Annotated in this window: 51 protein-coding genes and 2 pseudogenes (1 of these 53 running past the window's edge); 17 read left to right on the forward strand and 36 right to left on the reverse strand. The window is 51.5% G+C overall.

Features of this window, described 5'->3' with window-relative positions; translation table 11 throughout:
- Positions 1-263 precede the first annotated feature (263 nt).
- Positions 264-764 (reverse strand): annotated as a pseudogene (locus tag ACT3TY_RS06620) (DUF932 domain-containing protein).
- Between the two features lie 359 nt (positions 765-1,123).
- On the opposite strand from ACT3TY_RS06620, the gene ACT3TY_RS06625 reads away from it, so the two are divergent.
- Both ACT3TY_RS06625 and ACT3TY_RS06630 read left to right on the forward strand, forming a co-directional pair.
- On the forward strand, positions 1,124-2,215 hold the full coding sequence (locus ACT3TY_RS06625) for a helix-turn-helix domain-containing protein (RefSeq protein ID WP_444627702.1): 1,092 nt from the start codon (positions 1,124-1,126) through the stop codon (positions 2,213-2,215).
- Complete coding sequence (locus ACT3TY_RS06630; RefSeq protein ID WP_444627704.1) at positions 2,190-2,678, forward strand: hypothetical protein; 489 nt, start codon at positions 2,190-2,192, stop codon at positions 2,676-2,678. Before ACT3TY_RS06625 ends, ACT3TY_RS06630 begins: the two co-directional genes overlap by 26 nt.
- A 22-nt stretch (positions 2,679-2,700) precedes the next feature.
- Here ACT3TY_RS06630 and ACT3TY_RS06635 read toward each other — a convergent pair whose 3' ends face one another.
- Both ACT3TY_RS06635 and ACT3TY_RS06640 read right to left on the reverse strand, forming a co-directional pair.
- Positions 2,701-2,970 carry a JAB domain-containing protein gene (locus ACT3TY_RS06635; RefSeq protein ID WP_444627706.1) on the reverse strand — a complete coding sequence of 90 codons (270 nt, stop codon included), beginning with the start codon at positions 2,968-2,970 and terminating at the stop codon, positions 2,701-2,703.
- Positions 2,971-3,103: 133 nt separating this feature from the next.
- Positions 3,104-3,982, reverse strand: a complete 879-nt coding sequence (locus tag ACT3TY_RS06640) for a YicC/YloC family endoribonuclease (RefSeq protein ID WP_444627707.1) — start codon at positions 3,980-3,982, stop codon at positions 3,104-3,106.
- Between the two features lie 129 nt (positions 3,983-4,111).
- Here ACT3TY_RS06640 and rph point away from each other — a divergent pair, with 129 nt between their 5' ends.
- Complete coding sequence (gene rph, locus ACT3TY_RS06645) at positions 4,112-4,849, forward strand: ribonuclease PH (RefSeq protein ID WP_172118704.1); 738 nt, start codon at positions 4,112-4,114, stop codon at positions 4,847-4,849.
- A 78-nt stretch (positions 4,850-4,927) separates the two neighbouring features.
- Here rph and ACT3TY_RS06650 read toward each other — a convergent pair whose 3' ends face one another.
- Positions 4,928-5,695 (reverse strand): exodeoxyribonuclease III, encoded by a 768-nt coding sequence (locus ACT3TY_RS06650; protein ID WP_087110235.1) that lies wholly within the window; start codon positions 5,693-5,695, stop codon positions 4,928-4,930.
- A 141-nt stretch (positions 5,696-5,836) separates the two neighbouring features.
- Here ACT3TY_RS06650 and pyrE point away from each other — a divergent pair, with 141 nt between their 5' ends.
- On the forward strand, positions 5,837-6,502 hold the full coding sequence (gene pyrE / locus ACT3TY_RS06655; protein WP_444627709.1) for an orotate phosphoribosyltransferase: 666 nt from the start codon (positions 5,837-5,839) through the stop codon (positions 6,500-6,502).
- Here pyrE and ACT3TY_RS06660 read toward each other — a convergent pair whose 3' ends face one another.
- Positions 6,503-6,973 (reverse strand): tRNA (cytidine(34)-2'-O)-methyltransferase, encoded by a 471-nt coding sequence (locus ACT3TY_RS06660; protein ID WP_193056952.1) that lies wholly within the window; start codon positions 6,971-6,973, stop codon positions 6,503-6,505.
- 76 nt (positions 6,974-7,049) lie between these two features.
- Between ACT3TY_RS06660 and rep the strand changes: the two genes are divergently transcribed.
- The gene (gene rep / locus ACT3TY_RS06665) at positions 7,050-9,119 is read left to right on the forward strand and encodes a DNA helicase Rep (RefSeq protein ID WP_444627711.1); all 2,070 of its coding nucleotides are present in this window, start codon (positions 7,050-7,052) and stop codon (positions 9,117-9,119) included.
- Positions 9,120-9,171: 52 nt separating this feature from the next.
- Here the strand turns inward: rep and ACT3TY_RS06670 are convergent, their stop codons facing one another.
- Positions 9,172-9,633 (reverse strand): c-type cytochrome, encoded by a 462-nt coding sequence (locus ACT3TY_RS06670; RefSeq protein ID WP_444627713.1) that lies wholly within the window; start codon positions 9,631-9,633, stop codon positions 9,172-9,174.
- Positions 9,634-10,040: 407 nt separating this feature from the next.
- A complete protein-coding gene (locus ACT3TY_RS06675; RefSeq protein WP_444627714.1) occupies positions 10,041-10,940 on the reverse strand; it encodes a GNAT family N-acetyltransferase in 900 nt (299 codons plus the stop codon).
- Positions 10,941-11,057: 117 nt separating this feature from the next.
- On the opposite strand from ACT3TY_RS06675, the gene ACT3TY_RS06680 reads away from it, so the two are divergent.
- The 4 genes and pseudogenes from ACT3TY_RS06680 to ACT3TY_RS06695 all read left to right on the forward strand — a co-directional run bounded on the left by ACT3TY_RS06680 (position 11,058) and on the right by ACT3TY_RS06695 (position 13,793).
- Entirely contained in the window at positions 11,058-11,738 is a 681-nt protein-coding gene (locus tag ACT3TY_RS06680; RefSeq protein WP_444627715.1) for a response regulator, read from the forward strand.
- Between the two features lie 56 nt (positions 11,739-11,794).
- Positions 11,795-12,550, forward strand: a pseudogene (locus tag ACT3TY_RS06685) (sensor histidine kinase N-terminal domain-containing protein); the annotation flags it as partial.
- A 24-nt stretch (positions 12,551-12,574) separates the two neighbouring features.
- A complete protein-coding gene (locus ACT3TY_RS06690; RefSeq protein WP_444627772.1) occupies positions 12,575-13,090 on the forward strand; it encodes a sensor histidine kinase in 516 nt (171 codons plus the stop codon).
- A gap of 100 nt (positions 13,091-13,190) precedes the next feature.
- Positions 13,191-13,793: a CBS domain-containing protein gene (locus ACT3TY_RS06695; RefSeq protein WP_444627717.1), complete on the forward strand. Its 603-nt coding sequence runs from the start codon at positions 13,191-13,193 to the stop codon at positions 13,791-13,793.
- A gap of 132 nt (positions 13,794-13,925) precedes the next feature.
- Here ACT3TY_RS06695 and nhaD read toward each other — a convergent pair whose 3' ends face one another.
- Positions 13,926-15,392 (reverse strand): sodium:proton antiporter NhaD, encoded by a 1,467-nt coding sequence (nhaD, locus tag ACT3TY_RS06700; RefSeq protein ID WP_444627719.1) that lies wholly within the window; start codon positions 15,390-15,392, stop codon positions 13,926-13,928.
- Between the two features lie 1,043 nt (positions 15,393-16,435).
- On the opposite strand from nhaD, the gene ACT3TY_RS06705 reads away from it, so the two are divergent.
- The 5 genes from ACT3TY_RS06705 to ACT3TY_RS06725 all read left to right on the forward strand — a co-directional run bounded on the left by ACT3TY_RS06705 (position 16,436) and on the right by ACT3TY_RS06725 (position 23,073).
- Positions 16,436-17,026: a TetR/AcrR family transcriptional regulator gene (locus ACT3TY_RS06705; RefSeq protein WP_110069145.1), complete on the forward strand. Its 591-nt coding sequence runs from the start codon at positions 16,436-16,438 to the stop codon at positions 17,024-17,026.
- Between the two features lie 34 nt (positions 17,027-17,060).
- The gene (locus ACT3TY_RS06710; RefSeq protein ID WP_110069144.1) at positions 17,061-18,191 is read left to right on the forward strand and encodes an efflux RND transporter periplasmic adaptor subunit; all 1,131 of its coding nucleotides are present in this window, start codon (positions 17,061-17,063) and stop codon (positions 18,189-18,191) included.
- Positions 18,191-21,232 (forward strand): efflux RND transporter permease subunit, encoded by a 3,042-nt coding sequence (locus ACT3TY_RS06715; protein ID WP_110069143.1) that lies wholly within the window; start codon positions 18,191-18,193, stop codon positions 21,230-21,232. The genes ACT3TY_RS06710 and ACT3TY_RS06715 overlap by 1 nt, the downstream gene beginning before the upstream one ends.
- A complete protein-coding gene (locus ACT3TY_RS06720; protein ID WP_119676905.1) occupies positions 21,233-21,709 on the forward strand; it encodes a small multi-drug export protein in 477 nt (158 codons plus the stop codon).
- Between the two features lie 227 nt (positions 21,710-21,936).
- The gene (locus tag ACT3TY_RS06725) at positions 21,937-23,073 is read left to right on the forward strand and encodes a GGDEF domain-containing protein (protein WP_110069141.1); all 1,137 of its coding nucleotides are present in this window, start codon (positions 21,937-21,939) and stop codon (positions 23,071-23,073) included.
- 168 nt (positions 23,074-23,241) lie between these two features.
- Here the strand turns inward: ACT3TY_RS06725 and ACT3TY_RS06730 are convergent, their stop codons facing one another.
- The 9 genes from ACT3TY_RS06730 to ACT3TY_RS06770 all read right to left on the reverse strand — a co-directional run bounded on the left by ACT3TY_RS06730 (position 23,242) and on the right by ACT3TY_RS06770 (position 36,201).
- A complete protein-coding gene (locus tag ACT3TY_RS06730) occupies positions 23,242-24,837 on the reverse strand; it encodes a Tn7-like element transposition protein TnsE (RefSeq protein WP_119676906.1) in 1,596 nt (531 codons plus the stop codon).
- Complete coding sequence (locus ACT3TY_RS06735) at positions 24,812-26,359, reverse strand: TnsD family Tn7-like transposition protein (RefSeq protein WP_110069138.1); 1,548 nt, start codon at positions 26,357-26,359, stop codon at positions 24,812-24,814. Before ACT3TY_RS06735 ends, ACT3TY_RS06730 begins: the two co-directional genes overlap by 26 nt.
- Positions 26,359-28,014 (reverse strand): AAA family ATPase, encoded by a 1,656-nt coding sequence (locus ACT3TY_RS06740; protein ID WP_110069137.1) that lies wholly within the window; start codon positions 28,012-28,014, stop codon positions 26,359-26,361. Before ACT3TY_RS06740 ends, ACT3TY_RS06735 begins: the two co-directional genes overlap by 1 nt.
- Positions 28,011-30,086, reverse strand: coding sequence for a transposase (locus tag ACT3TY_RS06745; protein ID WP_444627722.1), 2,076 nt, complete (start codon positions 30,084-30,086; stop codon positions 28,011-28,013). The genes ACT3TY_RS06740 and ACT3TY_RS06745 overlap by 4 nt, the downstream gene beginning before the upstream one ends.
- On the reverse strand, positions 30,070-30,888 hold the full coding sequence (locus tag ACT3TY_RS06750) for a TnsA endonuclease N-terminal domain-containing protein (RefSeq protein ID WP_219983232.1): 819 nt from the start codon (positions 30,886-30,888) through the stop codon (positions 30,070-30,072). Before ACT3TY_RS06750 ends, ACT3TY_RS06745 begins: the two co-directional genes overlap by 17 nt.
- Before the next feature lie 133 nt (positions 30,889-31,021).
- On the reverse strand, positions 31,022-32,851 hold the full coding sequence (gene glmS, locus ACT3TY_RS06755) for a glutamine--fructose-6-phosphate transaminase (isomerizing) (RefSeq protein ID WP_444622535.1): 1,830 nt from the start codon (positions 32,849-32,851) through the stop codon (positions 31,022-31,024).
- 45 nt (positions 32,852-32,896) lie between these two features.
- On the reverse strand, positions 32,897-34,267 hold the full coding sequence (glmU, locus tag ACT3TY_RS06760) for a bifunctional UDP-N-acetylglucosamine diphosphorylase/glucosamine-1-phosphate N-acetyltransferase GlmU (RefSeq protein WP_444627773.1): 1,371 nt from the start codon (positions 34,265-34,267) through the stop codon (positions 32,897-32,899).
- Between the two features lie 5 nt (positions 34,268-34,272).
- A complete protein-coding gene (locus ACT3TY_RS06765; protein ID WP_444627724.1) occupies positions 34,273-35,391 on the reverse strand; it encodes an FAD:protein FMN transferase in 1,119 nt (372 codons plus the stop codon).
- A gap of 9 nt (positions 35,392-35,400) precedes the next feature.
- On the reverse strand, positions 35,401-36,201 hold the full coding sequence (locus ACT3TY_RS06770; RefSeq protein WP_444627726.1) for an undecaprenyl-diphosphate phosphatase: 801 nt from the start codon (positions 36,199-36,201) through the stop codon (positions 35,401-35,403).
- Between the two features lie 196 nt (positions 36,202-36,397).
- Here ACT3TY_RS06770 and ACT3TY_RS06775 point away from each other — a divergent pair, with 196 nt between their 5' ends.
- Both ACT3TY_RS06775 and ACT3TY_RS06780 read left to right on the forward strand, forming a co-directional pair.
- A complete protein-coding gene (locus ACT3TY_RS06775) occupies positions 36,398-37,591 on the forward strand; it encodes a cation diffusion facilitator family transporter (RefSeq protein ID WP_444627728.1) in 1,194 nt (397 codons plus the stop codon).
- A 58-nt stretch (positions 37,592-37,649) separates the two neighbouring features.
- Positions 37,650-38,249, forward strand: a complete 600-nt coding sequence (locus ACT3TY_RS06780; protein WP_441678644.1) for an undecaprenyl-diphosphatase — start codon at positions 37,650-37,652, stop codon at positions 38,247-38,249.
- A gap of 11 nt (positions 38,250-38,260) precedes the next feature.
- On the opposite strand, the gene mgtE is transcribed toward ACT3TY_RS06780, so the two are convergent.
- From mgtE to argC, 19 genes are all read right to left on the reverse strand, one after another.
- Positions 38,261-39,643 (reverse strand): magnesium transporter, encoded by a 1,383-nt coding sequence (gene mgtE / locus ACT3TY_RS06785; RefSeq protein WP_087107050.1) that lies wholly within the window; start codon positions 39,641-39,643, stop codon positions 38,261-38,263.
- A gap of 142 nt (positions 39,644-39,785) precedes the next feature.
- Positions 39,786-40,214: a F0F1 ATP synthase subunit epsilon gene (locus tag ACT3TY_RS06790; protein ID WP_444622531.1), complete on the reverse strand. Its 429-nt coding sequence runs from the start codon at positions 40,212-40,214 to the stop codon at positions 39,786-39,788.
- A 24-nt stretch (positions 40,215-40,238) separates the two neighbouring features.
- On the reverse strand, positions 40,239-41,618 hold the full coding sequence (atpD, locus tag ACT3TY_RS06795; RefSeq protein WP_444622530.1) for a F0F1 ATP synthase subunit beta: 1,380 nt from the start codon (positions 41,616-41,618) through the stop codon (positions 40,239-40,241).
- 73 nt (positions 41,619-41,691) lie between these two features.
- Positions 41,692-42,579 carry a F0F1 ATP synthase subunit gamma gene (atpG, locus tag ACT3TY_RS06800; protein WP_444622529.1) on the reverse strand — a complete coding sequence of 296 codons (888 nt, stop codon included), beginning with the start codon at positions 42,577-42,579 and terminating at the stop codon, positions 41,692-41,694.
- Between the two features lie 65 nt (positions 42,580-42,644).
- The gene (gene atpA, locus ACT3TY_RS06805) at positions 42,645-44,189 is read right to left on the reverse strand and encodes a F0F1 ATP synthase subunit alpha (protein ID WP_087107042.1); all 1,545 of its coding nucleotides are present in this window, start codon (positions 44,187-44,189) and stop codon (positions 42,645-42,647) included.
- A gap of 16 nt (positions 44,190-44,205) precedes the next feature.
- Positions 44,206-44,742 carry a F0F1 ATP synthase subunit delta gene (locus ACT3TY_RS06810; RefSeq protein WP_444627731.1) on the reverse strand — a complete coding sequence of 179 codons (537 nt, stop codon included), beginning with the start codon at positions 44,740-44,742 and terminating at the stop codon, positions 44,206-44,208.
- A gap of 11 nt (positions 44,743-44,753) precedes the next feature.
- A complete protein-coding gene (locus ACT3TY_RS06815; protein WP_444627732.1) occupies positions 44,754-45,224 on the reverse strand; it encodes a F0F1 ATP synthase subunit B in 471 nt (156 codons plus the stop codon).
- Positions 45,225-45,300: 76 nt separating this feature from the next.
- Complete coding sequence (gene atpE, locus ACT3TY_RS06820; RefSeq protein ID WP_444622526.1) at positions 45,301-45,528, reverse strand: F0F1 ATP synthase subunit C; 228 nt, start codon at positions 45,526-45,528, stop codon at positions 45,301-45,303.
- 76 nt (positions 45,529-45,604) lie between these two features.
- Positions 45,605-46,432 (reverse strand): F0F1 ATP synthase subunit A, encoded by an 828-nt coding sequence (gene atpB / locus ACT3TY_RS06825; protein WP_444622525.1) that lies wholly within the window; start codon positions 46,430-46,432, stop codon positions 45,605-45,607.
- 12 nt (positions 46,433-46,444) lie between these two features.
- Entirely contained in the window at positions 46,445-46,843 is a 399-nt protein-coding gene (locus ACT3TY_RS06830; RefSeq protein WP_444627733.1) for an ATP synthase subunit I, read from the reverse strand.
- Between the two features lie 207 nt (positions 46,844-47,050).
- Positions 47,051-47,980: a ParB/RepB/Spo0J family partition protein gene (locus ACT3TY_RS06835; RefSeq protein ID WP_444627734.1), complete on the reverse strand. Its 930-nt coding sequence runs from the start codon at positions 47,978-47,980 to the stop codon at positions 47,051-47,053.
- 27 nt (positions 47,981-48,007) lie between these two features.
- Positions 48,008-48,775, reverse strand: coding sequence for a ParA family protein (locus tag ACT3TY_RS06840; protein WP_192526779.1), 768 nt, complete (start codon positions 48,773-48,775; stop codon positions 48,008-48,010).
- On the reverse strand, positions 48,776-49,456 hold the full coding sequence (rsmG, locus tag ACT3TY_RS06845; RefSeq protein ID WP_444627736.1) for a 16S rRNA (guanine(527)-N(7))-methyltransferase RsmG: 681 nt from the start codon (positions 49,454-49,456) through the stop codon (positions 48,776-48,778).
- Positions 49,453-51,357 (reverse strand): tRNA uridine-5-carboxymethylaminomethyl(34) synthesis enzyme MnmG, encoded by a 1,905-nt coding sequence (gene mnmG / locus ACT3TY_RS06850; protein ID WP_444627738.1) that lies wholly within the window; start codon positions 51,355-51,357, stop codon positions 49,453-49,455. The genes rsmG and mnmG overlap by 4 nt, the downstream gene beginning before the upstream one ends.
- A 594-nt stretch (positions 51,358-51,951) precedes the next feature.
- Positions 51,952-52,722: an amino acid ABC transporter ATP-binding protein gene (locus ACT3TY_RS06855; RefSeq protein WP_444627739.1), complete on the reverse strand. Its 771-nt coding sequence runs from the start codon at positions 52,720-52,722 to the stop codon at positions 51,952-51,954.
- Between the two features lie 14 nt (positions 52,723-52,736).
- Positions 52,737-53,405 (reverse strand): amino acid ABC transporter permease, encoded by a 669-nt coding sequence (locus tag ACT3TY_RS06860; RefSeq protein ID WP_444627740.1) that lies wholly within the window; start codon positions 53,403-53,405, stop codon positions 52,737-52,739.
- Between the two features lie 103 nt (positions 53,406-53,508).
- A complete protein-coding gene (locus ACT3TY_RS06865; RefSeq protein ID WP_172118730.1) occupies positions 53,509-54,276 on the reverse strand; it encodes a transporter substrate-binding domain-containing protein in 768 nt (255 codons plus the stop codon).
- 155 nt (positions 54,277-54,431) lie between these two features.
- Positions 54,432-54,785, reverse strand: a complete 354-nt coding sequence (erpA, locus tag ACT3TY_RS06870; RefSeq protein WP_172118731.1) for an iron-sulfur cluster insertion protein ErpA — start codon at positions 54,783-54,785, stop codon at positions 54,432-54,434.
- A 103-nt stretch (positions 54,786-54,888) separates the two neighbouring features.
- Positions 54,889-55,923, reverse strand: a complete 1,035-nt coding sequence (gene argC / locus ACT3TY_RS06875; protein ID WP_441678657.1) for an N-acetyl-gamma-glutamyl-phosphate reductase — start codon at positions 55,921-55,923, stop codon at positions 54,889-54,891.
- Between the two features lie 134 nt (positions 55,924-56,057).
- Here argC and ACT3TY_RS06880 point away from each other — a divergent pair, with 134 nt between their 5' ends.
- Positions 56,058-57,671: the 5' portion of a chloride channel protein gene (locus ACT3TY_RS06880; protein ID WP_441678659.1), read on the forward strand. The gene runs 213 nt beyond the window's last position; the window shows 1,614 of its 1,827 coding nt (coding positions 1-1,614); it begins with the start codon at positions 56,058-56,060; the stop codon falls past the right edge of the window.

The raw sequence follows: 57,671 nt of genomic DNA on the forward strand, positions 1-57,671 counted from the left end.
AGCAACACTCCAGCCAATTAACGCGGGTAGCATTTGTTCCAGTACGCTATCGCTTTCTTGTTCTGGCTGTGGTTTTTCAGAAATGTCCATGTCGCCTCCCTTTGGCTCATTTTAATTAGTTTCAATATTGCATAATTATTGACAATTCAAGCGCGTTTTCGCCAATGTTTACTTTATCGGCCTGAATGGCTAAATCTTTAGGATCGAATATAAGGTGAAATATTTCAGTGAGCTATCTATTATGCCTGCTTTTAGGTTAAATTTTAGGCATCCAATGCCTCTTGCTTGAGTTGCGCGCCTTGGCCGAACCAGGCTGAATCCATGCGGGTACCGTTGCTGCGTGCCCGTTTATCGTGATCGACATGCTCGGTCACGGCATTGAGCAAGCCCCAGGCTGTGTCTTAGGCAGTCACCAACTGAGAACCCCGGCCTTCGCCATGATGGTAAAGCTTCTGTACTTTATTCAGAGCACGGTAGTTGGGTAGCTTAGAGGGATCGTCTATCGGTTTCTCGGCCCCGCAAATCACCGACTGGAAATAGTGCTGCGCTTCATGGTGACCAACCTTGCGTTTTGCCAAGGCTTTCATGTGGTACATGAAGTCGTTCCACTGCGAGACGGAAATCCCCAGTTGGCTCTTCACCGCACGCGGATCGAACTCCGAGCGATGCGGCACCTTAACCGCTTGCGAGGTGCCGTCTACCGCGATTTGCAACGTGTTATTGCACACCACGCGCACCGTTGTAGGTGTGGCCATCGTCGCCAAGGTGCCATCACACGAGGCCGCCAGTAGTAAATAGTGGTTTACTTCATCCTGGCCTTAAGCGAGGTGCTTAACCCACTGCGTGCCAAGGTCCAAAACTTACGACCACCTTTCAGTACGCCAGCGGTTTCTAGCTCATACCCCGCGTATTCGGTGAGGTGGTAATCCTCCCGACCAAGGCGGCAACCTTGGCTGGGAACCCTTTATTCATTTCATCTTCCTTGTCTCTCTCGCAGTAGTTTTCTAGTAAGGAAACCACTATATGTAGTGTCTCTATGTTTAAACCTACATACCAGGTTGACAGGAGCCAGACCAATCACCATATTGTCAACTTAACCCACCTTAAAACAAGGTAGAAAATCATGCTGCATGATCGTATACATCGTGCGCGTGTCCTTAAGAATATGACCTTGCAGCAATTAGCCGATCTGCTGGGGGGCATAACCAAGCAAGCTCTGTCGAAATATGAACAGGGCAAGGACGCGCCCAATTCGACTCGCTTGATCCAACTAGCGGACGCACTTGGGGTTAACCCTGAGTATTTTTTCCGTTCAGACTCAGTAAAGCTGGGAAAAGTAGATTTCCGTAAGCACTCTGCCTTCGGAAAGCGCCAGCAAGAAGCCGTCAAGGAGCAAGTTTGTGAGCACCTTGAGCGCTATTTAGCGGCAGAGAGCCTGTTCCAAACCGGCCAATCACCTGATGAATTTTCCAAATGGCATCAGCGTTTTTCCGTATCCAATATCGATGAGGTTGAACAGGCAGCTAATAAACTGCGCGAAGAATGGCAGCTTGGGCTAAACCCCATCGCCAATCTGACTGAAACCCTGGAAGAAAATGGCATTAAAGTCGTCAGTCTTCAGGCTCACGAAAAATTTGATGGGCTTTGCGCCCTCGTCAACGATGGCGCGGATGCCGTTATTGTCAGTAATACTGAGCGTCCTGGTGAACGTCAGCGTTTTAATCTCGCCCATGAGCTAGGACATTTGGTTATGTCATTGCCTGAGGAGCTTCATGGTACTCGGGATGAAGAAAACTGGTGCCACCGCTTTGCTGGGGCGTTTCTCTTCCCTGCAAATCAAGTGCGCGTCACCTTTGGTGAGCACCGCAAACGGGTGCTGTTCCAGGAGTTTCTTTTGGCCAAGGAGGAGTGGGGTATTTCTATTCAAGCTACTTTGCGCCGGTTATATGACCTAGATATCGTTAGTTCGAGCTTTTATCAGAGCACTTTTCGCCTGTGGTCGATGAAGGGTTTTCGAAAAAGTGAACCTGGTCGACAAGAGCCTGAAAAATCCTATCGCCTGAAGCAATTGGTTTACAGGGCGCTGGCTGAAGGACTGGTTACTCCTTCAAGAGCAGCGGAGTTACTCAGTGTAAGCCTCGGCGAGATTGAGGAAATCATGGCAAACGGACAGGCAGGTGACAGTGAACATGTCAGCGAAAATTCTTGTCTCTGATACCAATATCTGGATAGATCTTCACCGCAGTTGCCTGCTTGAAACCGTGTTTGCCCTACCTCACCAGTTCGTCACCACCGATTTTGTGTGGCGGGAATTGAAAAAGCCCCCTGGCCAAGAGTTAACGGGATTAGGCCTTGTGGTTGAGGCATTCAATGGTGAGGAAGTTGCAACGCTTTTTACGCTACGCCACACATTGGGTAATTCCTCACTAGCGGATGTGTCGTGCTACTTCCTAGCCAAGGAAAGAGGCTGGACGCTGCTGACCAATGACGGCGCGCTCAGGAAATCAGGGCAACAAAGCAAACTAGAGGTTCGTGGTGTACTTTGGATATTAGATGAGCTGGAAGCTCATGCCCTTCTTTCGCCAAGCCAACTGGCCGACTCTTTGGAATCGATGCTAAAAGCGGGTGCCAGGCTACCGGAAAACGAGTGCCATCAACGCCTAAGCCGATGGCGGTAAATACGGCGCTCAAGATGACGTCTCAGAGCAGGCAAAAGGCTTCTTGTCGGCTATGAATATTAGACAAAACAAACAGCTCAACAGATGGGATCGCCCCCAGGAGCGGCGCCACATTTAGAGTTAACCAATTACAAATATCCCATCTTCGCAAATGACTTACCCCATCACTTCCCACCACTACATGATCAATCACCTTAATATCCATCAGCCCCGGAGCTTCCTTTAGACGCTCATTGACTTGCCTATCTGAGCCACTTGGTTCTGGGCCACCACTGAGGTGGTTGTGTATCAAGTATCACGGCAGACGCGTTGTAGGCCAGCGCGGCTTTCAGCACTTCTCGCGGATAGGCGCTCGCGGCGTCAATGCGGGTTTAATACCCACCTAGCGGAAGCTTAGGCTGGACCATGGTAGACAGCCGTAGACATCACTCAATATTCTGAATCTGCTCACGCATCTGCTCAATCAGCACTTTAAGCTCTACCGCGCAGCGTGTGCTTTCGGACACAATGGATTTGGATGACAGCGTATTGGCTTCGCGGTTTAGCTCCTGCATCAGAAAATCCAGGCGGCGGCCTTTAGGGCCTGATTGAGTAAGCTGGCGGCTGACTTCTTCAACATGGGCCGTGAGGCGGTCAAGCTCTTCGTCTACGTCGGCTTTTTGGGCAACCAGTACCAGCTCGGCTTCCAGGCGCTGAGGGTCGAGTTCCGTTTTGGCTATCTCCAGACGCTCCAGTAGCTGGGCACGCTGGCGCTCTAATAGCTGGGGTAGCAGGCGTTTGACGGTTGCGACTTGCTCGCTTACCGCGGCAAGGCGTGTGCTGATCATTTCGGCGAGTTTGTCGCCTTCACGGGCTCGGGCATCGATGAGTTCCTCCAGCGCTTGCTCAAACAACGTTTTGGCGGCGGCTTTGATGGCGGACTGATCCAGGTGTTGGGTTTCCATCACGCCAGGCTGGTTTAAAAGCTCAAGCGTGGTGGGCGGTACGGCGCTGGGCACGTGCTGCTGTATCGTCGTAAGCGCATCAGAAATCGCGGCCAGGCGTGCGGTATTTACCGTAGGGGCCTGTACGGTTTCTGAGCTTTCAAAGCGTATGCTGCACTCTACTTTGCCTCGTGCCAGGCGGGTTCGCAGGGTTTCACGGAGTATCGGCTCGAGATCGCGCAGGCTTTCGTGTAGGCGAAAATGCGGTTCCAGGTAACGCTGGTTCACCGAGCGAATTTCGACGTGCAGCGTGCCCCAGGAAGCAGCCTCCTCAATACGGGCAAAGGCGGTCATGCTGTGTACGCGACGTAAAGTGGCCATGGTGATTATCCTTTGAGAACGCGTTTTCCTCAGTCTACCCGATAAGGGCAGGCTTGAACGTGAAGACGTGTACAATAGGAGGCTTTTCCTAGTTACGCGCTTATTGTGAAGTGCTTTTTGTGAGGTGCTATGCGTCCTGAAGTTGTTCGCCCCAGTGGTCGCGAGGCCAACCAGCTGCGTGAGATCCGCCTGACCCGCGACTATACCCGTCATGCGGAAGGCTCTGTACTGGTTGAGTTTGGCGATACCAAAGTGCTGTGTAATGCCAGCGTAGAAATGGGCGTACCGCGCTGGCTGCGCGGCAAAAACCAGGGCTGGATCACCGCGGAATATGGCATGCTGCCCCGTGCGACCCACTCACGCAGTGGGCGTGAGGCGACACGTGGCAAACAGGGTGGCCGCACGCTGGAAATTCAGCGCTTGATTGGCCGGAGCCTGCGGGCAGCGGTCGACCTGAAAAAGATGGGCGAATTCACGATCACCGTGGACTGCGATGTCATTCAGGCAGACGGCGGCACGCGTACGGCGTCAATTACGGGTGGCTGTGTCGCGCTAGTGGATGCCATTCGTTATCTGCAGCGTGAGAAGAAGATTAAAAGCGATCCTTTTAAACAGTTGGTCAGCGCGATTTCAGTGGGTATCTATAAAGGCACGCCGGTGCTGGACCTTGACTACCCCGAGGACAGCAAGGCCGATACCGATTTGAACGTGGTGATGACCGAAAGCGGCGAGCTGATTGAAGTACAGGGCACGGCCGAGGCAGGCGCGTTTAACCGCACGGAGCTAAACGCCATGCTGGACCTGGCCGAAAAGGCGGGCTCTGAGCTACTTGAGCATCAGCGTGAGGCGCTGGGTATTCGCGGTTAGGCCGTTTAATCGCCAACGCAATGAGCCGACCATGGTCCATGGCCGGCTCATTGGTTAACGACGACGCGGGAAAGATGCTTAAAGGGCGAGATCGTACTCGACAATTAGCGGGGCGTACTCGGAGAAAGTTGCCTCTTTATCGATCCATGCGTCGACCACGTGACGACGGAAGTTGGGGCCGACTAACTGATAGTCGATCCGCCAGCCTTCCTGACGGCTGCGTGGCACTTCCTGGTCAAGCTTCGGCCACCAGGTGTATTCGCCAGCATCGCGATTGATTTCGCGGAAGGTGTCGATAAACCCTGTTGGGCCGAGCACCTGATCCATCCAGGCGCGCTCCTCAGGGCGGAAGCCAGAGGTGAGCTGGTTATCCGACCAATTGGCCAAATCGACCGTTTTATGGGCCACATTCCAGGTACCACAGATGATGTATTCGCGACGTTTGCGCGACATCTTCGTCAGGTACTCCTGGTACTGCTCCATAAACGCCTGTTTGGCTTTCTGGTCGCTGCCATCGGGCATCAAAAAGGTAGCAATGCTGAAGCGGTCATAATCCGCCTGCAGAAAGCGCCCTTCGTGATCGCACTGCGGAAAACCCAAGCCATACATGATCGCCTTGGGGATTTTGCGGCAGTAAAGCCCAACACCGGCGAACCCATCTTCTTCTGCATCCAGGAAATAGCCTTCATAGCCTTCCGGATAAAGAATATGGTCACCTAATTCAAAACTTTTTGCCTTGATGTTCTGCACGCAGACCACATCGGCGTCCTGCTGAGCCAGCCAGTCCAGGAAGCCACGGTCGACGGCATCACGTATACCATTAACATTGATGCTGGCAATTTTCATAAATCGTCCCTTTTGCGTCGCTGCTGTATGATACCCGACGTTTAGACGTTTGGGTAAAGAGACCAACCATTTCTTGCTATTTACCTGCGTTTTATTGTTGCCTTCAGGCTGACATGCACCCACCGCCTAATGAGGAACGCCGTGGCTACCACTCTACAATCCTATCAGCGCGAATTCATCGCCTTTGCCATTGAGCAGGGCGTTCTCAAGTTTGGTGAGTTTACGCTTAAATCTGGGCGAGTAAGCCCTTACTTTTTTAACGCTGGGCTATTCCAGACCGGCCGCGCGCTGGCCAAGTTAGGCCGTTTTTATGCCCAGGCCATTGTCGACAGCGACTTGAAAGCCGATGTGCTGTTTGGCCCAGCGTACAAAGGCATTCCGCTGGCGGCAGTGACCGCTGCGGCACTGGCGGATCATCATGACCAGGACATGCCCTACGCGTTTAATCGTAAGGAGGCCAAAACCCACGGCGAAGGCGGCAACATTGTGGGTGCGCCACTGGCGGGCGATATCCTGATCATTGATGATGTGATTACCGCCGGTACGGCCATCCGCGAAGTCATGAGCCTAATTGAGCAAAGCGGTTCCCGGGCAGGCGGTGTAATCATTGCCCTGGACCGTCAGGAGCGCGGCCAGAGCGAACAGAGCGCCATTCAGGAAGTCCAGGCCGAGTATGGCATGCCGGTGGTGAGCATCGTCACGCTTGAGCAAGTGCTTACTTACCTTGAAGAGCATGCTGGTGGCGAAATGCTTGCCTATGCAGAAGCCGTGCGCGCTTATCGTGACCGCTATGGTATTGCCGCCTAGCTAAGTAGCAAGTGCGCCAGCAAAACCTTGCTGGCGCCACGCTTCATAGCTCACAATAGCCACCGCGTTGGAAAGGTTTAGGCTGCGATTATTGGGCTGCATGGGAATGCGTAGCTTTTGGGCGTCTGGCAGCGCCTGATGCACCTCGGCAGAGAGACCAGCCGTTTCAGAACCAAACAGCAGTACATCGCCAGCCGCAAAATCTGCCTCGCTGTGGGGCCGTGTACCCTTGGTGGTAATCGCCCAGATACGTCGCCCCGGCATGGCGTTTTGAAACGCAGCAAAATCAGCATGACGCGTCACATTAGCCAGGTCGCGGTAATCAAGCCCAGCACGGCGCAGCTTTTTTTCTTCAAGATCAAAGCCCAGCGGCTCGATTAAATGTAAACGACAGCCATTGTTGGCTACCAGGCGCATGATATTACCCGTATTGGGTGCCATACGCGGCTCAAACAGCGCTACTTCAAACATCACCACCTGCCTATCCATGTTATGCGCGTAGAAACGCCTGATTGTAGATGAAAAACCGCCAAGGATAACGTGCCTAATGACGCCCTCGCCCCCGCAATCCATTCTTAGCCGCATTAAAGGCCTTAACCCGCGCCAGCAGGAAGCCGTGCGCTACATTGATGGCCCCTGCCTGGTATTAGCGGGCGCGGGTTCCGGCAAAACCAGCGTTATCACCACCAAGATTGCGTATCTGGTTCAGGAATGTGGAATGAGTGCGCGCCGGATTGCGGCGGTCACGTTCACCAACAAAGCCGCCCGCGAGATGAAAGAGCGCGTAGGGCAAATGTTGAAAGGCAAGGAGGGTCATGGCCTTACCGTCTCCACCTTTCACACCCTGGGGCTTAATATTATTCGTGGCGAGCTGAAGACGCTGGGGTACAAGCCGGGGTTTTCGCTGTTCGACCCGGAAGATGCCAAGGCGCTGCTGCGTGACCTGATGAACAAGGACGCCCAGGTCGACGCCGAGCAGATCAATGCCGTGCAGAGCAAAATATCCACCTGGAAAAACGACCTGGTGCTGCCCAGCGACGCACTTTCCTTTGCCGCCGATGACGATGACCACTTTGCTGCTCGGGTCTATGAAGCCTATAACCGTCATCTCAAAGCCTACAACGCGGTGGATTTTGATGACCTGATTCTACTGCCCGTCGTGCTCTTGAAAAACGATGCCGAGGCACTGGCGCGTTGGCGGCGCAAGATTCACTACATGTTGGTGGATGAGTACCAGGACACCAACGTGTCCCAGTATTTGCTGGTGAAGCTTTTAATGGCCGAGCGCTCGACCTTTACCGTGGTGGGCGACGACGATCAGTCAATCTACGCCTGGCGCGGTGCGCGCCCCGAGAACCTGATCACGTTGGGCGAGGACTTCCCGCGCCTGAAGGTGATCAAGCTGGAGCAGAACTACCGTTCGACCGGGACGATTCTGCGTGCGGCCAACACGCTGATTGCCAATAACCCGCACGTCTACGATAAAACCTTGTGGTCGGATATGGGCGACGGCGCCCCGATTCGAGTGATCGTGAATCGCCATGAAGAGGCGGAGTCTGAACGCGTAGCCAGCGAAATGCTGACTCGGCGTATCAAGGAAAAGGCTGAATGGCGCGACTTTGCCGTCCTTTATCGCGGCAACTTTCAGGCACGGCTTTTAGAGCTCAAGCTTCAGCATTACCAAATTCCCTACAAGCTGTCCGGCGGCACGTCGTTTTTCTCGCGTAATGAGATCAAGGACGCCATGGCCTACCTGCGCCTACTCATCAACCCTGCCGACGATAACGCCTTTTTGCGGATAGTAAACGTACCGCGCCGTGAGATTGGGCCAGGCACGCTTGAGAAACTGGCTAACTATGCCACCGAGCGGACGATTTCCCTGTTTGCAGCGTGTCATGAAATGGGCCTGGAACAGACGCTACCCACCCGCGCTGTCGAGCGGTTAAGCCGGTTCACCCACTTTATCGACGGTGTGCGCAAGCGCATGGATCAGGGCGATGCAATTGCCGCTATCTGCGACATGCTGCGGGATATGGATTACGAGGCGTGGCTTTATCAGAACGCCAGTGCGCCGACTATTGCTGAACGGCGCATGGCCAACGTGTGGATACTGATCGACCAGTTGGAAAAGTCGCTTAACCGTGACCCGGAAGAAGATACCGCCTCAGAGACGACTGAAACCGATAGCGTGGAGGCGGCAATTTCCCGGCTGGTGCTGCGCGATATCCTGGAACAGCAGGCCGAAGAGGATGACTCGGACCGCGTACAGCTGCTCACCATGCACGCTTCAAAAGGGCTTGAGTTCCCGCATGTCTACCTGCTGGGCCTTGAAGAGGATCTGCTGCCCCACCGCAATGCCATTGAAATGGGCACCGTGGAAGAGGAGCGCCGCCTGGCCTACGTGGGTATTACCCGGGCGCGGCGTACGCTCACGCTCACGCTTGCCCGCCAGCGCAAAGCCTACGGTGAGCTGATGGATTGCCAGCCCAGCCGTTTTCTGGATGAACTGCCTGGGGAAGACCTGGAGTGGGAAGGTCGAGCGGATAAAGAGGACCCGGACAAGAAGCAGGCGCGCGGCAAGGATGCAATTGCCGGGCTGCGCTCTCTGTTGGGGTAACGATCAGACCAAACTATCCACAGGTGGATCACCAGAACCGCTTGTGGACAGGTTATTCGACCTCTTCGATCATGTAATCGACCGCTGCCCTGATCTCATCATCGCTGAAATTAAACCGACCGCCCTTGGGTGGCATCGCGCCAATCCCCTTAATGGCGTTGGCGTAAAGCGTGTCAGTGCCTTGAGCGAGCCGTGCGGTCCAGGCGGCGTTATCGCCCGTTGCCGGAGCGCCCGCAATGCCTGCCGCATGGCAGGCGCCACAGCCAGCCTTGGCATACAGCGCTTCACCATCGTATTGGTCGGCGATATCTTCCGATTCAGGCTCCTCTGGCAAGGAAGCATCAGGTTCAGGCTGGGCCACCGCACGTTGGCATGTTTGTCCTTGCAGGCAGAGCTTGCCAACTGGCGCAAGGCGCTCGGCAAGCGCTGCATCCTCGGCCTCTGCATCAGCAAGCGCGGCGCTCGATAGCACCCCTAACGCGACGATCCCGCCCAGCATACATTTGAAATTCACCCTGCCCCCTTGGCTTTTATCGCCATAATAGCGGCGTTTAATCCTGTATCGATAACCGTGTTCCAGGAAAATATTCCGGGAAGATAATATCTTTTTTTTCACAGATAGCCAGAGGGCGATAGGTGAGAGCCACCTATCGGGTGACGCAATAACAAAAGGGTCTAAACGGTGATTTAAAGGCCTACGTTTAGAAGATCAGCTTAAAGACGCCCGTAAGGGTAAGAAGGCCTACGGCAAAAATAAAGATAATAATCCACAGCAAAATTTTCATAACGTTTCCTCCATGAATAAAAGAAGCATCCCTCAATACCGCGCTCACAGTATAGAAGAAAAATTAAACAGCATACTTAATATTACCTTTTGAACAGAGAAATTCTCGTGCTTCATCATGGGCTTGAAGCGGTAAGCTAGGCATTTTTCCAGGCAAGCAGACGCTGCTCGGCATAACCGATGAACCCCGCCTGCTGATAAAGGCGCCAAGCGGGCGTATTGCGAGCATCGACGGTCAATATCATCTCGTTTGCCCCTTGGTTAATCGCCAGGTTAAAAGCCGCGGTTAACACGTTTCGACCGATGCCCTTGCTGCGCCATTGCGCCGTGACGCCCATTAATAAAAGCTCCCAACAGTGAGCCGACCGCGGTGCTAACAGCAACACGCCCACCCGCTCATCGCCCAGGTTAACGCTATACCAATGGTTCGGTGCCGTAGGTGCCTGGTCATAAAAACCGGCTAGCAGGGCTTCGCTGGAAAGTGATTCTCGCAGTGATGGGCAGTCCAGCGAGCCTTGACTAATGGAATCGATCAGGGCAGTTTGCGCGGCGGTGCTTAGCTCACTAAAAGGTGCTAGCCAAATTGGTGAATCCGTTGAAGGTACCGCCTCCGTGCCCGCCAGCGTAATGGACAAATAGTGTAGCTCAGCCAAGCGCACCATATTATGCGCAAGCAGCGTTGCCTCCCACGCATAGTGGCTGGGCGGCAAGACCACGTGGAAAAGCGTTATTCCCTGCGTGGTTACCCAATCATGAGCAGCGCTTAGTAAGGCTTGGCTTGCTGGATCATCCTGGCAAGGAAGCCATAGCTGTGCGGTGGCGTGAGCGAGCGGCTGCACCCACAGCGCACCGCTAATACGGCCGTGCTGCTGATAGACCCATAGCCCGTCCCAGGCTGCCTGCGGGGCTGACGTTAGGGCAGTGTGCAGCGCCGATTGCAAGGACGGCTCATGCACCGCCGCTAAGTGAAGCAGGGCTTCCCTACGCTGCGTTGAAGGGCAAATACTCACAAATGCACTATCGACCGTCGGCTTCATTAGTAATCAGGGCGCCACTGTGTTGCTTTCGTTGATGTTAATCCTGACTGACTCCCCCTAACGATGCTACCTTTTGTTACTTCTTACCGGGCCGTTGCTACAGGAGTGACTAACACCATGCGCATACTGCTGGTTGAGGACGACGCCAGCTTGTCTTCGGGCATTCGCCTGGCGCTCAAGCCGGAACACTATACGGTTGATCACCTGGATAACGGCAATAGCGCTCTTATGGCACTAAAAGAGGCTGAGCCGTTTGATGCTGTTATTCTCGATTTGGGCTTGCCGGGTTTGGATGGCCTTCACATTATCAAGGCGGTACGCCGCCAAGGTAGCCAAATTCCGATATTGGTACTCACCGCCCGCGACGGTATCAACGACCGCATAGCGGGGCTGGATGCTGGGGCCGATGATTACCTGGTCAAGCCCTTTGAAGTAGAAGAGCTCAAGGCCCGTTTACGGGCACTGCTAAGGCGTAGCCAGGGGCAATTGGATAATTACCTGGAGTGTCGCGGTATCCGCCTGGAACCGCTTACCCTAAGCGTCAGCTATCAGGATAACGTCATTACCCTTTCACGGCGCGAATTTACCCTGTTGCAGGAATTTATGGGCCACCCGGGCAGGGTCTTTACCCGCGATACACTGACCAGCCTGATTTATGGCTGGGATGAGGATGTCGAGAGCAACGCCATTGAAGTTCATATTCATCATTTACGGCGCAAGCTGTTCCCTGAGGTGATTCGCACCGTACGCGGCATTGGCTATGTGATGGATAAAGCGCCGCCGGGAGGCGAACAGTGAACTCTATCCGCCGGCGAACCTTAGGGCTCACACTGCTGCTGTTTCTGCTCAGTATTATGGTCATTAGCGTGGTTAGCTACCGTTACGCCACGCACGAAATTCAGCAGTTGCACGATGCAAGCCTTGCCCGTCACGCGCATCTTTTGGGTGAGCTCATGCAGGCGCCTATTCCGCCCGCGTATCAGCAGGCACTTCTGCAAAGCGTAGAAAATACGCTGCAAACCAAGCAGCGCAATCCTGAGGCACTCGTCTTTCAACTGTGGGAAGGCGATAAACTGCTGCTGCGCTCAACCGATGCACCATTAGCGCCGCTTGCCGTATCGCAAAGTGGCTACACCCGGCAACAGTACCAGGGGCAAACGTGGCAAACCTATACGCTTTCGCTTGCCGAGGGACGCAGGGTCATTGTGGGTGAGCGTGACGATATCCGCTTACGTTTGGTCAGGCGGGTAGCGCTGCGTACGCTGCTGCCCGAATTTATGGGGTTAATCGTCTTAACGTCTTTATTGTGGTGGAGCATCGGCTGGGGGCTTTCACCGCTGTCGAGAATGGCAGAGCAAATCCGCAACCGAGACCCACATAATCTTCAACCCCTTAAGCTTGCGCCTCTGCCGTATGAGCTGGCGACGATTTCCGGTGCACTCAATCGCCTGTTGATGCGCATCCAGCGTTTACGCGAGCGCGAAAAACGTTTTATCGCTGATGCCGCCCATGAACTGCGTACGCCGCTTGCCGTACTCGACCTTCATGCCCAAAACGCCTTGGCCGCAGAAAACCCACAGGACCGTGAGGAGTCGCTTCATTATTTGCGCCAAGGCGTTGCCCGTTCGACGCATTTGGTCAGCCAGCTGTTAACTCTGGCAAGGCTTGACCCGGATGAAACAAGCCTGCCATTACGCCCTGTTGATGCGCTGTTTGAGGTACGTGACGCGCTGGCCAAGCTACTTCCCCTCGCCCAGCAACAGCAGCAAACGCTGCAGCTAGAGGCCGATGAACAAGGCCAGTGGGCGTTAAACGAAGTCCCTGGCACCTTGGGAGCACTCGTGCAAAACCTGGTGGGCAACGCCATTCAGCACTCTCCCCCTCAAGGAACTATCCACGTTCAGCTTAAGGCAGAATCGAGCGCCATTATTTTAGTAGTGGATGACCAGGGCCCGGGGATTCCTTTATCAGCCCGCAAGGCCGTTACAGAGCGCTTTCACCGCGCAGGCCCCGGCGCAGGGTCAGGGTTGGGATTATCCATTGTGGAACGGATAGTGGCGCAGCATGCGGGCAGCCTGGTATTTGATGATGCGCCTGGGGGTGGTTTGCGCGTACAGGTCACGCTTAATCGCCACAGCGGCCAAGGCTAGTTTTCAAGCCTTAAGGTTCCGATAAGAATTAACTGTGACTCTGAGGGTACCAGGCTGATTGGCAGTAAGCCGTTGGCCAAATAAAAATGGAGGTTCCCTGATGAATCAAGTGGCTTTTGCACCTAAAACGTTAATTAAATTCAGCGCCGCTCCCCGCCTTAAGTCGCCGAGTGCCAAGCGGTTAACGACTGAAAGTCCAGCGCTGGATGTACTTACCGACTTTCAAACGCTGAAACCTCATTCAGTCGCCGCCGACACGCCTGTTGACGAGGCGCATCTCAAAATGCGTTATAGCGGTGTGCGGCTTCTGTTTGTAACCGACAAAAATGAGCACTGCATCGGTATTCTTACCGCCAAAGAGTTGATCGGCACACGCCGTATTAACCTGGCCATGCAGCAGCGCAATCTTGACCGCGACGAAATAACCGCGGATATGATCATGACTTCTTGGGATAAACTCAGTGCGATGACGCTGGAACAGCTCTCGGCGCTGACGATTGAAGACCTTGTCTTGGTCATGGAAGACGTGACTGAACAGCACCTGTTGATCACTCAGTACGACGACCATAACGCACTGACCATTCGTGGCTTAATATCAGCCACCGATATTCAAAACACCGTGGGTAAGCAAGTTAGTACGGTGGTTCCCGTCGCGAGCAGCTTTGCCGATATTTGCCAAGTGATTACCGGTCACGACCTGTAAATTTAAAAGTATCCGTTAACTGTTGTTAAACATATTTATCATCTAAAACGCCCCTTACCAAAAACGGTAAGAGGCGTTTTTTTTAGTGTTCTATCAATAACGTGTTAATCCCTAAAGATTAACACCTAACCACTAGAACATGGAGGCGTTGATAAATAAGTGTGTCGCTACACTCGCGGCATAACCCAGAAAAATAGCCGGCACCCAGCGCAAGTGAACCATAAAGGTATAAATACCCCGTGCCTGGCCCATCAAGGCAACGCCAGCCGCTGACCCCATGGCGAGCAGGCTTCCCCCAACACCAGCGGTAAGCGTAATCAGCAGCCAGTTGCCTTCAGACATATCGGGCGCCATGGAAAGCACGGCAAACATGACTGGAATGTTATCCACCACGGCTGAAATCAGCCCTAACACAACGTTAGCCCAGATGGGATTCCAACTGCCATAGAGCGTTTCAGACAGCAGGCTTAAATACCCCATAAAGCCAAGCCCGCCCACACACAGTACGACGCCGTAGAAGAACAGCAGCGTATCCCACTCAGAACGTGCGATACGGCTAAAGATATCAAACGGCACCACGCTGCCTAATTGCTCCAGCTTCTTCCAGTCGCCGCGGCGTGAATAACGTACCCGTTTACGCTCTAACGAGCGCGGCAGGCTGCGCCGCAGGTAGTATCCAAAGAACTGCAGTAGTCCTAAACCAAACATCATGCCCATTGCAGGCGGCAGGTGCAGAACCGAGTGGCAGAGTACGGAGATGGCAACGGTCAGCAAAAACAGCGCAATGATCCGGCGTGCGCCCCGCTTGAGCCAGACGTTTTCAGTAAGCGCTGCCGGTTGGCGGTTAACAATAAAGAAGTTCATGATGACCGCAGGCACCATAAAGTTAACGATAGCGGGTAATAACAGTACAAAGAAGCCGCTAAACGGCACTTGTCCTGCCTGCCAAACCATCAGCGTCGTGATATCCCCAAAGGGGCTAAATGCGCCGCCAGCATTGGAGGCCACCACCACGTTAACGCAGCACAGGCTAATAAACTTGTTATCACCTTCAGCCACTTTCAGGATTACCGCGCACATCAACATAGCCGTGGTCATGTTATTGGCTATCGCAGAAATACCAAATGCGAGAAAACCGGTAATCCAAAAAAGGCTGCGGTAGCTAAACCCTTTACGCACCAACCAGGCACGCAATGCGTCAAATATACGCCGCTCTTCCATGGCGTTGATATAGGTCATCGCCACCAGCAAAAACAGCAATAGTTCGGTATATTCGAGCAACGTTTCCCGAAAGGCGATTTCTGCCTCTTCAGGCATACCGGCCTGCACATACACCCATGCCACAATGGCCCAAATAAGCCCCGCCGCTACCAGAACTGGCTTGGATTTACGCATGTGGAGAAGCTCTTCAGACATTACCAGAGCATAGGCAAGTACAAAGATACCAACACACGCAATACCGGCAAGAGAGAGCGTTAAATTCAGTGGGCCAGCAGCGGCATAAGAGAGAGAAGGAAAGACAACAGCACAGAGAGCAATCAACAACCAAGCGACCCGGCGAGCTGAGAGCCGAGGTGCAAGGACGTTTTGTGGTTTCATGACAGCGTGATCCTGACAGATGTGGGGAGAGAGCGTGCCACCATGATAAGCACGCTAATAAACTGCTGCAACGCAGCGCTGACTCGCAAGGTGCGCCTAATTGTCGCACCTTGTAACGCTGTTTTATAGTGTCCGAACAACTTATTACGTTTGCTCATTCAATGGGCCATGAGCTTCTTTTTTTCAGGACAGCAGATCACAGGAATAATGGCTGTTAAAAAAATCAGATCGTCGTTCAGCCGCTATAACAACGCGGGTATTACTTAAAACAAGATGCCAGTGTGCGTAACGCCATCGTATTTTTATTTCTTGTTGTATCAATCGTTAGCATCGTTAATAAACACGCTCTCACTAACACGATAGCACGCTGGATAAGTCCCCCCATGTACACAAAGAGCAAATACCCTCCTGTAAAAGACCATCAAACAAAAAAGGAGCCCGCTGATGGATGCATATTTAGACAATATCCATGACATCTTGCAAAAACTTAAGAATTATCTGGAGGGGAATGAAGATGAAGTGATCGCTACGACTGCCGTATCGTCAAATTCCATGACGTTTTGAAAAACCCGGATGAGTACGGCCTAACTGAGCTGGAGAAAAGCCAGTTGCCGCATTTGGAAGAAAAAGTGTGGCACACGGTACTCTCGCCACTTGCGAGGCTCGAAGCGAACGAAAACGTAGAGCAATAGGCGGGTAACACTGAACATCATGCTAACCAGCAAACCATTCTCGCCCCTAAAGGTTGGACACTTCATCCAACCTTTAGGGTATTGCCGTAAGAGCATTCAACGAACCGTTTGTGGTAATCAAATAAAGTTAGAAACTTACTGCTCTCCGAAGCCTATTAATCAATAAGATAATAGTCTTTGTAAATTAATAAAGTTGGTAATAGATTGCCCGTAAAACCCTAAAGCTATTTTTATAAAAATAATAAAGATAGTAACATTCAGAAAAATCCACTTCTAAGTCACTCGATATCAGTTGACACAAATCACTCCAACTTATATGATTGATCACTCACTAAAGTAAGTGGTGCTTTTATGTCTAATTTAGGTCGTCCAGTGAATTATGCAGCTCGAGAGGCTAAAATCGAGGCTATTCTTGATGGTGCTGTGCAATGCTTTGTTAAAAAAGGCTTTCATGGCGCTGGCATGGCGGAGATTTCTCGTGTTGCAAAAGTCAGCCAGGCAAGCCTCTATCAATACTTTTCCTCAAAAAATGAACTCATTCTGGAAATTGCCAAACGCTATTCTTCTAGAGATCTCGATGCCTTGAGAAGAATTGAAAGCGCTAGTGATTTTATGGATGCTTTGGAGCAAGAGGCCTATCTCACAGGCGATAAAACAGGAACTATTATGTATCTGGAGATCCTCGCAGAGTCATCCAGAAACCCAGAAATTAAGAAAGCGGTACAGGATTCAGGTCAAGAGCTCTTTGACACCTGTTGTGCCATGATTAAGAAATTACAGGATAAAGATGAGGCAAGTTATTTGCTCACACCCGAGCAGATAACCCACTATATCTTTGCTTACATTGATGGTTTGTCCTGCCAGATAGCGACTGCGGATATCGAGTATTCGCGGGAGCTTTTACGTCAGCTTGTTCAGACCCTTCTTACACCAAAAAAGTAATTAATATTTAAGCCATACCTCAAGAGGGTTTGATATGAGTTCGCCACTTTATATACTCGAACGATCAGTTATATTATTAAAGAAATTCAGCAAGTATGCATTGGTTAGCCTGCTTGTCCTATTCCAGGGATGCAGCAGTGAAAGTATACCTGAGCCCACTGAGCAGAACATTCGAGTGGTTACGCTCAATGAAGTAGGTGCAAACGCGCATTACCAAGAATCTCGCTTTTCTGGAATAACACAAACAGAGAGCAGAGCGCAGCTCTCATTTGGCGTTCCTGGCAAAGTGCAAAAGGTGCTGGTAGATATTGGTAGCCGGTTAAAAGCGGGCGATATCATGGCGACACTGGATCTTGAGCCTTATCAACTCGCGGTCGATAACGCCCGTTCTGAAGCCTCAAAAGCGCAAATCGCGCTTGAAGAGCACCAAGCAAACTATGAACGGCTTAATCGCCTCAAATCAAATAATGCAGTTTCACAGCAAGATCTAGACGCTGCTAGAACGCTTTTTTTAACCGCTCAAGCCTCTGTCCGTGAAGCACAAAGTAGAGTCAGACTCACAGAAAGAGAACTCTCTCAAGCAGTAATAAAAGCCCCTTATGATGGTGTTGTCTCTACCAGGCAAGTTGAACCCTTTGAAGAGGTCGCTCAGAATCAGGTCATTTTTACTTTCGACAGTTCAGCCCAACTTATTGTTGAATCATCAATCCCTGTATCTTTGGCAAATGCTCTACGTTCTACAAATGAACAGGTTATCAGTATTAGTCATCAAGGGAAGTCTTTTGAGGCTGAGGTGTCCCACATCGCAGAGCGAGCAAGTAATGGTTTAAGCTTGCCGGTTAAACTGCGTATACAAGTGCCAGAGGGCAATTTTTTACCGCCAGGTATCGTGGTCGCAGTGAACTATCGACTGAAGAATAGCGAAAACGTTCTCTTGGTTCCTCACGGCGCAGTTTATGTTGAAGCAACAAGTAACAGTGCTTTCTTATACTCTTTTAACGGTGAGTCCAATACCGTTAGTAAAAAACCTGTACAAATTATCGATATTCAACCTACAGGCTACATTATTAATGCTGAGTTGAAACTCGGAGAGAGATACGTAGCAGCCGGAGCGGCCTTTATCAGTGACGGGCAACAGGTTCGTGTTTTAGGGGAGACGCGTTAATGTCCATTACAGGCTTCTCACTTGCTAACAGCCGTTTAGTGCTCTTTCTGTTTTTTATGCTTACGAGCATAGGGTTGGCGTTATACCCGAGTTACCCATCTCAGGAAGAGCCCACACTACCGATAAATGTCACTGTGATTACCGCCTATCACCCTGGCTTAGATATTTATCAAACGGAATCGCTATTGGCGCGCCCGGTTGAACGTGCTTTGCGTGAACTGGAAGAAACTAAAAATATCACGACGTCTATTCGTGCCGGAGAGATCCATATCTCTTTGGAAATTAAGGACGGAACACCAGACTACGCGCAATCATGGCTCAGAGTCAGAGCGAAAATGCAGGATGTGCAAAACTCACTTCCCGATGGTGTGTCTGGGCCTTTTGTTAACGATAGTTATGACGCCGTTGCCGTGATGACTGTTGCAATTAGTGCCCCCAATCACACGTTTGAGCAACTTAGAAATAAAGCCAGTGAGCTGCGGGATTTTCTTTACGATATCCCTGGTATGGATAAAGTCACCTTGCATGGTGTCACCGAGGAGCAAGTGACTATCAATCTAAAGCCTTTTGCTGCGTCCAAATTTTCGATCAAGCCAAATGATATCTACCTGCAATTGCATAAAAACAATTCGCTTGATGATATTGCCAGAGTGAATTTTAGCGACCAGGAGAGTCGTATTTATGTCAGAGGCGGCTATAACTCTATCGAGGATATTAAAGCGATCCCTATTGTGCTGCAAGACGGCAGCCAGTTACCACTTGACACGCTAGCTGATGTAATAAGGTCAGCGGCACAACCGCTTAATACCGCCGCCTATCTAAATGGGGGGCAGGCTATTGTTGTTGCAGGTTATATGACACCAGGCGTTAACATGGTCGATTTCAATGATCGCCTTCGCACACAAATAGCGCAGTGGGAATACGATTTACCCGCTGGCTTTCAATTGAAAATCATTACCGACCAGGGTGAAGTCGTAAGCCGAGTGATATCATCAATGATATCAACGCTGTTACAAACCATTTTGGTGGTTACAGCCGTAACAGTCATTGCGCTAGGAATACGTGCGGGTTCACTGGTGGGACTTGCTGTCCCCATTACAGGCATTATGACATTAGTCGTTTTACGTGTGCTTGGTGTTGAGCTTAATGAGGTTAGTATCGCCTCGTTTATCATTGCACTTGGGATCTTGGTTGATAACCCGATGGTGATTGTTGAGGATATCTCAAAACGTATTAATCAAGGTGAGTCTGGGAAATCAGCAGCCTTACACGCCGGAAAGACACTGGGTACGCCAATGCTGATTGCTAGCCTAACGGTTATCCTGGCATTCGCCCCACCTATGTTCACCGATAATATCACTGCGATTTATATGCAGACGCTAACCATCGTCATTGGCGTAATGCTGATCATTTCCTGGTTTGTTGCCATTATGCTGGTGCCGATTTTGGCGCAGTGGTCTATCAGGAAAGGGAAAAAAACATCTGAGCAAAGTAAGCTCTCGCGCTTAATGTTGATCATGTCTCGCTTTTGGGACAAAGTCATCAGCTGGCCAAAAGCATTTTTAGCAGGTGCGACAGCAAGCCTGATCCTATCGTTATTTTTATCTGCGACTATTCCAGAGGCATTCTTTCCACCGTCTGAGCGCTCACAAATGCAAATATCCCTTGAGCTCCCAGCGGGCACGCCTGCAAACCGCACAGCTGAAGTCGCACAAGAAATGACGCGATGGCTTGCAGAGGAACAACGTTTTCCGCAGATTACAGGCGCTACTGCGTATGTTAGTGAAGGAGGACCACGCTTTATCCTGGGCCTGAATCCGCCAGATCCGGCTCCGCATACCGCTTACTTTGTTGTCAATCTTAGTAAAGAAACCAATGTTGCGGCCTTTGTAAGCCAACTTAGGGCTGAGATGCCCCCCGTTTTCCCCTATGCCAAGCTCGGGATCAACCCGTTTTTCATGGGCTCCACGCCTCCAGGCGAAGCAGCCATTAGAATCATCGGCAACAACCATAGTGATTTATTACAGGCTGCTGCAACGATTCAAGAGGCGCTTAGCAACGTACATGGGACGATTAACATCAAACAGGACTGGGAACAACCTATCCCCAGCTTAGTGGTAAATGTAGACCAAGCCGCAGCAAGCTATGCCGGAGTCACACGAGAAGACATTTTTTCCGCTCTTAGGAAAAATACTCTCGGAGAGAGTGCATCTGAGCTTCGGGAAGGAGAGTTCTTGCTGCCTATTATGCTGGCAATGCCAACAGATAACGCGACACTGTCGCAATTAAATAATATTCAGATTTTCTCACAATCTTCTGATAAAACCGTTTATTTATCAGAAATTGCTCGCGTTGATACAGAGTTTCATCCGTCGATTGTGAAAAAGAGAAACTTACGGCCAACCCTGACAGTGACAGCGCTTAATCCGGCGATGACCTCTAAAGAGTTGGTTTCCAACATCGCAGAAACGTTGGAGCAAGTTCGCAATACTGACAAAGTGCAAATCGAGTTTGGTGGAGAGATTGAAGAGAGCGAGGTCACCGCAGAAGCTATTTTTGCTTTCCTACCACTTTGTGTACTAATGATGATCATTTTGTTCATCCACAAGTACAACTCGTTTCGTAAGGTGGCGATCATCGTACTAAGTATCCCCTTCTGTGCCATTGGGTTACTTTTAGCACTGATCATTTTCAGGCTGCCTTTCGATTTTATGGCGAATTTAGCGATATTCGCCCTAATAGGCATTATTGTGTCGAATGCTATGCTAATTATCGAACAAATTGATATCGAGAAAGACGCAGGAAAATCTGAGCTTGAATCACTCAAATCGGCTTTAATGCAACGGTTTCGCCCTATTATGTTGACACAAATAACCACTATTTTAGGGCTGCTTCCTTTGCTTATCGCCAATGATCCGCTATGGCGCTCGTTTAACGTTGTGATAATGGGTGGCCTCATTTCAGGCACCATTGCATCCTTTATCGTTGTGCCAAGCTTATATGTTTTGTTCTTCACAAAAAAAGCAGCAAGGGCGATCTAAATGAATGATTTATTACTCTATATCAGTGTCTTTGTGGGGGCGGCGATTCCGGTGCTCGAAGTTTGGATTGCCGTCCCATTGGGTGTTATTGCTGGGTTACCATGGTTTCCCGCTGCACTTGCAGGCTTTTTCGGAAATTTGCTTTCGCTGTTACCCATAATTTATGCCAGTGAAAAAGTTAAGTTATTTATGCAGCGCTGGCGAAATAAACCCGAAACTGAGCAAGCTGCCCCCGACATAACGGATCGTAAACATGTAATTATGGAAAAATTTGGTGTTCCAGGCCTAGCTTTTCTGGGGCCATTTTTGATTGGTATCCATGCCGCTGGGGCATTCGCAATTGCCATGGGGGCTAGTAGAAAGGTTGTTATGTTTTGGTTTACCTTATCACTGCTGGTCTGTTCGTTACTATTTGGATTTTTGGCGTCATTGGGGATCACTCAGATAGGAGAAGAAAAACAGCTTCCCTTTATGTGATGGCACAAAACAGAAGCTTTTCCGGTAGCCAGCCACAAGGCTGGTTACCATTACTTACAAGTTACCAATACTCTTAATCGGTAACTTCACTCCACGCCAAATTCAGGCTCATCCCCATACCTATCTCAACTATCTCAGCTACACTATTAACTTAGGCTAGTACAAGCTGTTAAATCGAAACGAACACACATATCACGAACAAACTCTTCACTGAAGTATGGATATAAATGATGTTTCATAAAAATGAGAGTGCTTTGACCGCCATAATTCAGTTGAGTAAGCTTGAACTTAGTAGTGATTATTTAAACAAAAAATTTAACGATCATCGGTTATATACAGCTGCGATTTTATTGATACTCATTCCTCTTGGGCTTGCAGAGGGTATTTTTGACTACAAATCGCATCCTGAAATAAAGAGCGAGTTATTTCAGCTGAGACTTCACTTTCTTCTATTAATGATACCTGCCTGGATTATTTTAAAATCAAGCAGTTTGAAATTAGCTACGGCAACAATTTTAATAACGCTGGTTTTTTCTGCGTATCTCGGCATAAAAATAATAGAGAACACTGGCGAAGACTTAGTGACAACAGTGAGTAATGTTGCACTCTATCCCTTTTTTATCTTTTTTGTTCTCATCGGCTTTTCTATCTACATTCAGATTTTTTTTCTTACTGTTGCATTTTCCTTTGTTGTTCTATCCGAAAACCATGGCGTACTGGATGAGTTGATACAAAACGTTTATTTTCAGATCTCAGTGCAATCGAGCGTTTCAGCATTATTTATTATGCTCGTTTTTTCATGGAGTTATTATCATCGTTACAACCTTCAACTCGCCTTAGAGAAATCCTCTCAGACAGATCCATTAACAGGTGTTGCAAACCGGCGTTACTTTGATAGCAAACTTAAATCAGAAGCAAGCCGAAGTGCTCGCTCAAGCAGTGATTGCGCCCTTATCTTACTTGATATAGACCATTTTAAACGCATCAATGATACTTTCGGCCATCCTACAGGAGATCGCGTTATTTGTGCGCTCGCGGACTTATGCGTAAACCAATCAAGAGAAATTGACCTAGTTGCCAGGCTTGGTGGAGAAGAATTCGCCGTTATTTTACCGGACACCAACATAACTGATGCGAAAAATCTTGCAGAGCGGATTCGAAAGCACGTCGAGGATATATCTGTGACTGGTGATGCCGGAGAAATTGTAAAGTGGACTATCAGCTTGGGGGTATCATCCTTGCCAGAAAGTAGAAGCAGTAGGTATACAACTGAAATTGTTATGGAGATGTTTATCAAGAAAGCAGATAACGCACTTTATGAGGCAAAGAGAAAAGGGCGGAATCAAACTGTATTGTCGCAATAAAATGTGTTTTAAAAAATTTCCTTTTTTATTCAATTAAATGCCAAGCCAAACAGAGCAACGGATGGGATTTCGCTCAGCTCAAGTAAAGAGCTTTGCCTTGAGTAGCTATCATAGTCCAGGATAATAAGCTTCTCAATTGCTATATTGTTAAAACAGTTATGTTACATGTTACGATAATCTAATCTCCTTATAAACTCGCTCAGCCCAATGTTTAATTGACTCATTTTCAAGGAATCCTTTATTTTCAGATGATGATTTTGGATGAGGCACACGCTTATATCTATCACTAAAGAGCTTTTTGATTAGCGTTGTAGGCCATGCCAGTGATTTTTTTAATAACCTGATTTCCAACTCTCGAAGAGTGCGTTCCCAATCAAATTGGACATGCGGCTTCAACAGGAGTGTCGATAGTCTGTTCTTATTATCGGAAGTATCCACTTCTATCAATGCGTACTCTTGACCATCCTTTTCAATTCGATGAAAAGCCAGACAACGTGGGTTACCATCTACAAGCAAGTGTTTGGAGTAACCATCAATAGTGGGGAGCTTTCGGATTTCCCTGTGGATGTGGCGGTAACCCGACATGCCAACCAATTGCAGCACCATAGCGTTAAAGGCTTCAAATTTATCCGCATAGAGATGTGCGTCGTCGCTCTTGTCTTCCATGCCATCATAATCTGCTGAAGGTAATGTACCGTGAGTACTGGCCTCATCCGTACTTACTTCAAAGCCAGTATTTTCTGGAGAGTCTGACGAGTCGCCCTCCTGGCCCAAACAGCCAGTCTGTCCTTTTCCCTTACCTATGCGAGTTGTCCGAATGGGATTAGCAAACTCAAATGCGACGGCTGGCGTTTCAATCCGGATTTCTGTTTGATCAGTATCTGGCTCTTGTTCGTCATCAATTTCCAATTCCGGGCCGGATTGCGGGCCGGGCCGAACAGCATACCCCTGGCCTGCTCGCCTCTCAGCGAATCGGGGATCGACAAAATCGACATAGGCGGGACAATCACAGGTTAGATTAGAAACACCATAAATCTCATACACAAAAAACGCTTTTCGTTCCTGATCGTAATGACCACGAAGTGTCAGCTCAACACCTGCGAGCGGTGGTGGTTCAAATTGAAAACGCCACAGACGGTACTTGTCTGTGTCATAACCGTTTTGAAGTTGGTAGCGGGCAACACTTTCAAAAGACAGCTTAGCTTCCTCATCCAGCAATATCCAGGCTAACAACCGTCTTAATGCATAGTCACCTCTGACGTACAGCGGCAGAGTGCAGGTTGGCAGAATATTGACGAGCGCCTTGCTCAACTTATCTAAGCGCTGGACATCAAACTCCTGAGAGAGTCCGTTGGGGATCAAAGCTAAACGCGTTATATAGGCGTGGTGGAAGAACAGCACTCGCGCTAATTCGAGCTGAGGAAGATAATACTGCGTTCCACCAAATTCAAAATTAAAGCACCATTGCTGTCCATCATCCTGCCGATTTACCACCGGAATTGGACAGGCTTCGATAGGTTCAGTACGCCAATGACGAGTATTTTCTATCACAATACGGGACTGGAATCCGGCAGGGCGTGGTTGTTCGCTTGCATTGACCACCCTGCGTCTTGCTAAGACCGGAATTTGAGAGACACCAAAATATTGTTTCTTTTGGCCTGGTGCCAGTTTGACATTAATGTGCCAATCAGGGCCATCATGGCGGCGAAATAAAGAGCCAATCTCCCGGATAACACTGTTATTTTCTATACCTTTGAACTTCATGTTCCGTATCCACTAAATTTTCCAAATACTGCCTGGCAGGCTCCATCATTCGTTCTTCACTCAATCCGGCGTTTCGCAACAATCGCCACCTTGGCGGCGACTCAAAGAGAACCCGTAAATCGTCATAGGCATTTTGCAAGCGTCGGATCTGGTACTGGGGAACGCTTTCCGAATTAGCCACCAAAAATGCCGATGTACATGGCATTTGATGGAGGTTTTTCTCAAGGGTTGAGAGATTGCCAAGCAACTTAAGGTAGTAGGTTCTTGAGCGCCTGGGCCCTTGTATATTTGCATTCAAAAACGTAGCCAGTTGTCGAAGTGCTTGCAGATATTCCCGATCCCGTTTGTCCCAATCAATACGTGGTACGTTATGGTTTGCCTTGTCTTGTGCATAACGATGGTTAACGTCCAACAGCCAGTCGCGATGATTCCGATAGAGCCTGGCATACAAATCCGGTGATTTTTTTCTGGCTTGAAGGGGTTGACGAGATGACAACAATTCGAGCCAAGCTTCCTGATCTGGCGTTTGACTGCTCGACTGTTGCATCACAACCTTAACTTGTTGTGGCGTTTTACGTGTTGGTTTCCGGCTAACTTCATCAAGCACATCGTCTATCTGCCAGTGGTTATCCAGCAATGCCTGATGAACAACAATATGCTGAAGATAATTGAAACTTTTTCGATGCTTGCGGAAGATTGCTTTCAGCCAGTCTGAGTCATCAATATCGGAACTGGGAGGCATCAGACGGTTTCGGATTAACCAAGCGGCAGGCCACACCTTTAATACCTTATTTTTTATCACTGAGTGGTCAATTTGGGCTTTTCCCCGATAAAAACCCAGTCGATAAGCAAGGCTGCGATAATACTCTGTCCATTGCTCAAAACTGGGGGACGCTTGCGCCGGCCGAACTAACAACCATCGCACCTGAGTGGTTATCCAATCAGATACTCCCATTCCCTTTTGCTGTTTAGTCTCATGACAGTGTTCAGGTGCAGCAGCGATAAAGCGATGACGTTCAATCAGGGGGCGAGCAATCCGCGTATCCATCAACACACCGTGTTCGGGGCACGATTCCACCCCGGCAACCTGCCATTCTCGTCGCCAAAAATACTCACAAAATTGTTCACGTTGAGCGGCTATGCAACCGGGGCAGTACCTGACAAAACGCGGGGATTTAATGCGAGAGGCGGAAACTCCTAATGCCAGATGAGCGGCACCCTGAGAACCCTGGTACAACCAATTCATGCACTGAAGCCGTCGAGCCTCTGGAACAAAAGGTGCGTAAAGCGGAAATAAAGTATGGCTGTAGATCAATTTTTCGGGTGTGAACTCCTCTGGAAGCCAGCGAGAGAGCGTTGCAATATGGTTAGGTAAGTCTATCGTTGCGATAATACTGCGAGATTCGAAGACCTCATCCAACAGTTGCTTTGGGCTGGTCAGCCCTTGCCGGACACCCGCTCTTGCCACGGCGCTATACATCAACTCCTCTGTGTAAGGTATAGGAAAATTCAACACGGCCATCACCCAAAGGAATTAACCCAGTCTTGGGCATCAAAAAGCAAGCCGTTGCAGCCAAGTGATTCCTGGAAGATTTCCTCATTGGCGGACTGAGAGAATAGAAAGCGCAAGTCTTCTGAATCCAGGGTATGCCAGTCAGCTTTCTTCATCGCCTTAAGTTTGGGGGTGGATGACGCTGGCTTTTCTATCTCTGCACTCTGATACCAAGAGAGGATCAGCGGCATAAGATCCTTCATCACAAGGCCTGGATGATCCTCAAAAGCTCTGTTGATCAGAGGTTCAAGCAGCTCAGAGGCATACCCCATATCAACCAGCATATTATGCAAACGAACAGCTTGTTCATTACCCCCATACTTGACTACGGTATCAATGCTTTCCTGGTTGGAACGCAGCAGGTGGCTCAGTTCCAGTATTTTTCTATCCACGTCGGGGATAGTCAGATCTGAGTAACGCGCAATTTTTGTCACATCACCCGACCGTAACGCATCAATCATGGGGTGGATAGGTTTTAGCTCATCCTGGTAGACCTTTCGCATCAAGGCGGGGGTAATGCGCTCAATGCCGGTGACAACAGCCCGGATCTGTGACAAAACAAACAACTTGATGACGACATCCATAATGCCTTGTGAAAGCTCGTACCAAGTATATCTAATCTCATCGGTCACTTCAGGGGATGCTTTAGTCAGCCATTGATACTTCCACAAACGGCCAGTGAAGGCTCCCCACTCGGTACGGGATACCTCCTGCTCGCCTGATGGTTTGCTTAAAGGCTCCCATAGTATTGAACCAAAACCTGCACCACGACGAGCGGACCGCAGATCCAGTTCAAAGACAGATCTGGCCTTTGGTGTCCCCACCATGACAACCGGGACCGAAATTTCATTAACCAGTGTGACAAAGAAATTGAGCATGCGCTCGGCACCACCTGAATTCTTAACACTCAGATGCTGGATTTCATCAATCACTAACAGTCCAATTGCGTGGGTGTTGGCAATGTGTGCCATTACCGCAATCAAGGTTTCTACGCTATGTCGTTTTTCCACGTAGCGACGTACGTAATTCGTGGCGAGTACCGCGTCAATTTCCCGAAAGAAGTTATGACACAGGCTTTTCAACGAACCGTCATGCGGGCAGTCAATTTTAAGGAAAACGATCTGTGTGAAGTTGTAGGCTTCGTGATATATCAACTGGGGATAGGTTGCCAGAATACGGTTCAATGAGCTTGTCTTGCCTGAACCAGAACAACCGATGAAAGCCAGACTCTTAGCGGTGGATTCCACATGCTCGAACCGGAAAACAGCCAAATCCCCCTGCATGACACGCTCATAACCATTCTGGATGTGGGCATTCAGTTCGCCTGTCGCCAGATTTCTGCCAACATACCCTTGTCGAAGCATGACTGATAATTTTGACTCCAGTTCAATGTGACGGGATAGCGGCTGGAAAAAATTATCAAGTAATTGAGATATGACATGAATACGGGTCTGGCCATCAAGATAAACGTCGGTTGGGCGAAACGTAATTTGACCCGATAACCCGTCCTTTAGCTGACGCCGGTCCAGAATCGGCGGCAAAGCTTCAATGAGCGGGTTTCCTTGGTACTGACTTATCCCGGTATCATTATAAATTGCCTGCACCATGCCTTTGGGTAGCGTCATTCATCATCTCCAAACAGGTCATCCAGAAAATCTGGGAAAGCCCCATCTTCGGGCTGATCAGTCAAATACCTGACATCTGCTTTGGGTTTCGGCTCAGTAGCCTTGTTATCCGCTCGACGTTTCTGGCGTTCCTGCTCACGGGCTTCCCGTCGGTTTTGATTGATGCCAACCAAAGTTTCTGTTTTTGATTCACCAAAGTAGGAAGGACGTAGCTTTTCCGCGTTTTGGATGGTTTCCTGAATCACATTTTCCAGCGATCTTTTGCTTTCCCTCTCTTTCAATTTAGCTGCTGCTGTTGATTTTCGTTGTTGCTGCTGGCTGTCCCATAACTCCCACATCGACCGGCCCCTAAATTCCCTTGAGCGGTCTGTTAGCGAGCACTCCCAATAATCTGATTTTGTTGCATCTGGGAAGACATAAATGATGTCGGTTACCGCGGGGTCATACGCCGCCATAAAGGGGCCAGGTCGCTGTTGCCCGGTTCTATGGAGCCAGCCAGACGCCAGCAGCTCCCTACAGGTATAAAAGGCACCGAAGCATTGAATACCGTAATCGGAAAGCGTTACTTTTTGACGAGGCAACAATGCCAGCTTCAGCGCCGACTCCGATGTGTTACGTAGCCGTCCGCTACGATTTTGAATACCCCATTGCCAGATATTAATTGGTACAGGTGCGAGTGTATCCGGCATATCCGGATCGCGGTCATACTTGACCAATACCGAACTCTGGTTGCGATGCAGGATAGAGCCGATAATTATTTTAGTGAATTCGTCCAATGTAAGTGTTGCATCCAACCGATAATCTTTCCCGCCGCGCTTTTTGATGGTGGTTCCAGCAACCACTCCTGGTGCAAACGGCTTGAAGTCTGCTTGAATAGTGCGAAAATGCCGCTCAACGATACCCTTCGCATCCCCACGATAAGGTGGTGTATTTTCAATCCGAACACCAAAGGCCTGCTCCAGATATTCAATTTGATGGCCCAGCAACTCACCGCGATCAGCCAAAATGGCGTCCGGCAGTCCAATCGACGGCCAATCCTCTGGCTCGATGTCATAACCGAAAGACTGACATATCTGAGATTTATCGATCATGGCGTTGACCAGTGCCAACATAGCCGTCACATAGGAGGGGTTTTCAAATCCCACATAGAAACCAGCAATCAATCTGCTATAGACATCGACAACCACGTACAAAGTTGGTCGGCCAATAATCTTTTGTCTGTCAGCGGAAAGCAGATAGATATCGGCAATACTCGCGTCGATCTCGTACCGTGCACCAGGACCGTGAACCCCAGTTGTGGCTGTTCCTTGTAACGGTCTGATGTCCTTTTGATATTCAATTTTATTGGCTCTCAGCCGGATACGTTCAGGCCGGACATATTCCCGCTCGTAGAAATAACGTAGTTGAGCAACTGTCGGGAAGTTCTCTTTCGGTACATCGGGATGAGCCGTTTCAAACATGTCCTCGAAGCGTCGATGAGCATAGGGTAGAGAATGATTCTTCTCCGTCAGATAGTGGCGATCAAGCACAATGCGAAACATGCGTTCAACGCCAGTATCTACAATGGCGCCGGTACCCGGTGCTATACTTCTCGGACGCCCTAATTTTTTTCCTGAAGCTGTGCGTTTTTTTCCTCGCCCGCCTGATTTATCGTAGTCCGGCAAAAGCGCGTTCGGTATGCAACCTCGCTGCCAATATTGGCGAAGATAAGCATATAGTGTTTTTTTAGCTGTTCCAGATTCATTCACAACCTGCTGAACCAGTGCGCCTCGACCACTGCGATAATAGATATCCGGTTGGTGTATTAAAGGCTCAATAACGGCCATACGCTTGTCCCGAATTTGCTGTGCTACTGAGCCGTGTTCCGGGAGCTGAGCGGCAAGATGGGAATAGGGGTCATCAATTTTTTTTAACGTCTCAGAAAGAATGAAGTCTTCCACTTCTGCCAGGGAAACCCGTTCAGGGAAAGCTTTGTCGGAATCAACATTAATCCATGTATATCGAATGTCTGAGACATCAAGAATTCGATACCGAGCCTCTTCGAATGCCACAACATCATTGATTCGCAACATAATAATTCCTCAATGAATCAATGTCTGAAGATGCTTGTAATTCCCCTACAGCCAGCGTTGACCAAGGCTTTCTGATATCGAATAAGAAAACCCTCAAGGCTAACAGCGAACGTATCTTTTGCAGGGACTCGCCTGGAGAGAGTGAATAGGCTTGATCGAGCATCATCGAAACTTGAGAAATCAGTAAAGTCGGATGATTAATAAAGAAGCCCAAGTAAAGGGAAGCCATATTCAGAGTATCTTCGATCCCATCCAGAACCAATTGCGCTGGATACAGCCAGGCAATATTTTTGGTGACGGTCTTGGGAATTTGTTTTTCTGTCAGCAAATACCATGGAACTTCCTTTAACGCCCAATAACGCCGTTCAAGCTCCAGTTTTTCGATGGTTCTAGAATTAGAAAGATCTGAAGAGGTTTTTACCTGAATAGCCATTCTGGGAAGCTCAGGCTTATTAGTGTCCACTAGAAAATCCGTGGACATGACTTGAATTTGTCCTCGTACTTCGGGATGACGGATACGCGCTTGCGCTGCAAGCTCAATGGTATCCTCTAATCGGAGAGGGTATTGCTCCCGGATATCAGTGACAGATGGATTCCAATCAAACAGAAAGAACGCCGCCAGCTCTAGGTCTGACAACAGATGGTGGGTTCGTTGAGTCTGGAATCCCCAGATGCGGTGAGATCGTCCAGCAGAAGGCAGGTCTCTGACGGTCAACCAGGGTTGGTAGTCTTTTCCTGACCCCTTTCCGCGACCTTGTTTAACCCATTTAAGTGAACGAGAGTCAAGGGATAAGCTGGTCAAGCTCCGTACCTCCGACATTGCACATAAAGTATACGGAGCTAAGTTACCAGCTTTATTTGCAAGTTACCAACTATATTTAAAAGTAACCTACTTTATTTAAATCCCACACCGTTTGATACCAGCCGGCAGTGGTTTACTCGACCGTCACACTTTTCGCCAGGTTACGCGGCTGATCGACATCGGTACCTTTAAGCACTGCGACGTGGTAGCTCAAAAGCTGGAGAGGAAGCGTATATAAAAGCGGTGCCAAGGCTTCGTGAATATGCGGCAGCTCAATGACTCGGATATTGTCATGCGGCTTGATACCCACGTTCTCATCGGCAAATACAAACAGCTGGCCGCCCCTGGCACGGACTTCCTGCAGGTTGGATTTTAGCTTTTCCAACAGGTCGTCATTGGGTGCGACGGATATCACCGGCATCTCGCTATCTACCAGCGCCAGCGGGCCGTGTTTAAGCTCACCGGCTGGGTACGCTTCTGCGTGAATATAGGAGATTTCCTTAAGCTTAAGCGCGCCTTCCAGTGCAATCGGGTAGTGCGCACCACGGCCCAGGAACAGCGCATGGTGCTTTTCAGCAAACGCCTGGGAGAGCTGCTCAATCTGGCTGTCCAGGGCCAGTACTTGTTGGCAAATATCAGCAAGCGAATGCAGCGCCTTCACAATACCTGCATGCTCTTCCTGCCCCTTCGCTTTGCTTATCGCCAGCGTTAGAAGCAATAGTGCCACCAACTGAGTGGTAAACGCTTTTGTGGAGGCAACGCCAATTTCCGGGCCTGCACGGGTCATCAGGGTCATATCTGATTCACGCACCAGGGAGCTTCCCGGTACGTTGCAAATAGCCAGCGAGCCGACATAGTTCAGAGTCTTGGCAAAACGCAGTGCCGCCAGCGTGTCAGCGGTTTCACCCGACTGGGAGAGCGTTACGAACAGCGTATCGGAAGGTACGACCGGGTGGCGATAACGATACTCGGAGGCCACCTCAACCTGTACCGGCACGCCTGCATAACGTTCGAGCCAGTAGCGGGCCACCATCGCCGCGTGATAACTGGTGCCACAGGCAATGATATGGACCTGGCGGGTTTTCTGGAATAGTGCCTGAGCATCGGGGCCAAAGCTCTCGACCAACACACTGTCCGCGCTCAAACGCCCTTCCAGGGCCGCCTCAATCACGGTGGGCTGCTCGAAGATTTCTTTAAGCATGTAGTGGCGATAGTTGCCTTTGCTGGCAACACCATCGCCATGCTCAAAAACGTGTACCGACCGTGTTACTGAGCTGCCATCTTTATCGACAATCCGGATAGTCCCCTTTTCGCTTAACTCGACCACATCGCCTTCTTCCAGATAAATAAAGCGATCCGTTACTTGTAGCAAGGCAAGCGGGTCTGAGGCTAAAAACGCTTCCCCCATACCCACACCTACCACCAGCGGGCTTCCCTGACGTGCACCTACTACTATGCCCGGCTCCTTGACACTCATAACGCCCAGCGCATACGCCCCGCCCAGACCATTCACAATTTGCTGGGTTGCCTCAAACAAGCTGAGACCACTCTGCAACTTGTCCGCTAGCAAATGCGTAATGACTTCGGTGTCGGTTTCCGAGCTAAACGTATAGCCACTTGCCTGCAGCGTCTCTTTTATATATTCGTAGTTTTCAATAATGCCGTTATGCACCACGCTGACGTAGTCACCGCTATGGTGCGGGTGGGCATTGGCTTTTGAAGGCTTTCCGTGAGTTGCCCAGCGCGTGTGAGCAATCCCTGACGCTCCCGGCAGCGGTGCACTATTCAGCTCGTTCTCAAGGGCTACGACCTTACCCACTGCGCGATGACGAGTAAGCTGGTTATGATCGTTCAACACCGTCATGCCCGCTGAATCGTAACCGCGATACTCCAAGCGCTTAAGCCCTTCCAACAGTATGTCTTGCACGTTACGTTGCGCTACAGCAGCGACGATGCCACACATAAACCGTTCTCCCAGGATAAATTAAAGTAGCGATGTACCACGCGTTTACTTGCCAGCTTTAGTAGGACGTACCCAATCGGCCTTTTCCAGCTGCTTGCCTCGCGTCACCGCTAAGGCCCGCTCACGGACATCTTTTGCTATGGTGGATCCAGCGCCTATGGTTGCACCTGCCCCCACACTAACCGGGGCTACCAGTGCGCTGTTAGAGCCAATAAAGGCATGATCGCCGATCTCAGTGTGATGCTTGTTAACGCCGTCATAGTTGCACGTAATTGTGCCCGCACCAATATTAACGTTACGCCCCAAGCGGGCATCGCCAACATAGCTTAAGTGGTTAATTTTGCTACCCTCGCCTACCTCGGCGTTTTTGGTTTCTACAAAATTGCCCACCTTGGCATTAACCGCCATGCGCGTACCGGGGCGCAGACGCGCATAAGGCCCCACCTGGTTATGGCCAGCCATCTTCGTTTGGTCAATAACAGTGTGGCTATCAATGCTACTTTCAGCACCGATGGCGCTGTTTTTGATCACGCAGTAAGGCCCTACACTAACGCCATCACCCAGCGTCACGTCACCTTCAAAAATGCAGCCCACGTCAATAAACACGTCGTGACCACAGGTGAGGCTTCCGCGCACGTCGATCCTTGCAGGATCAGCCAGTGCCACGCCCTGTTCCATTAGCTGGTCCGCTTGGCGCGCTTGGTAAACGCGCTCTAACCGCGCCATTTGGGCACGGTTATTAACCCCTTCTACTTCAACGGCGTGAGCTGGCTGCTCGGTGCAGACTTTAATCCCCTCTTTAGCTGCCATTTCGATCACATCGGTCAGGTAGTATTCACTCTGAGCATTGTCAGCAGAAAGTTTAGGCAACCAACGCGCCAGTTGGGCACTGGTCATCGCCATGATGCCGGTGTTGCATTCGGTGATGGCACGCTCGGCGTCGTTGGCATCTTTTTGCTCTACAATCGCCACCGCATCGCCCGCCGCATTGCGCACAATACGGCCATACCCCGTTGGATCGTCCAGCGTAACCGTCAGCAACCCCATCTGTTGTTCGTTCACATGGGCCAAAAGCGCTGTCAGCGTTTCGCTTTGAATGAGCGGTACGTCGCCATACAGTATCAAAACATTGCCATCACCAAGTTCCTTCAATGCTTGAGCGGCGGCGTGCCCCGTGCCCTTTTGCTCTTCTTGCAAGGCAAACGTGACGTTTTCATCCGCCAATGCGTGACGCAGCTGCTCAGCACCGTGACCAATGACGACCTGCGTGCGTGCAGGGCTTAGGCTCGCCGCTGTTTCCAGCACGTGCGACACCATGGGTTTGCCCGCCAAGGAGTGAAGCACCTTCGGCATTTGTGAACGCATCCGCGTGCCTTTACCCGCTGCGAGAATCACTACATCAAGCGCTTTTTGCATTCTCATTACCCTTCTTCTGCGTGACGCACGTTAGGAGACGCCCACTGACCAATACCGCTTTCATTGATGAGTTCTTCGCCAAATTCATCAACAAAAGCAGGGCTTGCAATACTTTGCCACTGGTCGCCATCACGGATCAGCATTAATACACTCAGATTATGCGCAACGGCCACTTCCATACCCGTATCGCTGTCTTCTACCAATAACGCGGTGGCCCAGGCATCGGCCCAGGCATTGGATGGATGGAAAACCGATACCGATGCAAGGTTATGCGAGACAGGCCGCCCAGTACGTGGATCAATGGTATGTGAAAAGCGCTGCCCATCAGCCTCAAAGTAATTGCGGTAATCCCCAGAGGTCGCTACCGACATATCGTGAAGAGGCACAATATGCTGTGCTTGTGGCGCGCCGCTTTGCGGCGTTTCAATACCTACGCGCCAAGGCGTCTCTTGATCATCACGATAGCCGTGCGCCAGCATATCTCCACCCAGGTTGATTAAATAACCCTGTATCCCTTGCTGGTTTAGGTACGCTGCCACGCGGTCGGTTGCATGCCCCTTGGCGACACCGGAAAGATCCACATAAACGTCACGCTCACGGCGCGCCTGCATGGCCTGAGTATCGATCGCTACAGCATCAAAGCCCACTTCGGCCAAGCGCTCGGCCAACTGCTGTTCCGAAGGGACTTCTTTCGGGCGAGCCTCAGGACCAAAACTCCATAAATTGACCAGACCACCAACGGTCGTATCAAACGCGCCGTTACTTTGTTCAGACACCGAGCGGCTTATCGCCAGTACTTCAATTAGTTCGTTGGAAAGTGGCTGCCACTCATTGAGCGGTGCCTGGTTAAACAGGCTTAGTTCAGAGTCATCTTTATACGTCGACATGGACACATCGACACGTTCAAGCTCTTCCAAAAAACCGGCTTCCAGATCGCTGGCCTGCTCCTGGGTTAACGGGTCACTAATGGTTACCTGATAAAACGTGCCAAAGATACCGCCCTCTAAACTGACTGGCGACTCCAAAGGGCGATCTTTTTCCGAACAGCCAACCAGTAGTAACAGCGACATAACGCATACCGCTTTTACTGTTAACCGTGTTGATTCAGGCATAAATAGGGTCATGAGCTTACTCTACATGTAAAAAAACCAGAGGAGCCACGCACCAAACAGTACGCGATAAACAACAAAAGGCTGCATCCCCATTTTTTTAATAATAATGAGGAAATAGTGAATACACAGGTACGCAATAACACCGGACAATAGCGTTCCGGCCGCCATGGATAGCCAATCGACTGACTGGGGCTGATGTAAAAGTTCAACGGCTTCTAACCCACCGGCTAATACGATCACCGGAATGGAAAGTAAAAAGGAGAACCTCGCAGCCCCTTCACGACTCATGCCCACCAGAAGGGCGGCTGTGATGGTAATCCCTGAGCGTGATGTGCCAGGAATGAGTGCCAGCGCTTGGGCGCCGCCAATGATCAGCACATCTTTTAGCTGCATTTGGTATTCACTGCGAGTACCGCGTTTTTTCCAGTCTGCGTACCCCAGTAACAGGCCAAAGCCAATCAGGCTGAGCGCGATGATAACCGTGGAGCGCATATACACCGAGATAACATCACGAAGCAGAAAACCGATGATACACACAGGTAGCGTGGCAAGCGTGACCCAGATCGCGAGCTGGGCATCTTTATTGATCCCCCGGCCACACAGCGCTGCCAGGCTGCTCGCTATCATTTGCCAAATTTCATGCCGGAAATAGATCACCACCGCGCTTAAGCTGCCCAAGTGGAGTGCGACATCAAAAGCAAGCCCTTGGTCCTCCCAAGAGGTTAATACGGGTACTAAAATCAAGTGCGCCGAGCTTGAGACAGGTAAGAATTCCGTTATCCCTTGCACAGCGGCAAGTACCACTATTTGTAGCCACTCCATGGGTCATCCTATACATCAAAAGGGTGGTTGAATGACAATGGCGCATAAGGATACACCTCCATTAGGGGATTGTCCGCCATGCCTACCATCGTTTTGCATTGCGTATTAGCCTACTTAGAAGTAAAGGGCTTAAGAGATCATATTGCAGTGCGCTACAATAATGCTTTATTGAAAGCGCTCCCTTGTCAGGTATTCCATGACTCAGACCGTTGAAACGCCAGTGGTTCCCAACCACGAGCTAGATAATCAGGAAGCCAAGCGCGTCACCTATATAGGTGCCTGGTTGGATAGTGTGCTTAGTATTGTCAAAGTGGCGGTAGGTTTTTGGGTGGGTTCTGCCGCACTGATTGCGGATGGCATCCACTCGCTCTCTGACTTAATCACCGATGGCTTTGTACTGGCCGCCATTCATTACGGGCGTCAGGAGCCCGACAATGACCATCACTATGGTCACGGGCGCATCGAAACACTCACTACACTGCTGCTGGGTAGCGTACTGATCTTTGTGGCAGGCGGTATTGCCTGGTCAAGCCTGGACCGCTTGTTTAGTGGCACAGAAGTCACCGCGCCTGGCATCGTGGCGATTGTGATTACGTTTATTGCGCTGATCAGTAAAGAGTGGATTTTTCGCTACACCATGCGCGTCGCCAAGCGGGTAAAATCCAAACTGTTGGAGGCTAATGCCTGGCACTCTCGTAGCGATGCCCTTTCTACTGCGGTGGTACTGGTCGCACTGATTGGCGCTCAGTTTGGATTGGGTTGGCTGGATGCCGTCGCTGCCATTGTGGTTGGCCTGCTCGTAGGCAAGGTTGGCTGGGATTTACTGTGGGAATCTGCGCGGGAATTAGTCGATACCGCACTGCCTGAAGACACCCAACGCCAAATGCACGACGTAGCTTGTAGCGTACCAGGCGTGGATAGCGTGCATGACCTTCGCACTCGCCAATCAGCAGGTTGGGTAATGGTGGATTTGCATGTCGTGGTCGGGCCTAAAATCACCGTTTCAGAAGCCCATGAGATAGGTAATGAGGTCAGCCGCCGTTTACGTCATGAGTTTCCGCTACTCACCGACGTTATTTTCCATGTTGACCCTGAAGATGACGCTGGAGAAGGAGACCCCAGCCGAATGCCCGGCCTGCCACTACGTCCGGAGGTTGAGGCCGCGCTTGATCAACGCTGGTACGCGCATCCAGTGTGGCGCACGTTAAACGAGCTTCAACTGCACTATCTGGATGACAAAGTATCCGTATCGCTGATTATCGGCGATGCGGTACATCAGCCCCCGCAATGTTTGGCTAGCCAACTCAAGGCACTCGCCAGTGATATTGAGTGGCTCGGCCATGTGGAAGTCATGTTTATCACCCGAGCAGCCAGTAGCGCGATGCGCTAGCCGTTAGATAAACGCCAAATACTCGACCACCTGACGGGCCTTATGGTTTCAGTACGTAATGAATACGCTTAACCTTACCTTGTTTGAAAGGCTCAACGCCGCCGCTGACACCCCTGCGTGGCTGATCATGTTTACTCATGGGTGCGCCGTTGAATTGATGTGGCTACTACCTGCGTTACTGCTAATCGGCTGGCTGCGTGGCGGTGAACAGCTCAAGCAGCCTCTGCTGGAGGCGCTGATAGCGATACTGCTGGCCTTAGCGATAAGTGGCATCATCGGGATGCTGTGGCCGATGCCCCGACCCTTTGCGGTACCGGTAGGCACCACGTTGATGGCCCATGCGCCAACCCCTGCCTTTCCCAGTAATCATCTAACGATCATTCTAACTATGGGCTTTAGCTTGATGCTGCACCGCTACACCCGACGTATCGGCAGCCTTCTTCTGCTCTTGGCCATTCCCGTCGGCTGGGCAAGGATTTTTTTGGGCGTCCACTTTCCCCAGGATATGGCAGGCGCTGCCCTTTTGTCAGCCGTTATGGCCGTGCTGGTGGGTTTCAACCGCGCCTGGCTAGTGCTACCGGTTTATGAGCACATCGCCAAGCGCCTTTATCACTGGCTGTTCGCGCCGCTTATCCGCCGTGGCTGGGTGAAGCGTTAGCCAGCTGTTCGCTATAAGCTAGTAAGAATTGCCGTTGCAATAGAGAAGTAAATCAATACCCCGGTGGCATCAATTAAGGTGGTGACCAGCGGCGCAGAGGCAGCTGCCGGGTCGACCTTGAAGCGCTCCAGTACAAACGGCAGGCACATGCCCAGCAGGCTGCCAAACAGTACGATAGTGACCATACTGAGGGAGACGATAATAGCGACTTCGTTGCCTGCACGCAGTATACCGATGGGAGCGACGGCGATGGCCATGGTCAGCCCCAGGGAGCCAGCTACCAACAGCTCACGGCCGAGCATTTTACTCCAGTCCTTAACGCCTACATCACCGGTTGCCATACCGCGAACCATCAGCGTTGCCGCCTGAGCGCCTGCGTTACCGCCACTACCAATCAACAAGGGCAGGAAGAATACCAGCGCCACCTGGGCGGCAATAATATCTTCAAAGTGAGCAATACCCGCGCCGGAAAACAGGTTGGCAAAGACCAGTACTACTAGCCACGTCACCCGTTTACGGTACAGGCTCCACAGCGATACACGGCTAACGCCATCTTCCAACTGGCCAATCGACATCCCCTTGTGGATATCTTCGGTAGCTTCCGACTCTGCCACGTCCATCGCATCATCGTGAGTAACGATACCCACCATACGGTTTTCGGCATCAATCACCGGCAGTGCCAAAAGGTCATAACGTGCCACGATGCGAGCTACTTCTTCCTGCGCTTCATCCACGGCGGTGCTGATCACATCCTTGATCATGATGTCGTCAACCAACGCGCCGGGCCTGGCAATCATCAGTTGACGCAGGGACATCGTGCCAATCAGCCTGCCATCGTTGTCCAGGATATAGAGCTGATAGACCGTCTCTGCATCCGGAGCAGTCTGGCGTACGCGCATCATTGCCTGAGACACCGTCATGCCACTGGCTATCGCCACATAGTCAGAGGTCATAATGGCGCCTGCAGTGCCTTCCTCGTAGCCTGCCAGCCGCTTGAGATCTTCCCGCTCCTGATGTGCCATGCGCCGTAACAGCGCTTCTCGGCGATCTTCATCCAGAAGATTGAACAGGTCCACCCGTTCGTCAGAGCCCATCTCTTCCAACAGCTTAAGTACCTGGGTGTCCTTTAGCTCACCCACGACTTCCAGCTGACTTTCACCCGGCAGGTAGCCAAGCACATTAGCGGCGCGTTCTGTAGAAAGTATATCGAGCACTGAAAGCGCTGCGGACAGCTCTTCGTCCTCCTCGATAAGCTCTTCAAGCACCTCACCAATATCTGCCGAACGAATTTCGGCCAAGCGTTCGGATAATAGCTCTCTTTTCGGTTCCTCTTTGACCAGCTCGTCAAGCAGCTCGGTTTTTAATTCCTGCAAGATTTCATCGTTCAATGACATCGCGTTCTCCTTCTCTGCAGACGAGTCAGTGCTGACAAGCATTATGCTACTAAATGCTTATGGCAAGTGTACCAGACAAAAAAAACGCCCCTTAAACCCTAACGGGTTCAAGGGGCGTTTTATTCACGCTTACCGCGTAGTGTTAGCCTTTACCCGCCTTTTTGCGCAGCTGCTGGATCGTACGCAGCTGTGCAACGGCTTCGGCAAGTTCAGCGGAGGCACGGGTATAATCCAGCTCCGATGACTTCTCATTAAAGGCTTTCAGCGCTTCCTGACGCGCTTCTTCGGCAGCGGCCTCATTGAGGTCGCTGGCCCGCGTCGCGGCGTCAGCAAGGATCGTCACGACATCCGACTGAACTTCCATAAAGCCGCCGGAGACAAAGAAGTGTTCCTCCTTGCCACCATCGTGGATCACCCGTACAGGGCCCGGCTGAAGCTCGGTCAGCAGCGGGGCGTGACCCGGCAAAATGCCCAAGTCACCCATCATCCCGGCAGCTACCACCATCTCGATACTGCCCGAGAAGATAGACTCTTCAGCGCTGACGATATTGCAAGTGAAGCTATTCGCCATAGCGAATCCCCCTAATAAACGGGATTACTTCTTCATCTGATTGGCTTTTTCGACCGCTTCGTCGATGGAGCCAACCATGTAGAAGGCCTGTTCGGGCATATCGTCGTATTCACCGTCCAGGATACCCTGGAAACCACGAATAGTATCTTTCAAAGAAACATACTTGCCGGGTGAGCCAGTGAATACTTCAGCCACGAAGAACGGCTGCGACAAGAAGCGCTGGATTTTACGCGCCCGAGAAACGGCCAGCTTGTCTTCATCAGACAGCTCATCCATACCCAGAATGGCGATAATATCCTTGAGTTCCTTGTAACGCTGCAGAACGTTCTGCACGCCACGAGCAACCGCATAATGCTCATCACCTACCACCAGCGGATCCAACTGACGCGACGTAGAGTCCAACGGATCAATGGCCGGGTAGATACCTAGCTCAGCAATGGAACGGGCCAGTACAACGGTCGCGTCCAAGTGTGAGAAGGTGGTTGCCGGAGACGGATCGGTCAAGTCATCCGCCGGTACGTATACCGCTTGTACGGAGGTGATTGAGCCTGATTTCGTCGAAGTGATACGTTCCTGCAGAACGCCCATCTCTTCGGCTAGCGTCGGCTGATAACCTACCGCAGACGGCATACGGCCAAGCAGTGCAGATACTTCTGTACCGGCCAGGGTGTAACGGTAAATGTTATCGACGAACAGTAGAACGTCGCGGCCTTCATCACGGAATTTTTCAGCGATGGTCAGACCGGTCAGCGCAACGCGCAGACGGTTACCGGGCGGCTCGTTCATCTGGCCGTAAACCAGCGATACCTTATCGATAACGTTGGATTCGGTCATTTCGTGATAGAAGTCGTTACCCTCACGCGTACGCTCACCCACACCGGCGAATACAGAGTAGCCGCTGTGCTCGGTGGCGATGTTGCGGATAAGCTCCATCATGTTAACGGTTTTACCAACACCCGCACCGCCGAACAAGCCAACCTTGCCACCCTTGGCAAACGGGCAGACCAGGTCGATAACCTTGATGCCGGTTTCCAGCAGCTCGTTAGAGGCTGCCTGGTCGGCATAGCTGGGTGCTTTACGGTGGATCGGCATACGCTCTTGCTCACCGATCTCACCCGCTTCATCAATCGGCTCGCCGAGTACGTTCATGATACGACCCAGCGTTTCCTTACCTACCGGTACGGAAATCGCGGCACCTGTGTTGGCTACGTCCAAGCCACGCTTTAAGCCCTCAGTGGAGCCCATGGCAATGGTGCGTACCACGCCGTCGCCCAACTGCTGCTGGACTTCGAGGACAGTCTCTTTTTCAGAGACTTTCAGCGCGTCGTAGACCTTGGGCACAGAGTCCCGCGGAAACTCTACGTCAATCACCGCGCCGATGATTTGTACGATACGTCCGCTCATCTTGGTTCCTCTCAAAAACCTGCAAATGAAACCTGTCTGCCGGGAGCCGCTTTATTGGGCAGCTCCCTAGGCGTTATACGGCTGAAGCGCCGCCGACGATCTCAGAAATTTCCTGGGTGATGGCAGCCTGACGGGCCTTGTTGTAAACCATCTCCAGATCGTCGATCAGGTTGCCCGCGTTATCAGTGGCACTCTTCATAGCGATCATTCGGGCGGCCTGTTCGCACGCACCGTTTTCGACTACCGCCTGATACACCTGCGATTCGATGAATCGAACCAACAGGCTGTCTAGCAACGCCTTGGCATCCGGTTCATACAGGTAGTCCCAGCTTCCGGGACGGGCGTTTTCTTCGTCATGTTTAGCGTCTGCGCCCATATCAGGCGACAGCGGAAGAAGCTGACGTACAACCGGGCGTTGCGTCATGGTATTAACAAATTCGTTATACACCACGTACAAGCGGTCAAGACGTCCTTCATCGTACGCTTCGAGCATGACCTTGATACTACCGATCAGACCCTCGACCGTAGGTGCTTCACCTAATCCGCTCTTGGCCGCAATCAGGTTGCCGCCATAGTTACGGAAGAAAGCACTGCCTTTCGCGCCAAGGGCACAGAAGTCCAGCTCAGCGCCTTCCTGGCTCCAGACACGGGCATCTTTCACCACGGCCTTGAACAGGTTGACGTTTAAGCCGCCGCACAAACCGCGGTCAGTAGACACCACAATGTAGCCTACGCGATTCACCTCGTTACGCTCGATCATGTAATCGTGGCGATATTCGGGGTTAGCGTCAGCAATGTGGCCTACGACGTTGCGAATCTGCTTGGCATACGGCTGGCCAGCCTTCATCAGATCTTGTGCTTTACGCATTTTCGATGCAGCCACCATTTCCATGGCACTGGTGATCTTCTGCGTATTTTTGATGCTCCCGATCTGGGTGCGTATCTCTTTTGCAGCTGCCATAGCGATCTACCTTTCGTTCGTGACTCTCAGAAAGTAGGCAAGCCCGCCCACAGGCGGGCCGGACATTACCAGCTCTGAGTCGCCTTGAACTTCTCGAGACCCGACTTCAAGCCATCTTGAATCTCGCCGTTGTAGTCGCCGGTCTGGTTGATTTTGTCGAGCAGGTCGCCGTGCTCAGACTTCATGTAATCGTGCAGGGCACGTTCGAAGTCCAACACTTTATCGACGCTCACATCATCCATGTGACCTTCGTTAGCGGCGTAGAGAGACAGCGCCATTTCTGCAACCGACATCGGCGAATACTGTTTCTGCTTCATCAGTTCGGTGACGCGCTGACCGTGCTCAAGCTGTTTACGGGTCGCTTCGTCAAGGTCAGAAGCAAACTGCGAGAACGCAGCCAGTTCACGGTACTGAGCCAAGGCCAGACGAACACCACCACCTAACTTTTTGATGATCTTGGTCTGGGCAGCACCGCCCACGCGCGATACGGACAAACCTGCGTTAATCGACGGACGAATACCGGAGTTAAACAGGCTGGTTTCCAGGAATATCTGACCGTCGGTGATCGAGATCACGTTGGTCGGAACGAACGCAGAAACGTCGCCACCTTGGGTTTCGATGATCGGCAGCGCGGTCAAGGAACCGGTTTTGCCCTTCACTTCACCGTTGGTGAACTTCTCAACGTAGTCGACGTTGACACGTGCCGCACGCTCAAGCAGACGCGAGTGGAGATAGAACACGTCACCGGGATAGGCTTCACGGCCTGGCGGACGACGCAGCAGCAGGGATACTTGACGGTATGCCACTGCCTGCTTGGAAAGATCGTCATACACGATCATCGCGTCTTCGCCACGGTCACGGAAGTACTCACCCATGGTGCAACCGGAATACGCGGAGAGAAACTGCATCGGAGCCGGATCGGCAGCGCCCGCAGCAACGACGATGGTGTGTTCCATCGCGCCATGCTCTTCGAGCTTGCGCACAACGTTGGCAATGGTCGACTGTTTCTGACCAATGGCAACGTAGACACAGGTAACGCCTTTGCCTTTCTGGTTGATGATCGCATCAATGGCAATGGCAGTTTTACCGATCTGACGGTCGCCGATAATCAGCTCACGCTGGCCACGACCGATCGGCACCATGGCGTCGATGGATTTCAAGCCGGTTTGAATCGGCTCATCAACCGACTGACGGGTAATAACGCCAGGCGCTACTTTTTCTACCGCGTCGGTCATTTTAGCGTTGATATCGCCTTTGCCGTCGATGGGGTTACCCAACGCATCAACAACACGGCCAATCAGCTCAGGGCCAACCGGTACTTCAAGAATACGACCGGTGCATTTCGCGGTCATGCCTTCTTCAAGCAGCAGGTAGTCGCCCAGGACAACAGCACCTACGGAGTCACGCTCCAGGTTAAGTACCATGCCAAAAACGCTGTTAGGAAATTCAATCATTTCACCAAACATGGCGTCTTCGAGGCCGTGAATTTTCACGATACCGTCGGAAACACCTACGATGGTGCCCTGATTACGAGCTTCAGATGCGACGTCAAGCTTCTCAATTCGCTGCTTGATGATGTCGCTGATCTCGGAAGGATTCAATTGCTGCATGCCATGTCCCTCAGACTCAAGCGGTTAGCGCTTCGGAAAGGCGGTTCAGTCGACCACGTACCGACCCGTCAATGACGGTATCGCCAGCACGCAGGATGACACCACCGATGAGCGACTTATCTACCTGAGTAGTAATGGAGATTTCGCGATTCAGACGTTTCTTGAGCGCGTTAGATAGCTTGGTCTTTTGTGCGGCTGTCAGTTTATACGCTGACGTTACCATTACCTCTATACGCTGCTCATGTTCAGCGCGCAGGCGCTCAAACTGTTCAGCGATAAAAGGCAGAACCATTAAACGGTCCTGGTCAGCCACAGCCTCCAAAAAGCGAGACAGTGCATCGCCCTGCGGTTCTGGAAGCATCTCAACCAGAAGGGCAACTTTCTTTGCATTCTCGATTTTGGGGCTACCCAGCAGACGTCGAGCGTCGCTATCGGCCACAACAGTGCCCAAAAAACCCAGCGCCTGTGACCAGCTATCAAGCACATCATTATCACGCGCGTGTTCAAACGCCGCCTTAGCGTAAGGACGAGCGACGGTAAGTAGTTCCGCCATAATTCACCTCCTTACAGTTCGGCAGCCAGCTTATCAAGCAGCTCACGATGCGCATTTTCATCGACAGAAGCTTCCAAAACACGCTCAGCGCCGATGATGGCCAGATGAGACACCTGGGCACGTAACTCTTCTTTCGCGCGATTTACTTCAAGTTCGATTTCAGAACGTGCGCCCGCTATGAGACGTTCACCTTCCGCGCGGGCCTGCTCGCGGGCTTCTTCAATCATTTGAGTAGAGCGCTTGTTGGCCTGCTCAATGATTTGAGAAGCTTGTTCCTTGCTCTCACGCAGCGTCTGTTCTGCCCGCTCTTGTGCTAGCTCAAGATCACGGGTAGCACGGCTGGCTGCATCCAAGCCATCAGCAATTTTTTTCTGACGCTCGTTAAGCGCGTTGCTGATCGGAGGCCACACGTACTTTATGCAAAACCAGACAAAGATCGCGAAGGCGATCGTCTGCCCGATAAGCGTCATGTTGATATTCACAGGGATGTACCTCTGACAAGTTCGTGGCGACCGGAGTGAAACAAAACCGAGCGTTTGATCGCCCGGTTAAGCTGCATTAACCGGCAACAACGAAGATCAGGTACATCGCAATACCAACACCGATCATCGGCACAGCATCCAACAGACCTGCCATCAGGAAGGTTTTGGTTTGCAGCTGGTCGCCCAGTTCCGGCTGACGCGCGGTGGATTCAATCAGTTTGCCGCCCAAAATGGCAAAGCCGATGCCAGTACCCAAGGCGCCCATACCGATCATGATAGAGGCAGCAATGTAGATAAGTTCCATGGTAGTGCTCCTGGTTTTTCAAGGTTAAGGTTAAGGGTTGATGTTAAAGGTTTATTTCTTGCTATCAGTAAGCCGCTTAGTGATGTTCGTGTGCTGAACTCAGGTACACGATCGTCAGTACGGTAAAAATGAACGCTTGCAGCGTAACAATCAGAATATGGAAAATCGCCCACGGTACATCCAGCACCCAGATTGCCCAGAATGGCAGCATCGCGATGAGGATAAAAATAACTTCACCCGCAAACATGTTTCCAAACAGACGCATCGCCAGGCTAAACGGCTTAACCAGCAACGCAACGATTTCCAGTAACAGGTTAAAAGGAATCAGCGCCCAATGATTAAACGGTGTCAGTGAGAGCTCTTTAGCGAAGCCACCGATACCTTTTACTTTGATGCTGTAATAAAGAATCAGACCGAAAACACCCAATGCCAAACCCAGCGTAGCGTTTACATCGGTTGTCGGTACAATTTTCATGTAATCCACACCGAGCTTGCTAAACAGCACGGGAAAGTAGTCGACCGGAATAATTTTTAGCGTGTTCATGAATAAAATCCACACGAACAGCGTCAACGCCAGTGGAGCAATCAACGGGTTATGTCCTTTGAATGCGCCTCGAACCATGCTTTCTATAAACTCGAATACCATCTCAACGGCATTTTGCAGGCCGCCTGGCACACCGGTTGTAGCCATTTTTCCGGCTTTGCGAAACAGCCAGATGAACAGTACCCCCATAGCGATTGACCAGCCCATGGTATCCAAATGGATCGCCCAGAAGCCCATTTCGCTCGCTTCTTGAGCTGAATGCGCCAGCGACCAACCATTCACCGGGTGATGCCCAAAGGTCAGGTTCTGCAAGTGGTGCTGGATATAATAAGTCGTCGAGACTTCGTTTCCTGCGGCCATAGAGATATCACCTCAATAAAGTGTGCGATGTCTGCGCATAAACAACGGCGTTAGCCCATGCATCAGAACAATCGCCACATAAGCACTAAAAAAGAAAGCGGGGTTTGAGGGGGGCACTACTACGAACACTGCGCTAAACAGTGCCACCGTCAAACCAAACTTGCCTCCTTCGGCACGAAACAAATGAACAGCGCTGCGCGATGTTCGCTTACTGTGCAATATGCCCATTCGCTGTATAAAAAAAGCATGGGGTAGCAAGGCCACCAGCGCACCTGTTACCACGGAGAAAACGCCCGGCATGCGCGCTATAGGGTAGACCATCAACATGCCGACTACCGTCACGATTAGCTGTGCGGTAAAAAGCCGGATGACATACGCCTTCCTGCGCTGGGTTTCAATACGTTCTACCATTGCCCAGCACCCTGCCAGCGAATGGTTGCTTAGGCTGTTGATAAGCAACCTGCACAAATCTTGCGCGATTATAGGGAAGCGCTATCACACCTTCAACCGAAGTTGCTCGTATTTAACGTATTTAGGGGGCAACTTGTGACCAAAGGGTGAAAATCAGCTGCTTTTTAACGTTTTCTTAATAAGCCTGCTATTTAATTAATAAGCAGCCTATTTAATATGCGCCAGTATTCCGTCGAGTTCATCAAGGCTTGTATAACGGATGGTCACTTTGCCTTTCCCCCGATTACCATGGTCAATTGAAACGGGTGCGCCAAGCAGTTCCCCTAGCTGTGTTTCTAGACGCGAGACATCCGCCGTTTTATTTGGCCGGCTTGGCGTTTTTTCAACGCTTTGGCTGGCCTGTACCTTTTTAACCAATGCTTCGGTGGACCGCACGGTGAGATCGTTATTTACCACTTCATGAGCCACTTGGCGCTGCTGAACGCTGTTAAGTGATAGCAACGCACGTGCATGGCCCATATCCAGGTCACCTCGCTCTAGAAGCGTTTGGACTTCTGGATCCAGCGCCAGCAAGCGCAGTAAGTTGGCGACCTGAGTGCGGGATTTACCGACCGCGTCAGCAATCTGCTGCTGGGTTAATTCAAACTCATCACCCAACCGTTTAAGCGCTATCGCTTCTTCGATGGCATTGAGGTTTTCACGCTGAATATTTTCAATCAGCGCCAGTGCCAAGGCAACTTCGTCACTTACCTCACGAATAACCGCGGGGATAACGTCGAGCTCGGCCAGCTGCGCTGCACGCCAGCGCCGCTCACCAGCAATAATTTCATAGCGATCTTCGCCAATAGGACGCACCACAATAGGCTGCATAACGCCCTGGGCACGTATAGAATCGGCAAGCTCTTCAAGCGCTTCTGGCTGGATATCACGCCGCGGCTGATACTTGCCACGGGTTAATTGGCCAAGCGGAAGGCGCTCCAAACGCTCAGGAGCCACATCCGAGGCCACCACCACGGATGACACCTCATCATGGGCTTCCGACGTAGAGCTACCGGTAAGTTCCAGGCTGTCACGGCGACGAGCGCCCGCACCAATTAGGGCATCCAGGCCACGTCCTAGCGCGCGTTTACGCGTCATTCGCTTTCCCTCGTACTAATCAATACGTTATAGCGATAACCGACGAATCATCTCTTTTGCCAGTACGCGGTACGCCTGGCTGCCGCGTGAGAAGCGGGCATATTGCGTCACGGGTATTCCGTGGCTTGGCGCTTCAGCCACTTTGACGTTGCGCGGGATCGTCGTCTTGATCAGCGCATCGCCAAAGAAGTCTCGCAGCTGCTTGTCCACTTCCCGCGTTAGGCTGGTGCGCTTGTCGTACATGGTGCGCAGAATACCCGCAATCGCCAAATCAGGATTAACGCTTTGCTTGATCTGTTCAACGGTATCCAGCAACGCTGACAGTCCTTCCAGCGCGTAAAACTCGCACTGCAGCGGAATAAGCACGCTATCCGCTGCGGTCAGCGCATTAACGGTCAGCATGTTGAGCGAAGGTGGGCAGTCAATCAGCACCACATCGTACTTCCCAGCAACCGAGCCAAGCGCCGTAGTCAGGCAGCTTTCGCGCTTATCAAGATCCAGCAACTCGACTTCCGCAGCGGTCAAGTCACCGTTACCCGGCAGAACATCATATTTGACCGGCAGATCGCGCACGATGGTATCGGTGGCTGTTGCATCGCCGAGCAGTACATCCAGAACGCTTTTATCGAGTTCGTGTTTATCAATACCACTGCCCATGCTGGCGTGCCCTTGAGGATCAAGGTCCACCAACAGCACTCGACGATCAAGAGCAGCAAGGCTGGCCGCCAGGTTAACGGCTGAGGTGGTCTTGCCCACGCCGCCTTTTTGATTGGTCAGGGCAATGATCTGGCTCACTTACTCAACTCCTTCCTGGGGTTCAGAATCAACGTTCAGAATCAACAGCTGCCGCTCGGCTGTATCGAAGGGCACGTTTAGCAGGTGACGTGTTTGCAGTCGGATGCCGCTGGGCAGTTCACGCAACTCATCATCAGCACCTGGGCCTTTCATGGCCAACCACTGTCCGTTCGCTGTGGGTAGTTCACGGGTCAGGGTGACAAAGTCCACCAGGCTTGCGAACGCGCGTGAAATTACCTGATCAAACGGCTGGTCACTAAACGTCTCCACCCGCGCCTGGCTTGCAACCACGTTTTTTAGCCCAAGCTCCATGATAGCCTGACGCTGAAAACGGACTTTTTTACCATTACTATCCAACAGCGTAACGGACAGCGCCGGATCAAGGATGGCCAGCACGATACCAGGAAGGCCTGGCCCCGCCCCCACATCCAGCAATCTGGGGCCATGCACATAAGGCGCGACAGCCGCACTATCCAGTACGTGACGTGCCACCATATCATCAATATCGCGAACAGCCGTGAGGTTATAAGCCTTGTTCCACTTGTGCAATAGGGCGACAAACCCAAGCAGCTGTTCACGCTGGCTTGCCGTTACCTTTAAGCCGAGCTGCGCTAACCCATTATCGAGTCGAGCAGCGACGCTCGCAGGCAGGCTGCTTACCAACACTGTTAATCCGCTCATCCGTTAGCCACCTCGGGTGAGGCGATCAGACGACGCTTTTTAAGATGCACCAGCAAAATAGACACTGCGGCCGGTGTTACGCCTGAAATACGCGCCGCCTGGGCCAGCGTTTCAGGCCGCACGTCGGTCAGCTTCTGACGAATCTCATTGGAGAGCCCTTCCACCCGCTGGTAATCCAGGTCGGCGGGAAGTGGCATTGCTTCATGGCGCTTAAGCTTATCAATTTCATACTGTTGACGTTCGATATAGCCTTCGTACTTCGCCTGTATCTGTACCTGTTCGGCAACGGCTTCGTCATTGATAACGCCGCTTTCCAGACCCGGCAGTTCAGCAAGGTCCGCATAATTTAGCTCTGGGCGCTTGAGAAGATCGCTCAAACGATACTCGCGGGAGAGCGGTTTGCCGGTTTTTTCAGCAATTTTTGCAGCAGCCGGGCTGCTTGGCTGAATCCAAACACTGGCTAAACGCGCGGTCTCCAGCGCAATGGCTTCGCGCTTTTTACTAAATGCCGTCCAGCGCTGGTCATTCACCAAGCCTAACTCACGGCCTTTTTCAGTCAACCTCAGGTCGGCGTTATCTTCACGCAGCAATAATCGGTATTCCGCCCTGGAAGTAAACATACGGTAAGGCTCTTTGGTGCCCATCGTGATCAGGTCGTCCACCAGCACGCCAAGATAGGCCTCGTCACGACGTGGGTACCAGGCATCCTGCTGCATGGCACGCCGCGCGGCGTTGAGCCCGGCCAGCAGGCCTTGAGCGCCGGCTTCCTCATAACCTGTCGTGCCGTTGATCTGCCCGGCAAAAAACAGGTTGTGGATAAATTTGGTTTCCAGTGAGTGTTTTAAATCCCGCGGATTAAAGAAATCGTACTCAATGGCATAACCTGGCCGCGTGATATGCGCGTTCTCCAGCCCTTTAATCGAGCGCACTACCTGCAGTTGCACATCAAAGGGCAGCGAGGTCGAGATACCGTTGGGATACAGCTCATGGGTATCCAGGCCTTCCGGTTCAATAAAGACCTGATGGCTCGATTTATCGGCAAAGCGATGAACCTTGTCTTCAATTGATGGGCAGTAGCGCGGACCCACGCCTTCGATCACGCCGGAGTACATCGGTGAGCGATCAAGATTCGCCAGAATCAGCTCATGCGTGCGCTCATTGGTGTGCGCAATATGACAGCTGACTTGCTGAGGGTGCATATCCCGCGAACCAAGGTAGGACATGACCGGTGTTGGCGTATCGCCAGGCTGTTCTTCAAGCTGGGAGAAATCCACGCTTTTGGCATCAATGCGCGGTGGCGTGCCGGTTTTGAGCCGGTCAACCCGAAACGGCAAGGCACGCAGACGCTCAGCCAAGGCATTCGAGGGTGGATCACCAGCTCGACCGCCGCGACTTTGATCCAAGCCGATGTGTATAACACCACCTAAAAACGTACCCGTCGACAGCACAACGGACTCGGCATAAAAACGAATACCGGTCTCCGTCACGACGCCACGAACCGTATCGTTATCCACAATCAGATCACCAGCTGCCTGCTGGAAAATCGTTAAATTTGGCTGGTTTTCCAGCATGCCGCGGATCGCTGCTTTGTAGCGAACGCGGTCTGCTTGAGCACGTGTGGCACGTACTGCCGGCCCTTTTCGAGCGTTTAACACCCGGAACTGAATGCCGCCTAAATCCGTGGCAAGCCCCATCGCCCCGCCTAGCGCATCGATCTCTTTCACCAGATGGCTTTTGCCAATGCCGCCAATGGCAGGGTTACACGACATCTGACCCAAGGTCTCGATGTTGTGTGTGAGCAGTAGGGTCTGACAGCCCATACGAGCAGAGGCCAGTGCGGCTTCAGTTCCCGCATGGCCACCGCCGATGACAATCACGTCAAAGCGGTCGGGGTAATTCAAGAGACACCTCGTCTTGCGCCAATTGGCACGAATGATGTGGCCGTTTCGTCAGTTTCAGACGTGTCGGCGTAGTTAAACAAGCCCGCCAGTATAAACCCCCTGTGGGTAACCGTCAGGTTTTTCCACATCTCACACGCCCAGTCACTATTTATTAATAACAATATATAAATAAATAAGAGAAGTTCTGTTAATGCTGTAATTATTAGTGTGGACAGTTTCTGTGCATAACCCAATTATATTTATAAAATTCAACTTGTTAAAATGTTGGTATTTGCGTGGTTAAGCAGCGTATTACCTGAGTAGAAACGGTGCAGGCCCTGTGGATGGAAGTGCTACTTACCCACAGCACCACAAAACCACGTCTTATCCACCTGCTCATACCGACGTTGTTACCGCACCTGTGAACACACCAAAAAAGCAGTGTCTGGCAACCCTTAAAGGCGCTCACTATGGGTGCTGTGGCATGTTGTAGAGTTATAGAATAAAAAAATTATCCACAGGGGAAAAAAATGGCCTGTCGCAAGGACAGGCCATAAAAAACGCTTTTAAGCGGGTAATTTTGCAGGTATTCGTGCTTAAGGTGAGTGCTAAAGATTAGTGTTTAAGCACCCGGGCAAGAAACGATTGAGTGCGTTCATGCTGAGGCGAATCGAAGAGCTGTTGTGGCGCTCCTTGCTCGGCAATGACACCTTTATGGATAAAGATAGCGCGATCGGCTACTTCACGGGCAAACCCCATTTCATGCGTGACGATCACCATGGTCATGCCCTCTTTAGCCAGCTCACGCATGGCGTCCAGCACTTCACCAATCATTTCGGGATCAAGCGCCGAGGTAGGCTCGTCAAACAGCATAAGCCGAGGCTCCATGGCCAAGGCACGGGCAAGGGCAACACGCTGCTGCTGACCTCCTGAGAGCTGACTGGGGTACTTATCGGCCTGGTCGGCAATACCGACCCTATCCAGCAGGCGTTTTGCGGTTGCCACTGCGTCGTCGCGGTTCCAGCCACGTACCTTCATGGGCGCCAGCGTGATGTTATCGATCACGCTAAGGTGGGGAAATAGATTGAACTGCTGAAACACCATACCGACTTCTGTACGGATGGTTTGTAGTGCCTTACTGCTCTTGCCGTTAGGCGTTAGCGTATTGCCATCTACTTCCAGCATGCCCGACTGAAACTCTTCCAGCCCATTGATGCAGCGAATCAGCGTGGATTTACCGGACCCGCTTGCGCCAATAATGACGACGACTTCACCGGGGATAATGTCAAGGTCGATATCATTGAGTACGTGCAGGCTGCCAAAATGTTTATTCAGCTTTTGCATACGCACAATGGAGGGCGTTGTGGGTGACACGATATCGGTCATTGTACGTTTCCTTATCAGCCTGCGATGCCTCTGCGCTCCAGCAGGCGCAGAAGAATGGAGAGGGTCCAGGTAATCGCCAGATACATCACCGCAACCATAAAGTAGACCTCCAGGGCGGTGAAGGTTGTCGCGATATAGATTTGCCCCTGGCGTACCAGTTCGCTGACCCCAATGACTGAAAATAGTGAGGTATCTTTAATGCTGATAATGGCCTGATTGCCAAGCGGAGGAATCATACGACGCAACGCCTGGGGCCAAATCACATAGCGAAATGCCTGAGCGCGCGAAAGCCCTAACGAGAGGGATGCTTCACGCTGGCCACGCTCAATGGATTGCACGCCGCCACGCACAATTTCAGAAATATACGCACCCGAGTTAACCGCAATAGCGGCAATGCCTGCGACCAGCGCATTGATAGGACTGCCCAGTAGCTGGGGCAGGCCGTAGAAGATAAACAGCACCTGCACGAGGATAGGCGTACCGCGGAATACTTCTATGTAGCAAAGGGCAACCCAGCGTAGCCAGCGGATCGGACTAATACGCAGCAGGCCAAAGAAAATACCGATGAAAAAGCCGATCGCCAGACCGCCAAATGAGATTAGCAGCGTCCAGGGGATGCCAGGCAGCAGGTAAGGGATCGACGCAAACGCGGCTGCCCAATCAAATTGAAAATCGAAATCCACGCCTTATCTCCAAAAAAACACGCGACGTATAACGTCACAGGGCCGGGAGGGTAGCCGCCCGGCCCTGTGATAAATTAGCTGTTAACTCTATAGCGCCGCTGGGTTACTCGCTGGTGGCTTCACCGAACCATTTTTTGTAGATTTCGTCGTAAGTGCCGTCTTCACGCATGGCGGCCAGGGCTTCATTGGTGGGTTCTACCCATTCGCTGCCCTTATGGAACACAATGCCATACTGCTGGCCTTCATAAAGCGGTCCCACCACTTTGGTACGTCCTTCGCCGCGGGTTTGGGAGAAGTAAGCAACATTAGGGGCGTCATACAGCACGGCGTCTACGTTGCGGCCCAGCAGAGCCATGTACATGTCGGCGGTGCCTGGATAGGGCGTGATGTCAGCGCCTTCACCCAGCTCTTGCTGGAGGAAGTCGTAGCTTGTCGAGCCGATCTTGGTACCGATGGTCAGGCCCTGGAGGTCTTCCAATGAAGAGATGTCTTCGTTGTTGGCACGAACGATAATCTGTAGACCGGAATCGTAGTAGGGGTCAGAGAAGTCAACGACCTGCGCACGCTCTTCGGTGATGGTCGTGCCTGCGATGGCAATTTCCTGACTGCCGGTTTGCACGGCGGGAATAATGCCCGAAAATTCCATGGTGGTGAGATTGACCTCAAAACCGGCACGCTCGGCAACGGCATTGATAATATCCATATCGAAACCGATCATCTCGCCGGTTTCTGAATCCATCATTTCAAAAGGAACAAAGCTTGGGTCGGTTGCGACATTAACAGAAGGCGTTTGGGCCATGGCGACAGAGGCGCCGCTTAAACCCAGAGCGATGGAGGAAGCGATAGCAGTTGTCGTTAGTATGGTTTTCATTGGTTTCCCCATGTTTTATAGCGCTGAAGCGGTGAAAAGAAGAGACGACGTTCTCTTCACACCGCGTTAGAGCAATTGTTGACCTTTTAACCTTGGCGAGAAACCACCAAGGCGTCAAGTCATGGGTACCAACGCTTTGCTAGCGTTATAAGCGCCTACACCATAAAAGAGGCGCCGCAGCCGCAGGTGGTGGTGGCATTGGGGTTTTGAATGCGAAAGCGTGCGCCAGCGAGGCCTTCTTCGTAATCCACCGTCGAGCCAACCAGATACTGGTAGGAGAGAGGGTCGACCACCAGGGTCGCCGTGCCAAATTCAATGAGCGTATCGTCTTCGGCGACCGTATCGGCAAAATCGAAGCCGTACTGAAAACCTGAACAGCCACCGCCGGTGACATAGACGCGCAGTTTTAGCGCAGGGTTATTTTCTTCATCCATTAGGGCACGGATACGTTTACGTGCGCTATCGGACAGCATTAAAGGGGTTGGAACAAAAGCTTCTGCACCGCTCATGGGTACCTCCCGCGAGCTTTAAGAACGAATAATCAGCATTGGAAGATGATTATGGATAATTCCCAGCAAAAGGGTCAACTATTGCCGGGATTTTGTACGTGGCTTATGGCATCAAGGCAGGAGCGGTCAAGCCCATGCTCTCCTCGAACCCAAACATCAGATTGAGGTTTTGAATGGCTTGGCCCGAGGCGCCTTTCACCAGGTTATCAATGACCGATAACACGACGACGGTGTTGCTATTTTCCGGACGATGCACGGCCAGACGGCAGGTGTTGATGCCTTTAACGCTGCGCGTTTCAGGATGGCTACCCGCAGGCATCACATCAACAAAGGGTTCGCTTGCATAACGTTTTTCAAACAGCGCCTGAAGGTCATCCACTGAGGTGGTGAGCTGACTATAGAGCGTGGCGTGAATGCCCCGTATCATCGGTGTTAAATGAGGAACGAAGGTCAGCCCCACCGGGTGCGCCTGCATATCACCAAGGCCCTGGCGGATTTCGGGCAAATGACGATGCCCTGAGGCGCCGTAAGCTTTGAAAGATTCACTGGCTTCTGCCAGTAGTGAAGGCACCTTGGCCCCTCGGCCTGCCCCCGTCACACCTGACTTGCAGTCAGCAATCAGCTGTTGAGGATCAACCAGCCCGGCTTCCAGCAGCGGCAGGTAGCCTAGCTGCACAGAGGTTGGATAGCAGCCTGGCACGGCCACCAGGCGCGCCGTTTTGATTTTTTCGCGGTGCATCTCGGGCAGGCCATAGACCGCTTCTTCAAGTAGCGAAGGCGCACCGTGAGGTTGGCCGTACCACTGGCTCCATACCTTGACATCACGCAGGCGGAAGTCAGCCGACAGGTCGATAATGCGGGTGCCTTTGTCCAAAAGCTCGCCAGCCAAAGCGTGGGCAACACCGTGGGGAGTGGCGAAAAATACCGCATCCATATCGCCTAACTGCTTTGCATCGGGTTCACTGAACGTCAATGTGTCGTAGTGGCCGCGCAGATTGGGATACATATCGCATACCTTGACGCCGGCTTCCGAGCGCGAGGTAATGGCTTCAACGCTGACATGGGGGTGATGGGCGAGTAACCGCAGTAGCTCAACGCCGGTATAACCGGTACCGCCGACAATTCCGACCTTAATCACAAACGACTCCTTACACGTTGCACATTCGAGACAGGGTAATAATTAACAGCCTAAACAGATTGGCGCAGGCTGTCGAAGCGTATCGGGCTATGATACACAAGAGAACTACACTACATGCGTAAAGGAAGGTCGTCGTGGCGCGTTTTTCCCGATCAGATTTCACCCTCGAGGGGTTTCGACGCCAGTTGGCCCATGTTGATGCGCTGCCTCAGCTGTGCGTATTGGGGTTAGTGTCGGGGATCATTACGGGGGCGGCGATGGTCGCCTTCCGGCTACTGCTCGAAGCGGGGGCGGTGTTTTATATGCCGGATGGAAACCCGGAAGGATTTGAAGGACTGCCTCCGTGGCTGCGCTCACTGCTGCCTATTATTGCCGTTAGCGTGCTGGGGCTGCTGCTTTATCGGCAAAAAGCCGCTGCCCAAAAGATGGGAGTAGGGCACGTTATTGAGCGCCTCTCTTATCACCAGGGCCGCTTCCCAATGCGAAACTGGCTGAATCAATGGTGGGTGGGGGTGGTGTCGGTTCTTGGTGGGCTCTCTGCTGGGAGGGAAGGCCCGGCTATTCATTTAGGCGCTGCCGCGTCAAGCGGGTTGGGAGTCAAGCTTCGGTTACCCAATAACAGCCTGCGCGTTTTGGTTGCCTGTGGGACGGCGGCGGGGATTTCTGCGTCGTTCAATACACCGGTTGCCGGGGTTATCTTCGCCATGGAAGTCGTCATGATGGAGTATACCCTGATGAGCTTTATGCCGGTGATTTTAGCCTCTACGATGGCGGCGCTCATTGCGCAGATGGTGTATGGCAATGAGCCGGCTTTTCGTATCCCCGAGGTCGTGCTGGGCTCGCTCATGAATTTACCGTGGGTCATCGTACTCGGCTTTGTGGTCGGGCTATTGGCGGGGCTATTTATTCATATTTCACGTAACAAACGCATGCAGGCATGGCCGTTGTGGCTTCGTTTGGCTTGTGTGGGGGTGGCGACCGGGGTGGTGGCATGGTGGTTTCCGCAGGTTCAGGGAATTGGCTACGATAGTGTGGCGGCGGCGCTTAATAATCAATTGGACATTAACGTGTTGCTGGCGCTGATGATTGCCAAGCTTTTGATTACCGCCCTGACCGTATCAGGTAGCGTACCCATCGGGATTATTGGCCCCACGCTGGTGATTGGTGCTGCGACAGGCGTGCTGGGCGGTATTTTGGGTGGCTGGCTATGGCCTGATAAAGCGTCAGACCCAGGCATTTACGCCATGTTAGGCATGGCGGCCATGATGGGGGCGGTGCTGCAAGCGCCGCTTGCGGCGTTAATGGCGCTGTTGGAGCTTACTCATACGCCGCATGTCATGTTGCCGGGTATGTTGGTGGTGGTGGTTGCCTGCCTGACGTCTCGCCAGCTTACCGGCTGCGAAGGATTTTTTATTAGTTCCGTACGTTATGGGCTGCACCCGCTTCAACAGCCGTTAATGCAGGCGCTTTCCCGCGTGTCGGTGCCTGCGGTGATGGAGCGAAGCCTGGTACGTACTGAGCGCAAGGTGACGTTTGAGCAGGCACGTAAACTACTGGAAACCAATCCTGTCTGGCTGATTATTGAGCGTTCAAATGAAGAAAAATCGGTACTGGCGTTAAAAGCGTCGGCGCTGGCGCGGTGGCTTTTGGAGCACGATGAAGCGCTTGATGGCGATGCTCCTCCCGATAATGAATCCGTCGATTTACTGGAAATTCCGGGCCAGCGCCTGGAACTTGCGCCGATTGGC

It is taken from the genome of Halomonas sp. AOP22-C1-8, assembly GCF_052378905.1.
In the GTDB taxonomy this organism is placed as follows: Bacteria; Pseudomonadota; Gammaproteobacteria; order Pseudomonadales; family Halomonadaceae; genus Vreelandella; species Vreelandella citrativorans.

Coding starts and splice junctions, on each gene's coding strand:
- ACT3TY_RS06625 (WP_444627702.1), top strand. CDS start 1,124: ATGCTGCATGATCGTATACATCGTGCGCGTGTCCTTAAGAATATGACC.
- ACT3TY_RS06630 (WP_444627704.1), top strand. CDS start 2,190: ATGTCAGCGAAAATTCTTGTCTCTGATACCAATATCTGGATAGATCTT.
- ACT3TY_RS06640 (WP_444627707.1), bottom strand. CDS start 3,982: ATGGCCACTTTACGTCGCGTACACAGCATGACCGCCTTTGCCCGTATT.
- rph (WP_172118704.1), top strand. CDS start 4,112: ATGCGTCCTGAAGTTGTTCGCCCCAGTGGTCGCGAGGCCAACCAGCTG.
- ACT3TY_RS06650 (WP_087110235.1), bottom strand. CDS start 5,695: ATGAAAATTGCCAGCATCAATGTTAATGGTATACGTGATGCCGTCGAC.
- ACT3TY_RS06660 (WP_193056952.1), bottom strand. CDS start 6,973: ATGTTTGAAGTAGCGCTGTTTGAGCCGCGTATGGCACCCAATACGGGT.
- rep (WP_444627711.1), top strand. CDS start 7,050: ATGACGCCCTCGCCCCCGCAATCCATTCTTAGCCGCATTAAAGGCCTT.
- ACT3TY_RS06675 (WP_444627714.1), bottom strand. CDS start 10,940: ATGAAGCCGACGGTCGATAGTGCATTTGTGAGTATTTGCCCTTCAACG.
- ACT3TY_RS06680 (WP_444627715.1), top strand. CDS start 11,058: ATGCGCATACTGCTGGTTGAGGACGACGCCAGCTTGTCTTCGGGCATT.
- ACT3TY_RS06695 (WP_444627717.1), top strand. CDS start 13,191: ATGAATCAAGTGGCTTTTGCACCTAAAACGTTAATTAAATTCAGCGCC.
- nhaD (WP_444627719.1), bottom strand. CDS start 15,392: ATGAAACCACAAAACGTCCTTGCACCTCGGCTCTCAGCTCGCCGGGTC.
- ACT3TY_RS06705 (WP_110069145.1), top strand. CDS start 16,436: ATGTCTAATTTAGGTCGTCCAGTGAATTATGCAGCTCGAGAGGCTAAA.
- ACT3TY_RS06710 (WP_110069144.1), top strand. CDS start 17,061: ATGAGTTCGCCACTTTATATACTCGAACGATCAGTTATATTATTAAAG.
- ACT3TY_RS06715 (WP_110069143.1), top strand. CDS start 18,191: ATGTCCATTACAGGCTTCTCACTTGCTAACAGCCGTTTAGTGCTCTTT.
- ACT3TY_RS06720 (WP_119676905.1), top strand. CDS start 21,233: ATGAATGATTTATTACTCTATATCAGTGTCTTTGTGGGGGCGGCGATT.
- ACT3TY_RS06725 (WP_110069141.1), top strand. CDS start 21,937: ATGATGTTTCATAAAAATGAGAGTGCTTTGACCGCCATAATTCAGTTG.
- ACT3TY_RS06730 (WP_119676906.1), bottom strand. CDS start 24,837: ATGAAGTTCAAAGGTATAGAAAATAACAGTGTTATCCGGGAGATTGGC.
- ACT3TY_RS06735 (WP_110069138.1), bottom strand. CDS start 26,359: ATGGCCGTGTTGAATTTTCCTATACCTTACACAGAGGAGTTGATGTAT.
- ACT3TY_RS06740 (WP_110069137.1), bottom strand. CDS start 28,014: ATGACGCTACCCAAAGGCATGGTGCAGGCAATTTATAATGATACCGGG.
- ACT3TY_RS06745 (WP_444627722.1), bottom strand. CDS start 30,086: ATGTTGCGAATCAATGATGTTGTGGCATTCGAAGAGGCTCGGTATCGA.
- glmS (WP_444622535.1), bottom strand. CDS start 32,851: ATGTGTGGCATCGTCGCTGCTGTAGCGCAACGTAACGTGCAAGACATA.
- glmU (WP_444627773.1), bottom strand. CDS start 34,267: ATGCAAAAAGCGCTTGATGTAGTGATTCTCGCAGCGGGTAAAGGCACG.
- ACT3TY_RS06765 (WP_444627724.1), bottom strand. CDS start 35,391: ATGACCCTATTTATGCCTGAATCAACACGGTTAACAGTAAAAGCGGTA.
- ACT3TY_RS06770 (WP_444627726.1), bottom strand. CDS start 36,201: ATGGAGTGGCTACAAATAGTGGTACTTGCCGCTGTGCAAGGGATAACG.
- ACT3TY_RS06775 (WP_444627728.1), top strand. CDS start 36,398: ATGACTCAGACCGTTGAAACGCCAGTGGTTCCCAACCACGAGCTAGAT.
- ACT3TY_RS06780 (WP_441678644.1), top strand. CDS start 37,650: ATGAATACGCTTAACCTTACCTTGTTTGAAAGGCTCAACGCCGCCGCT.
- mgtE (WP_087107050.1), bottom strand. CDS start 39,643: ATGTCATTGAACGATGAAATCTTGCAGGAATTAAAAACCGAGCTGCTT.
- ACT3TY_RS06790 (WP_444622531.1), bottom strand. CDS start 40,214: ATGGCGAATAGCTTCACTTGCAATATCGTCAGCGCTGAAGAGTCTATC.
- atpD (WP_444622530.1), bottom strand. CDS start 41,618: ATGAGCGGACGTATCGTACAAATCATCGGCGCGGTGATTGACGTAGAG.
- atpG (WP_444622529.1), bottom strand. CDS start 42,579: ATGGCAGCTGCAAAAGAGATACGCACCCAGATCGGGAGCATCAAAAAT.
- atpA (WP_087107042.1), bottom strand. CDS start 44,189: ATGCAGCAATTGAATCCTTCCGAGATCAGCGACATCATCAAGCAGCGA.
- ACT3TY_RS06810 (WP_444627731.1), bottom strand. CDS start 44,742: ATGGCGGAACTACTTACCGTCGCTCGTCCTTACGCTAAGGCGGCGTTT.
- atpE (WP_444622526.1), bottom strand. CDS start 45,528: ATGGAACTTATCTACATTGCTGCCTCTATCATGATCGGTATGGGCGCC.
- atpB (WP_444622525.1), bottom strand. CDS start 46,432: ATGGCCGCAGGAAACGAAGTCTCGACGACTTATTATATCCAGCACCAC.
- ACT3TY_RS06830 (WP_444627733.1), bottom strand. CDS start 46,843: ATGGTAGAACGTATTGAAACCCAGCGCAGGAAGGCGTATGTCATCCGG.
- ACT3TY_RS06835 (WP_444627734.1), bottom strand. CDS start 47,980: ATGACGCGTAAACGCGCGCTAGGACGTGGCCTGGATGCCCTAATTGGT.
- rsmG (WP_444627736.1), bottom strand. CDS start 49,456: ATGAGCGGATTAACAGTGTTGGTAAGCAGCCTGCCTGCGAGCGTCGCT.
- ACT3TY_RS06855 (WP_444627739.1), bottom strand. CDS start 52,722: ATGACCGATATCGTGTCACCCACAACGCCCTCCATTGTGCGTATGCAA.
- ACT3TY_RS06865 (WP_172118730.1), bottom strand. CDS start 54,276: ATGAAAACCATACTAACGACAACTGCTATCGCTTCCTCCATCGCTCTG.
- erpA (WP_172118731.1), bottom strand. CDS start 54,785: ATGAGCGGTGCAGAAGCTTTTGTTCCAACCCCTTTAATGCTGTCCGAT.